A 40664-nucleotide genomic window follows, 5' to 3' on the forward strand; every position below is an offset into this window, starting at 1 on the left:
GCATGAGCGTGCTGCGCGCGCCCGGCCATCTGCTGCCACAGACCGTCTTGCCACGGATAAGCCTCAGCCACGGTGCATGCCCAGCAATTGCGGCAACAGGGCGTCGAGCTGGCCCTGCACCTGCTCCAGGGTTTGTGCGGCATCGATCAGGCGGTAGCGCCCGGGCTCAAGCCTGGCACGTTCAAGGTAGGTACTGCGCACGGCGTCAAAGAAGGTGCGGCCTTCCTGCTCAAAGCGGTCGAGGCGACCGCGGGCACTGGCACGGGCCATGCCGACTTCGATGGGCAGATCGAACACCAGGGTCAGATCCGGGCGCAGAGCCCCCTGAACAAAGGTCTCCAGGGTGGCGATGCGCTCATGGGACAAGCCCCGGCCGCCGCCCTGATAGGCATAGGTAGCATCGGTAAAGCGATCACACAGCACCACCGCGCCACGGGCCAGTGCCGGACGAATCACTTCGGCCAGATGCTGGGCGCGGGCGGCGAATACCAGCAGCAGCTCGGTGTCGGCACACATGGCGTCGTCGCTGGGCGTAAGCAGCAGCTCGCGGATGCGCTCAGCCAGCGGCGTGCCGCCGGGTTCGCGGGTCAGCACCACGTCGATGCCTGCGGCGAGCAAACGCTCTGCCAGGTACTCGCGATTGGTACTTTTGCCCGCGCCTTCGGGGCCTTCCAGGGTAATAAACAAGCCAGTCACAGGCGGCAATCCTTAATCAGTGTCTTTCGGACTTTGCGGCTCGACCGGGGCGCTTGCCGGTTCAGCAGCGGGGGTCGGCGCAGGGCTCGAACGATAATCGGCCCGACGTTTGATCTGGAATTCACGCACAGCAGAGTTGTGCGCATCCAGGTCATCGGAAAACGTGTGGCTGCCATCGCCCTTGGCCACAAAGTACAGGCTGGTGCCATCCGCCGGGTGCAGTGCGGCATAAATGGCCTCACGCCCGACCATGGCAATCGGTGTCGGCGGCAGACCGGGAATGGTGTAGGTGTTGTACGGCGTAGGCTCGCGCAAATGGGCGCGGGTCAGTTTGCCGTTGTATCGCTCACCCAGACCGTAGATCACCGTAGGATCGGTTTGCAGTGGCATGCCGATTTTCATCCGACGCACAAATACTCCGGCAATTTGCCCACGCTCTTGTGGCACACCGGTTTCTTTTTCCACCAGGGAAGCCATGATCAGCGCCTGGTATGGCGTTGTATAGGGTACGCCCGGGTCACGCTGTTCCCATTCCTGGGCCAGCACTTTATCCAGACGGTCGTAGGCCTTTTCCAGCAACTGGGCATCGGTCATGCCACGCACAAAACGGTAGGTATCAGGGAAAAACCGCCCTTCCGGGAATACCCCTTCGTGCCCGAGTTTGGCCATGACTTCGCTGTCGCTCAGGCCGTCGAGGGTCTGTTCGATTTTTTCGTGTTTGGCCAGGGCGCTACGCACCTGGCGAAAGTTCCAGCCTTCAACCAGGGTCAGGCTGTATTGCACCACCTCACCACGCTGCCACACACCGATCAACTCCTGGGCGGTCATGCCCGGAGTCATGCGATATTCGCCGCTGTGCAAAGGCTGGCCTTCAAGGTTAAAGCGCCAGTAAAGACGCAGCCAGAATGCGTCTTGCAGGTTACCGTCAGCTTCCAGTCGATTGAAGGTGCCGGTCGGCGTGGCGCCGGCCGGGACATCGAGCAATTGCTCTTGCGTCAGGTTCAGCGGCTGGTCGAGCGCCGAGTTGAGCTTCCAGGCACTGACGCCCAGCAGCAAGCCCGCCAGCACCAGACCTGTCTCCAGCAGCACCAAGATTTTACGTTTCACGAATCAGACATCCAGTAAGGTGCGAGCAATACCTTGCAGTTTACGGGTCAGCGGCCCCACCGGCCAGCTAAGGTCTGCAAAAGCGCGCACCGGCCAAATGCCATATACGCTGTTGCAGAGAAAGAGTTCATCGGCCTGTTGCAACTGCGCAAGGCTGATATCGGTAACATGGCAAGGGATGCCCAGGCGCCCGGCCTCGGCCAGCAGTGCAGCCCGCATCACGCCAGCCACACCGCAGCGGCGCAGGTCGGCAGTCAGCAAAACGCCGTCACGCACAATAAACAGATTGCTGAACACACCTTCAATCACCCGCCCCGAGGTATCGCGCATCAAGCCCTCGGCACAGGCCGGGTCTTGCCATTCGGAGCGCGCAATGACCTGTTCGAGTCGATTGAGGTGTTTGAGCCCGGCCAATAGCGGTTGCTCGGCCAGACGGGTGGCACAGTCGAACAGGGTGATACCGTGCAGCGCATTGGCTTCAGGCCAGGCAGCCGCCGGGCTGGCTTGCAGAATTCTTCGAGGCATGGCCCCGGGGGATATACCATAACCGCGCTGGCTGTCGCCGCGGGTCAGGATGAGCTTGAGGACGCCCTCGCCCATCGCGTGGGCGTAAGCCAGCAATTCGCTGCGGATCAGTGCTTGATCCGCAACAATCGCCAGCCGGGAACACCCTTGCGCCAGGCGCTGCAGGTGCAGCTCCAGCAGCAACGGCGTGCCAGCCTTGACGGCGATGGTCTCGAACAGTCCATCGCCATAGGCCAGCCCACGGTCTTTGAGCGACGCCAGGGCGCTCGCCGGTTGACCGTCGACCCAGCTTTGCATTACTCGGCGTACCGGCGGAACACCAGCGAGCCGTTGGTGCCACCAAAACCGAACGAGTTGGACAGCACCACATCGATCGGCATTTCGCGCGGCGTGTGCGGCACGAAATCCAGGTCGCAGCCTTCATCAGGCTCGTCGAGGTTGATGGTCGGCGGTGCAATCTGGCTGTTGATGGCCAGTACGCTGAAGATCGCCTCGACTGCACCGGCGGCACCCAACAGGTGACCGGTCATGGACTTGGTCGAACTCACGGCCAGGTTGTAGGCGTGATCGCCGAACACCGACTTGATCGCCGAAACTTCTGCCAGGTCACCGGCAGGCGTCGAGGTGCCGTGGGCGTTGATGTACTGCACCTGATCAGGGTTGACCCGGGCATCACGCAAGGCATTGGTGATGCAGCGTGCCGCACCCGCACCGTCAGCCGGAGGCGAGGTCATGTGGAAAGCGTCACCGCTCATACCAAAACCGATCAGCTCGGCGTAGATGGTCGCGCCACGCGCCTTGGCATGCTCGAGCTCTTCGAGCACCAGCGCGCCGGCACCGTCGGACAGCACAAAACCGTCACGGCCTTTGTCCCACGGACGGCTGGCCCGGGTCGGGTCGTCGTTGCGGGTCGACAGCGCACGGGAAGCACCAAAGCCGCCCATGCCCAGACCGCAAGCAGCCATTTCTGCGCCACCTGCAATCATCACATCGGCTTCGCCGTAGGCAATGTTGCGCGCCGCCATGCCAATACAGTGCGTACCGGTGGTACAGGCTGTGGCGATGGCGTAGTTAGGCCCCTGTGTACCCAGGTGGATAGACAGAAAGCCGGAAATCATGTTGATGATCGAGCCCGGCACAAAAAACGGAGAAATCCGTCGCGGGCCTTGCTCGTGCAGGGTACGGCTGGTTTCTTCGATATTGGTCAGACCGCCAATACCCGACCCCATTGCCACACCGATGCGCTCACGATTGGCGTCGGTAACTTCCAGGCCGGAATTGCGCACAGCCTGAAACCCGGCTGCCAGACCGTATTGAATAAACAGGTCAAGTTTTCGGGCTTCTTTGACGGAGAGGTAGTCCTCAACGTTAAAGCCCTGTACCGAGCCGCCAAAACGGGTGGAATAGGCAGAAAGATCCGTGTGTTCGATCAGACCAATGCCACTACGGCCTGCCAGAATGCCTTGCCAGGTGCTCGGAACATCCGCACCCAGTGGCGACAACATCCCCATACCGGTGACTACGACGCGTCTACGCGACACAGCACTCTCCTTTATTCTATTGACGACACTTTGCATCACACCTAAAGAAAAAACCGCACGCCAGAGCGGCAGTGCGGTTTTTCCATGACAGCGAGCAACGATTACAAACTATTACGCCTGGTGGCTAGTAACGTAGTCGATTGCTGCTTGTACAGTAGTGATCTTTTCAGCTTCTTCGTCAGGAATCTCAGTCTCGAATTCCTCTTCCAGAGCCATCACAAGCTCAACGGTGTCAAGGGAGTCGGCACCCAGGTCTTCAACGAAGGAAGCGGCATTGGTCACTTCTTCTTCTTTAACGCCCAGTTGCTCGGCAACGATTTTCTTGACGCGCTCTTCGATGGTGCTCATACCTTGTTTTCACTCCTAATGGACAAATTCAGGCAGCTGGCCAGTGGGCAAGTGTATCGAAAGCCTTTTCGGTTTTTCAACTGAAAGCTTTGCACTCACCCCGCAACAACCGGCCACCTATAAAAAGATTGCAGCTTTATAACGGATTTTAGACAGCTCGTATGACATTTTTTTGAAGCAATCCGTCACATTTAACTCATGTACATCCCGCCGTTGACCGGAATTGTAGCCCCGGTCACGTAGGCTGCACCGTCGGATGCCAGGAAAGCGACCACGTTTGCGATCTCTTGAGCCTGGCCCAGACGGCCCAGCGGAATCTGCGTCTGCAAGGCTTCGCGCTGTGCTTCTGGCAGCTCACGGGTCATATCGGTGTCGATAAAACCTGGAGCGACCGAGTTGACAGTGATCGAGCGAGAGCCCACTTCACGTGCCAGAGCACGACCGAAACCTTCAAGGCCTGCCTTGGCGGCGGCGTAGTTTACTTGGCCAGCGTTGCCCATGGCACCCACAACAGAGCCAATATTGATAATTCGTCCCCAACGGGCCTTGGTCATGCCGCGCAAAACACCTTTGGACAGGCGATACAGACTGTTCAGGTTGGTGTCGATGACATCATGCCATTCGTCATCTTTCATGCGCATCATCAGGTTATCACGGGTGATACCGGCATTATTGACCAGGATCGCCGGCGCGCCGAACTGCTCCTGAATGCTCGCCAGTACCGCAGCAACCGATTCATTGCTGGTCACGTTGAGTTCCATGCCAGTGCCCTGAACACCGTTTTCTTTCAGGGTGGCAGCGATGCGCTCGGCACCGGAAGCGGAAGTCGCCGTACCAATTACAATGGCGCCCTGACGACCCAACTCCAACGCGATAGCCTGGCCAATGCCACGGCTTGCGCCTGTTACCAGTGCAACTTTACCTTGCAAGCTCATGCAGGCTTCTCCTGATTCAGACCAGAGCCAAGCGCGCAGCGGCGAAGGCATCCGGGGTATTCAAATTGTGAGTGGTAACGCCTTCGGCACAGCGCTTGCTGATGCCCACCAGGACCTTGCCCGGACCGCATTCGACCAGGTCAACCGGACCATTGGCCGCCAGGGCCTGAACCGATTCAACCCAGCGCACAGGCTTGTACAGCTGCTCAAGCAAATCGCGCTTGAGGGTTGGCAAATCGGCTGCCACCGCGGCGCTGACATTCTGCACCAGGGCAATGGCCGGCATTTTCCAGTCGATCGCTTCAATGGACTCGGCAAAACGCTCGGCAGCTGGACGCATCAGTTCGCAGTGCGACGGTACGCTTACCGGCAACGGCAAGGCACGCTTGGCGCCCTTGGCCTTGCACAGTTCCATGGCGCGCTCGACAGCGGCCTTGGCCCCGGCAATCACGACCTGACCCGGCGAGTTGAAGTTGACCGCGCTGACCACTTCGCCTTGCGCAGCTTCAGCACAGGCAGCCAGTACATCGGCATCTTCCAGACCCAGGATCGCCGCCATGGCGCCCTGCCCGGCCGGTACGGCCTCTTGCATCAACTGACCACGACGCTCGACCAGCTTGACCGCCTCGGCCAGGGTCAGGCATTCGGCGGCCACCAGCGCGCTGTACTCGCCCAGGCTGTGGCCGGCAACGAAGTCAGGACGCTTGCCGCCTTCAGCCAACCACAGACGCCAAAGGGCAATCGAGGCCGCAAGAATGGCAGGCTGGGTGATATCAGTCTGGTTCAGCTTCTCGGCAGGACCTTCCTGAGTCAGCGCCCACAGGTCGTAACCCAGGGCGTCAGACGCTTCTTTAAATGTTTCCAGGACCAGCGGATGTGCCGCGCCCAGCTCGGCCAACATGCCGAGGGACTGCGAACCCTGCCCTGGAAAGACGAATGCGAGGGATGTAGACATGTAACAAGCCCCTAATGATCTTGTCGTCGGAGAATTGACGTCCTGCCGTGGCGGACGCAAGAAACTGACAGTTGGATGGCTGATTGGACCGGGCGGTCACATTTAAGCGCCCGACCGCTAAAACGCCTACGGCAACAACCCTTCAAGGCGCCCATACAAACGCTTTGGCAGGTCTTCATGGATTTCAATCAGCGCACGTTCAATTGCACTTTGAAAGCCCTGAGCACCTGCCGAACCGTGACTCTTGACCACAATGCCCTGCAAGCCGAGAAAGCTCGCACCATTATGCCGCGCCGGCGCCAGATCCGCCTGCAAGCGCCGCATCAACGGCAATGCCAGCACGCCCACGAAGCGACTGAACAGGTTGCGCCTGAACACCGCCTCAAGCCGGCTCGAAATCATCGTTGCCAGGCCTTCGCTGGACTTGAGCATGATGTTGCCGACAAACCCGTCACACACCACCACATCAGCTTCGCCCCGATACACCCCGTCGCCTTCGACAAAACCGATGTAATGCAACCCCGGCGCCGCCTGCAACAATGCCGCCGCCTCCTTGACCTGCTGATTGCCCTTGACGTCCTCGGTACCGATATTGAGCAAGGCGACCCGCGGACGAGGCACACCAAGCGCCTGCGCCGCCACCGAGCCCATCACCGCAAACTGGAACAACTGACTGGCCGTGCAATCGACATTCGCCCCCAGATCCAGCAACTGACAGTAGCCGGTCTGGGTCGGAACTGCCGCCACCATCGCTGGACGGTCGATGCCCGGCAAGGTCTTGAGCACATGCCGGGACAAGGCCATCAGCGCCCCCGTGTTACCGGAACTGACACAAGCTTGCACCTTGCCATCACGGAGCAACTCCAGAGCAACGCGCATGGACGAGTCCGGCTTGCTGCGCAGGGCATGGGAAGGCCGCTCATTCATGGCAATGACTTCTGAAGCCGGGACAATAGACAGGCGCGAGCGATCCACAGCCGAATGGCCAGCGATCAGGGATTCAAGTAGGGAAGGTTGACCAACGAGGGTCAGATGCAGCGAGGGAGTAGCAGACAGGCAGGCAATACAGGCCTGAACAATGCTGCGGGGACCGAAGTCCCCGCCCATTGCGTCGATCGCGATGACCTGAGCGGACAAGTGATTACTCGTCAGCGCCCTTGTCGATCACTTTACGACCACGGTATACGCCTTCTGGCGATACGTGGTGACGCAGGTGAATTTCACCGGTGGTTTTTTCTACAGACAGAGTGCTAGCCGAAAGAGCATCGTGCGAACGACGCATGTCACGGGCAGAGCGGGATTTTTTGTTCTGCTGAACAGCCATAATTGATTAACTCCTAAACGTTTGGGTCACGCTTTAACTGCGCCAATACACTGAACGGGTTGGACCGCGTTACCTCGTCCTCGCCTGGTTCGGGCTCATCGAGACCCGCCGGCTGCTGGCATTCTTCCGGATGATGAGCAGGCACAATGGGCAAGGCGAGCAAAAGCTCCTCCTCGATCAGTGCATGCAGATCCAATGGATCTTCGCCCAGTTCCAGCACGTCATAACCTTTCGGTAACGACTGGGTATTCGCACCCTCTTTCACCACGGCGTAACTGCATTCGCTGTGGATCGGCAGGGTGACCAGCTCAAGACAACGCTGGCAAACCATCTTGACCTCGACGTCGATGGAGCTGTGTATTACCACAGATCTACGTTCGTCGCGCTCAAAAACAAATTTAGCCTGGACCGTACCGACATCGTCGGAAAGCGGATCGCAGAGTCTCTCCAAATCAGCCAGCAACACTTCACCTTGAAGGGTAGTGCCACGATCAGCCAATTTGCGCGGGTCAACGTGAGGTGGAATCGGGTCATTCAACATAGGCGCAGCATTCTAGGGAGGACCCCTTCACGTGTCAAAGGAAATTGTGTCTGTGCGACATTGCGTACGAGCATTAGAATCGTCAACTGCCTACAGGAGTCGCGCATGCTACCTTTATTACTCGCTTCAAGCTCGGTTTATCGCCGCGATTTATTGTCTCGCCTGCGTCTGCCCTTCACGTGCAGCTCGCCGGATATCGACGAAGGCCATCATCAAGGCGAGACCGCCATCGAACTGGTCAAGCGCCTGTCACTGGAAAAAGCCCGCGCGCTGGCTGCCAGCCATCCGAATCATCTGATTATCGGCTCGGACCAGGTTGCCGTACTCGACGGACGGATCATCGGCAAACCCCACACTTACGAAAAAGCGCACCAGCAATTGACCACGGCAAGCGGTGCCAGCGTCAGCTTCCTGACCGGCCTGACCCTGCTCAACAGCCAGACCGGCCATTATCAGACCGATTGCGTGCCGTTTACCGTACACATGCGCAGCCTGAGCGCAGAGCAGATCGAGCGTTATCTGCGCGCCGAGCAGCCCTACGACTGCGCAGGCAGCTTTAAAGCCGAAGGGCTTGGCGTGAGCCTGTTTCAGCGCACCGAAGGCGATGACGCCACCAGCCTGGTCGGCCTGCCACTGATCCGACTGGTGGACATGCTGCTTGCCGAGGGCATACACCTGCCATGAATAAGCCGGGCAATCTGTAGCAGCTGCCGAGGAACGAAGGCTGCGTTCGGCAGCTGCTACGCGACATAGAGCCTCTAAACTTTTTGCCAGCCATAAAAAAACCGGCCCTCTTTCAGGCCGGCTTGTTTGAAGCACTCAACAATCAGCGCAGCGTCGGCCCCTGAAAGCCCATCCACATGGCCAATTGCTCAGCCACGCTGGCACCGAGCTTTTTCGAGAAGCGGTCGAAAGCCGATTCCTGCACCGTGAAGTCCACCAGCTCCTTGGCGCCGATCACGTCACGGGCAACCGAACTGGTATTGCCCAGCCCGTCAATCAACCCCAGCGGCAGCGCCTGCTGCCCCGTCCAGACCAGGCCCGAGAACAGCTCCGGGTGCTCCTTGTCTTTCAGGCGATCGCCACGCCCCTGCTTGACGCTGTCAATGAACTGCTGGTGCGTCACATTCAACACACCCTGCCAGAACTTGGTCTCATCCGGCTTTTCCGGCTCAAACGGATCCAGGAACGCCTTGTGGTCGCCCGACGTGTAAGCACGACGCTGAATACCCAGCTTGTCCATCGCACCGACGAAACCGAAGCCTGCCGCCGTCACGCCAATCGACCCGACGAGACTGGCCTTGTCGGCGTAGATCTCATCAGCAGCACTGGCAATGTAATAAGCCCCGGATGCCCCCAGATCGGAAATCACCGCATACACCTTGGTATCGGGATGCAGCCCACGCAGGCGACGGATTTCATCGTAGACATAACCCGACTGCACAGGACTGCCGCCCGGGCTGTTGATGCGCAGCACCACCCCCTTGACCCGCGGATCGTCAAACGCAGCCTGCAGGCTGGTGACCAGATTGTCGGCACTGGCCGGCTCCTTATCGGCAATCGGACCACGCACATCGATCAGCGCGGTGTAGCTGGAACCGCCGACAGCGCTGCGCTCCATACTCACCAACGGGGTAAACAGCAACAACACCGCAATCAGGTAGCAGAACATCAACACCTTGAAGAAAATGCCCCAGCGCCGCGAGCGGCGCTGCTCCTGAATGCCCGCCAACAGGGTTTTTTCCAGCAACTGCCAGCTTTTGTCACCACCGACAGTGTTTTCAGCCGCAGAGGGCGCCTTCCATTGATCGACCATGCACTACCCCAGCAAAGATCTTAATTAGCCTGGCGATCAAGCCAGGCACGCAACTCGGGAAAACTGTCAATTGCCAACCGGGGCTCGAACGTCAGCAAGCGCTCCATCGATTGAGCACCATAGCCTACCGCAACCGAGTCGATACCCGCATTGCGCGCCATCAGCAAATCAAAGGACGCATCACCCACCATCAACGCCTGCTGCGGACACACATCGCAATGAGCCAGGATCTGATTGAGCATCAACGGATCAGGCTTGCTGGCGGTCTCGTCTGCAGCACGGGTGATATCGAAGAAATCCTCCCAGCCGTGGGCCTTGAGCACACGATCAAGGCCACGACGGGCCTTGCCCGTGGCCACCGCCAGACGATAGCCCTGGGCACGGAATGCTTCCAGCGATTCCCGGACTCCCGCAAACAACGGCGAAGGCTCGGCATCCATGGCGATATAAATATCGGCATAGTGCTGGCGGAAGGCAATCACCTGCTCCGGGGGCATGTCGGGGTAAAGGGTCAGGATCGCCTCAGGCAACCCCAGACCGATAATCCCCTTGACCGCCTGCGCATCACGTACCGGACGCCCCGCACGTTGCGCCGCACCCTGCATCGCCGTGACAATCCGACCAATGGAATCAGCCAGCGTGCCATCCCAGTCAAAAATGAGCAGCTTGTACTCAGTAAGGGGCACTCAGACGCTCCACGGTTTTGGCCCACATTTCATCGACCGGGGCCTGGAATTTCATTTCAGTCCCATCGGGCATCGGCACGGTCAGCATGTAGGCATGCAGAAACAGGCGCTTGCCGCCCAGGTCGCGGATTTCCTTGGAGAACCCCTCATCACCGTACTTGCTGTCGCCGGCAATGCAATGCCCGGCATGCAGGGTATGCACACGGATCTGGTGAGTACGCCCGGTAATCGGTCGCGCTTCGACCATGGTTGCAAAATCACCAAAGCGGCGCAGCACCTTGAACACAGTGACCGACTCTTTGCCTTCGTCTTCGTTGACTTCAACCATGCGCTCACCCGAACGCAAGTTGCTCTTCATCAGCGGCGCACGCACCTGCTTGATGGACGCCGCCCAGTTGCCACGCACCAGAGCCATATAACGCTTGTCGATACCGTCGCCGCGCAGGGCCTCGTGCAAATGACGCAACATGCTGCGCTTTTTGGCGATCATCAGCAGGCCGGACGTGTCACGGTCCAGGCGATGCACCAGCTCCAGCTCCTTGACGTCTGGGCGCATCTGACGAAAGGCTTCAATCACGCCAAAGGTCAGGCCGCTGCCGCCGTGCACGGCGATGCCTGCTGGCTTGTTCAATATAATCAGGGCCTTGTCTTCATAGACAATGGCCGCTTCAAGGCGCAGCAACAAACCCTGGGCCACAGGCACCGGCTCGTCGCGCTCAGGCACGCGAACCGGCGGCACGCGCACGATATCGCCGGCCTGCAGCTTGTACTCGGGCTTGATCCGGCCCTTGTTCACACGCACTTCGCCTTTACGCAAAATGCGGTAAATCAAGGTCTTGGGAACACCCTTGAGCCGAGCAAGAAGGAAGTTGTCGATGCGTTGGCCGGCATATTCCGGCGAGACCTCAAGCAGCTGGACGCTGGGGGTCGGGGGGGTAGTCGTCGTCATGCCGTGAATGATAACAATTTTTTATGGAATTGAAGCACTTAATCATTGCTGCTATAGTCGCGAACGCCGCCAAAAGCGGCCTGGACAGAGGATTAACGGTGAACAACCGGCCCTGACCAACGCTCTTGATCAGGACGCGAGGCCGTCCTACGGGGCTTTTGCTGGATACGCAAGACCTGGAGTTGTAACAAGCGCAGGTGACATGAGGCCTGAAGCGAGCCTGGAAAGCAGAGTGCAAACTCGCCTTTTACGCCGATATTCACGGCCAGTTCACAAAGTGCAGTCAGCCTCGGGAATTTCGAGCGAATGCTTCGGAAACAACGCCTTTATTAGCCATGATGCGTGAACTCCCCTTTGGAGAACACGGTAAATGCCAACCCGCTGCGGATTCTGCGCGCGGCAGCACCCGAATTATCAGGGATACGTGTAGGGTGGAGATGCACAACCGCCGGACTGTGTAGCAATAGGCTTTATCAAGACGCTTCATCTCGTCCACAGCCGCCGGTTGATTCCTCCTCCTGACCAGACTTTTGCTTAAGAGGTGCATTAGCACCACAGCAAGCAGGAAGCGTAAGTCGCGACTTCGCCCCCAAGGGTCGAACCTCGCTGTACACAGGAGTGGCCAACAACTCCTGACGCACCTGACACCGACCATGAGAAGTCGTGTGTGCCGAACGCCGTTTCCGGTAGCCCGGAAACCGACGGTACAACATGAAAAGAATGCTGATTAACGCAACTCAACCTGAAGAGTTGCGCGTTGCACTGGTAGATGGCCAACGCCTCTACGACCTGGACATCGAGTCGGGTGCTCGCGAGCAGAAGAAAGCCAACATCTATAAAGGCCGTATTACTCGCATCGAACCAAGCCTTGAGGCTGCCTTTGTCGATTTCGGCTCCGAGCGCCACGGCTTCCTGCCCCTCAAAGAAATCTCCCGCGAGTACTTCAAGAAAGCCCCTGAAGGCCGCGTCAACATCAAGGACGTCCTGAGCGAAGGCCAGGAAGTCATCGTGCAGGTCGAAAAAGAAGAGCGCGGCAACAAGGGCGCAGCCCTGACCACGTTTATCAGCCTCGCCGGCCGCTACCTGGTCCTGATGCCAAACAACCCGCGTGCAGGCGGTATTTCCCGTCGCATCGAAGGTGAAGAGCGCAACGAACTGCGTGAAGCGCTGAACGGCCTGATCGCTCCTGCCGACATGGGCCTGATCGTTCGCACTGCCGGCCTTGGCCGCAGCAGTGAAGAAATGCAGTGGGACCTCGATTACCTGCTGCAACTGTGGACCGCCATCAAAGAAGCCTCGCTGGATCGCGCCGCACCCTTCCTGATCTACCAGGAAAGCAACGTGATCATCCGCGCCATCCGCGACTACCTGCGCCAGGACATCGGCGAAGTGCTGATCGACAGCGTTGAAGCCCAGGACGAAGCCCTGACCTTTATCCGCCAGGTGATGCCGCAGTACGCCAGCAAAATCAAACTCTACGAAGACAGCGTTCCGCTGTTCAACCGTTTCCAGATCGAAAGCCAGATCGAGACCGCTTTCCAGCGCGTCGTTGAACTGCCTTCCGGCGGTTCCATCGTTATCGACCCGACCGAAGCCCTGGTGTCCATCGACATCAACTCGGCCCGCGCCACCAAAGGCAGCGATATCGAAGAAACCGCACTGCAAACCAACCTTGAAGCGGCGGAAGAAATCGCCCGTCAGTTGCGCCTGCGCGACATCGGCGGCCTGATCGTCATCGACTTCATCGACATGACCCCGGCCAAAAACCAGCGCGCAGTGGAAGAAAAAGTCCGCGAATGCCTGGAAGCCGACCGCGCCCGCGTACAAGTGGGTCGTATCTCGCGCTTCGGCCTGCTGGAAATGTCCCGTCAGCGTCTGCGCCCATCCCTGGGTGAAAGCAGCGGCATCGTTTGCCCGCGCTGCAACGGCACCGGCATCATCCGTGATGTTGAATCGCTGTCGCTGGCGATCCTGCGCCTGATCGAAGAAGAAGCCCTGAAGGACCGCACTGCCGAAGTCCGCGCCCAGGTGCCAATCCCGGTTGCAGCGTTCCTGCTCAACGAAAAACGCAACTCGATCACCAAGATCGAACTGCGTACCCGTGCCCGCATCGTCATTCTGCCGAACGACCACCTCGAAACGCCGCACTTCGAAGTTCAGCGCCTGCGTGATGACAGCCCGGAAGCCCACACCAACCAGTCCAGCTATGAAATCGCTGCCGCTGCCGCTGAAGTGGAAGAAGTTCAACCGGCTGCTGCCACCCGCACCCTGGTTCGCCAGGAAGCCGCCGTTAAAACAGCACCGCCACGCACCTCGGCACCGGTTCCGACCGAAGCCGCTGCTGCTGCCGCACCTGCTCCTGCACCGGCGGCCACCATCGCCGAGCCAAGCCTGTTCAAGGGCCTGGTCAAGTCGCTGGTAAGCCTGTTTGCCTCCAAGGAAGAGCCTGCAGCACCGACCGTAGTCGAGAAGCCGGCAACCCCTGAGCGCCCTGCACGCAACGAAGAACGTCGCAACGGTCGCCAGCAGAGCCGTAACCGCAACGGTCGTCGTGACGAAGAACGTAAACCGCGCGAAGAGCGTGCTCCACGTGAAGAGCGTGCCGCTCGCGAACCACGCGAAGAGCGCAGCCCTCGCGAAGAAACTCCGGTTGTGGCTCAAGCCCCTCGCGAAGAGCGCGCACCGCGTCCACCGCGCGAAGAACGTGCGCCGCGTGCACCACGTGAAGACCGCAAGCCGCGTGGCGAACGCGAAGAGCGCGTACGTGAACTGCGCGAGCCTCTGGATGCAGCACCAGCCGTAGCCGCTGTGGCCGCTACCACTGCTGTAGCTGAAGAGCGCCCAGCCCGTCAGCCGCGTGAAGAGCGCCAGCCGCGCGCACCTCGCGAAGAACGTGCGCCACGCGAAGAGCAGGTTGTAGCTGCCGCTGAAGACGAAGAAGTGCTGAACGGTGAAGAGCAGTCCCAGGACGAGACCCAGGACAACGCCGAAGGCGATCGTCCACGCCGTCGTTCCCGTGGCCAGCGTCGTCGCAGCAACCGCCGCGAGCGTCAGCGTGACGCCAACGGCAACGTGATTGAAGGCTCGGAAGAGAACAGCGAAGAAGGCAACAGCCAGAACGCTCCTGCAACCACTTCTGAAGCAGCCGTCGTGGCCGTGACTGAAACCGTTGCCAGCCAGGTCGTCAGCGCTCCTGCTGAAGCCCAGGCGCACCAGCAGGCAGAACGCGCAACAGAAGTGGCCCAGGAATCGGCCCCGGCTGAAACCGTGGCCGTTGTTGAAGCTGACAAGGAAATTGTGGCTGTCGAAACACCTGCGGCCCAGGCCCCAGCCGTTGAAACCGCTGGCGAAGCAGCAACTAAAGAAGAAGCAGTCGCTGCCCAGGCACCGGCCACTGAAACGCCTGTTGTTGAAACTCCAGTAGTAGAAGCACCGGCAGTAGAAGCAGTGACGCCGATCGAAGCCGTCAAGGCGCCTGAAGTTGAAATTGCACCAGCTCAAGAAGCACAGCCTGAAGTCCAGGCCGTTGCCCAGCCGGTTGCAGCGACTCCAGAGCCAGTGGTTGAAGCCGTGGTGGAAGCACCAGCGGTCGAAACTCCGGTTATCGAAAAAGCACCGCATGCCCGCGAAGCCCGCGTTGTGCGCGCGCCAGTAGCAGAGCCTGCCGCTGTTGAAGCCGTAGCAGAGCCCGTTGCCGCACCTGAAGTGGTAACCGTTGAAGCCGCGGTCGAAACGATAGTAGCCGTAGAGCCGGCCCCCGTTGAGACTGTTGTGACAACTGAAGTGGTTGAGGTAGTGGTTGCAGCAGCTCCGGTTGTCAGCGCCCCAAGCAACGGTCGCGCACCTAACGACCCGCGTGAAGTACGTCGTCGCAAGCGTGAAGAGGCAGCTGCTGCAGCGGCCGCTCAGGCAACTGCGCATGAAGGCGTAGCCCAGGAAAAGGCACACGAGGATAAACCCCTCGCCTAATTCCAAAGGCCATTAAAAAGCCCCGCCAGTTCTGAACTGGCGGGGCTTTTTTTATGCCTGCGAATTAAATCAAAAAGGCCAGAACGAGCGACGACCTTTCTCCAGCTCACCGCGACATTGGCCAAGCTGTGCACCATAGGTTTTGGACTGCTGCTCGACTTTACGCGCCACCTGCATCAACCAGGGTTTGGCGCGATAGGTATTGCGACTGTAACCCCCCCTGCCCTCGTGATACGCCAGGTACTGGTTATAGGTATCCCACTTGGAGATCCCCAATTGACGCTGGGTACCCGCGGTGTACCAACCGATAAACATGATGGCGTCAGCGAAATTGTCGCGCGACCCGGAACTGCCCATGCTGTTTTCAAAGTCACGCCATGCCGGAGGCTGAGCCTGTGCATAGCCGTAGGACGGGCTGACCCGGCCCCACGGGATGACCCACAAAAGGTAAGCACGAGGCGGAAGCGCATCGGCAACGAAGCTGCTTTCCTGCTTCATGATTGCCATCGCAACATGCACTGGCGTGCCCCAGCGCTCCTGCATCGCTACCGAGTCTTTGTACCAGGCCGGATATTGCCTATAGATACTGCACAGGTTGTTTTGATCTTTAGGCGGAGCAGTGACACAACCGGTCAACGTCACCAGTGCCAACGCCAGCGCCCCTGCCGGTATGTGCTTCATTGATAGTCCAGACCGTTAATACAGGTTGGGCTCCATCTCCAGCTGCACCGCAAAGCGCTGCTCGATATCTGCCTGAATACGCTGCGCAAGGGCCAGCAACTGCAAACCGGTAGCCGACCCATAGTTGACCAGCACCAACGACTGCAGGCGATGCACTCCGGCATCCGCCTCACGAAAGCCCTTCCAGCCTGCAGTTTCGATCAACCAGCCCGCCGCCAGCTTTACCTGGCCATCGGCTTGTGGGTAACCAATCAGGCCGGGATGGGCCAATTTCAATTCCGCCGCCAGGCTTGCCGATACCAGCGGATTCTTGAAGAAGCTGCCGGCATTGCCCAACACCGCAGGGTCAGGCAGTTTTTCGCTGCGGATACTGCAGATAGCCCGACTTACATCACTGGCCGTCGGCTGCTCAATGCCCTGCTCGGCCAGGCGCTGACGCACAGGGCCGTACTCCAGATGCAGATGCATGGCCCTACTCAGGGCAAAGCGCACACGCAAAATCAACCAGCGCCCGGCCTGCTGCTTGAACAGACTGTCACGATAGGCAAAGTTGCATTCGGCCAGACTGAACTCACGCAACTCGCCGGTTTGCCGGTCGAGCGCTGTAAGGCCTGCGAATACATCCTTGATCTCGACCCCATAGGCGCCGATATTCTGCATCGGCGCGGCACCCACGGTGCCAGGGATCAGGCTGAGGTTTTCCAGGCCCGACAAGCCCTGCTCAAGGGTCCACAGCACGAAGGCATGCCAGACCTCCCCCGCTTCAGCCTCCACCACTACCCGCTCGCCATCATCTTCCAGCAAGCGGATACCGCGACTGGCCATGCGCAAAACCAGCGCTGGCACATCGCCGGTCAACAGCAGGTTGCTGCCGCCGCCAATCACCAGCAACGGCAACTTGTGCTCAGCCGCACACAGCAAGGCCTGGCGCACATCATCATCGTTGTGCGCCTGGGCAAACAGGCTGGCCTTCACATCAACACCAAAGCTATTGAAGGGCTTGAGCGACGCATTGACCTGCATGTCCAAACTCATGACTCCAGCAAACGCCGAACGCGCTCAAGATCTTCCACGGTATCTACCCCGGCAGGCGGAGCTTCAAGCACATCGGCCACGTGAATACGCACACCATGCCACAGCGCCCGCAGTTGCTCGAGGCGCTCGGTGTTTTCGAGCCAGCAAGGCCCCCAGCTGACGAAGTCATGCAGGAAGCCCGCTCGATAGGCGTAGATGCCGATATGTCGACGGTAAGGCACGCCTGCTGGCAGTGCGTCCGGGTGCAGTGCAAAGTCATCCCGCGCCCAGGGCAACGTGGCCCGGCTGAAGGTCAGCGCCAGCCCGTTGATATCACTGACCACCTTGACCACATTGGGATTGAACAGCGTCTCGACATCATCGATAGGCTCGGCCAGGGTCGCCATGCTCGCCTCGCCATGGGCCGCCAGGTTGAGCGCAACCTGATCGATCACCTGTGGCGGGATCATCGGCTCATCGCCCTGCACGTTAACCACGATGGCATCGCTGGCCAGACCCAGTTGCGTAGCCACTTCGGCCAGGCGATCAGTGCCGGATTCATGGTCGGCACGGGTCAGCAGCACCTCGGCGCCGAACGCCTTGCAGGCCTCGACAATACGCATATCGTCAGTGGCAACGACCACACGTTGCGCGCTGCTTTTACAGGCCTGCTCCCAGACATGCTGGACCATCGGCTTGCCGGCGATCATTTGCAGCGGCTTGCCCGGTAAACGGGTCGAGGCATAGCGCGACGGGATAACGACGGTAAAAACCGGGATCATTTATCCAGACGCTCTTCGGCAGTGAGGGTGCGGGCTTCGGTTTCGAGCATTACCGGAATGCCATCACGGATCGGGTAAGCCAGGCCTGCGCCCTTGCTGATCAGCTCGGTCTTGTCGGCACTGAGCTTGAGCGGGCCTTTGCAAACAGGGCAGGCGAGGATATCGAGCAGCTTGGTGTCCATAAATGTTCCCCTTGAGATGAGTTAGGGTAAAAGACGATCAGGTAAAAGACGCAGCAATTGTTGGTCAAACCACAACACAAAGGCCTCGGAAGGCACTGCATCAACAGCCAGATACCACCAGTCGGATGACGCGAAGTCACGGCACTTCACCGCGTCCTTTTCGGTCATGACCACGGGTAATGATGGCGAGAAATTCAATATTTCGGCGCTATAAGGCGCGTGATCAGCAAACGCATGAGCAATTGGCCGCCAGTGTAGCGTTTCAAGGGTGGTGAAGAAACGCTGCGGGTTGCCGATACCGGCGACCGCATGCAGAGCCTGCTGCGCAGGAAAAAAGCCCAGCGCCTTGCGCTCCCCACTCACCAGATTCACCAGTGCGGTGGGTTGCAACGCAAAGGCAAAACCGCCCTGCGGGTCGCTGGCAGCGCCGTTATAGAGCACCGCGTCAACGCTCTGCAGGCGCTCGACCGGTTCGCGCAGCGGCCCGGCAGGCAGGCAACGGCCATTACCCAGGCCTCTGGCATTGTCGATCAACACCAGCTCCAGATCCCGCGCCATACGGTAGTGCTGCAACCCGTCATCCGACAGGATCAGGTCCAGCGGCTCGCTGGCCAGTAGCGCCTTGATCGCCCGACTGCGGTCGGGATCGATCATCAGGGGCACACCGGTGCGCTGCACGATCAGCAAAGGTTCATCCCCCGCCTGCACAGCACTTTGCTCGGCGCGTACACGCCACGGCAGTTGCGGCGGGGTCGCGCCATAGCCGCGACTGACCACGCCAACGCGCAGTCCCTGGCGCTGACAGTGCTCTATCAGCCACAGGATTAATGGCGTTTTGCCGGTGCCGCCGACCGTGATGTTCCCCACCACGATCAACGGCACCGGCGGGCGATAGATCTCGCCCTCACCGGCGACAAAACGTACCCGCTTGCGCTCAACCACCCGTCGGTAGAGGCATTCGAGTGGTCGCAACAGGATCAGCAGCGGATGCCCGGCATACCAGGCACGCAGTAAACGATCGGACATGGCCATCAGGGAGTCGTCTGCGCCTCAACCGTGGTCATGCGCAAATGGCTAAAGCCGAGCTTGCCGGCCGCGTCCATCGCGGTGATGACCGCCTGATGTTGCGTTTTGCCATCGGCGCTGATCGACAGCGGCAAACGGGTATCGCCACCGGACTCTTTCTGCAGGGCCTCCATCAGGCTGGCCAGATCATTCTTGGGCAACAACTGGTTATTCACCGAGAAAACCCCGTCTGCGCTGATGGCGATATCCAGTTGCTTGCCATTCTGCTCATCGCTGGGTGAACCGCTGACAGCCTCCGGCAGATCGACGCGCAACTGGGTTTCGCGGGTGAAGGTGGTGGTCACGACAAAAAACAGCAACAGGATAAACACCACGTCAATCAATGACGCGAGGTTGATATCAACTGTTTCCCGTGGCTTGCGGCGAAATTTCACGCTTTGCTCCCGACCATATCGACTTCACGGTCGCCCTGAACCACTTCAACCAGCTTGATTGCCTCCTGCTCCATGCCAACCACCAGGTCGTCAACACGACGCTGCAGGAAACGATGGAAGAATACGGCCGGGATACCCACCATCAGGCCTGCGGCCGTGGTGATCAGCGCCTTGGAAATACCACCCGCCAGCACCGCAGCATTGGAGGTCATTCCCGAGCCCATGAACGAGCTGAAAATATCGATCATGCCCAGCACCGTACCCAGCAGCCCCAGCAAGGGTGCCATTGCGGCAATGGTGCCCAGGGTATTGAGGTAGCGCTCAAGCTCATGAATAACGCGCGCGGCGGCCTCTTCAATGCACTCTTTCATGATTTCGCGACCATGACGGGAGTTGGCCAGGCCCGCGGCAAGAATCTCACCCAGAGGCGAATCGGCACGCAATTGCTTGAGTTTTTCCTTGTCCATTTGCTTGTCTTTGATCCAGCCCCAGACCTGACCGAGCAGATGCTCCGGGGTCACGCGACTGGCACGCAGGGTCCACAGACGCTCGACAATAATGCCCAGCGCGGCAACAGAGCTCAGAATGATCGGCAACATCATCCAGCCGCCGGATTTGACCAGTTCCCACACAGTGACAATCCCCTCGAAAAAGTGTGCCACTCTACCACAGGGGCAGCGTCAATCGCGCCAGAACCGGCGTTGGTCGCGCATGCTTTCAGCCTTGCCCGACGCCCCCAGGCGAAACTTCACCGCACCCTGCTCGGCGCTGTCCAGTACCTGCACCCCCAGCGCCAGATACCGGGCCATCACCTGTGGATGGGGATGACCGAAGCTATTGCCATGCCCCCGTGAGATCAGCACGATTTCAGGCGCCAGGGCCTTGAGAAACACCATCGACGACGAGGTCTTGCTGCCGTGATGAGGAGCCTGCAACCAGCGGGTAGGCACGCCCAGCGGGCTTTGCAGCAAGGCACGCTCGGCCCTGGCATCGATATCCCCGGTCAGCAGCAACCGCTCATCACCGGCCTGCACCTGCAACACGCAGGACTTTTGATTACTGTCGCTGGCCCCCGCCCACTGCCAGAGTGAAAAACTCACACCATCCCATTCCCAAGTTTCCCCACTGACACAGGGTTGCGCCCGCAACGGCTCCGCCAGCCCCGGCACATCGCCGCCAATCACCCGTTTCACGCTGACGCCCCGCTGCACCGCCAGCGCCCCACCGGCATGATCCGAATCGGCGTGACTGAGCAGCATCAAATCCAGCTCGGCCACCCCCAATGAACGCAAAACCGGCACCACCACCCGCTCGCCCTGATCCAGATTCCCTGACTTGGGGCCTGCGTCGTACAACAGAGTGTGATTGCGGGTACGCAAGGCAATCGCCAGACCCTGGCCAACATCCAGCTGCAGCACCTCGACCTGACCGCGGGGGATCTGTTCACGGGGCGCAAACAGCGCCAGCAGCACCAGCGGCCAACCCAGCGGCCGCAAGACCATCCCCGCAGGCAACAACAGGATCAGCACTCCGGCCGCACTCAACAGCCAAATGTAAATCGGCACGGATACGGGCAACCACGGCGTAAACACATCGGCCAGCAGGCTCAAGCCCTGGACCAACCCATCGATCAGGCCACCTGACAGCCACAGCAGGTTTTCCCCCAGCCAGGGCACAGGCAACAGCAAGGTCCCCAGCAAAGCTGTTGGCAGCACTGCCAGGCTGATCCAGGGGACGGCTATCAGATTGGCCAGCGGCCCGGTCAGGCTGATGGGCAGATCGAGTATCCACAGCATCGGGAACAAGCCCAGGGCGATCAGGCCGTGAGGGCGCAACCACATGGCCCGCCACCCCCACGCCCCCAAGCGGCCACTGAAGGTAAAGAGAAGCACCGCCACGGCGCTGAATGACAACCAGAACCCAGCCCGCAAACTCGCCAGCGGCTCGACGATCAGCACGGCATTGAGCGCCAGCAAAAAAGGCAGCCACACGCCCAGTTGTCGAAACCACAAACGCCATGCCAGCACCAGCCCGAGCATCATGCACGCGCGCTGCACCGGCACTTCAAAGCCCGCCAGCACGCCGTAACCCGTGGCGCCAATAAACGCCAGGGCACAAGCCCAGGGTAACCACGGCAAACGACGTGGCCACAGCCCATAACGCGCCAGCAAGGCGATAAATCCATAGATCAAGCCGGCAAACAGGCCAATATGCTGGCCCGAGATCACCAGCAGATGCACCGTGCCGGTCGCTTGCAACAACGTCCAGTCATCGCGACTCAGACCCGATCCATCACCCAGTACCAGCGCCGCCAACCACGAAGCCCGGCCCTGGGCATCAACGCGCAGCAGACGCTGACGCAAGCCGTCACGCCAGGCGTGACTGGCAGCCTCCTGTAAATGCCCCTGCTTGACCGTACCGGTCGCACCGATGCGCTGCGCCAGTAACCAGGCCTCAAAATCAAACCCCTGAGGATTGAGCAAGCCTTTGGGTTTCTTGAGTTTGACCGCCAGCCGCCAGCGCTCGCCGCTGTTTACCGCAGGGCCGCCATACCAGCTCAGCCTGATAGTCGCGGGCAAAGCACCGTGGCGCGACTTTGCCCCCTGCAATTCAAAGCGGACGGATGTTCCAGACTGCTGCGGCAAGCCGATCACACGCCCCTCGACCCAGAGCGTACGCCCGTCGAATGATTCAGCCAGACGGTTATCCAGTGCCCTTTGCCCCTGAAAGCAGGCCCAGCACAGCCCAAGCACATAAAGCCCCACCGGCCAGCCCCTGCAGGCCAATAGCAACACCCCCGCCGTCACCATCAGCAGCAACCACCCGGCAGACGGTAAACCAGGTAAAAACCGCAGCGTGATCAGGCCCGCTGCCAGCGCAAACATCCCTGTGTACATGCCTATACTCAACTTATCCCTTTGACTCGGATTAGCTGGAATCCCGGGGCCGCGCTTAAGAAATTGTCACAAAGTCTAAATAGGCATCCTGTCGAATTTGGGCATACTGCCCCCTTGACCTAGGGAGAGGCCCATGCCACGGCGTTTGATCAAACGTTTCATGCCAGATCCGGCCCTGATCAGGGAACACAAGTCCTTACGATTTTTGGGCACCTTGCTCCATGATCCCAACCTCTGGCACCTCAACCGTCACTCCGTGGCCCGGGCAATGGCGGTGGGCATTTTCGCGGCCTTTATTCCCATGCCGTTCCAGATGCTTCTGGCGGCCTTTCTGGCAATAAGGGTTCGCAGCAATATGCCGATCTCCGTGGGCCTGGTATGGCTGACCAACCCCATCACCATGCCCCCGGTGTTTTATTGCACCTACCAGCTGGGCGCCTGGCTGATGAACGTGCCGGCGCGCACCCTGCCCGACGAACTGACCTGGGAATGGATCAGCGGCCAGCTCTCTACTGTGTGGCAGCCATTCTTGCTGGGCTCGGTGGTCTGCGGCGTGGTGCTCGGCGCATTGGCCTATTGCCTGACCATGCTCTATTGGCGCTGGTGGGTCAGCCATAAATGGAAAGCCCGCAAAAACAGGCACCCATAAAAAAGGCCCCGAACAGGGGCCTTTTTTTATCCGCATTTCACAACAACTACTGACGCATCCCGCGCCCGCTGACCAGCAGCCTGGCGCAGCCGAAGTAGAGCACGATGGTCGCCACCACCATAAAGGTCAGCGCGACACTGATCTTGATGTCCGAAACGCCCAGGATGCCGTAGCGAAAGGCGTTGACCATATGCAGCACCGGGTTGGCCAGCGACACGCTCTGCCAGAACGGCGGCAGCAGGGTGATGGAGTAGAAAACCCCGCCCAGATACGTCAGCGGCGTCAGTACGAAGGTCGGAATAATCGAAATATCGTCGAAATTGCGTGCAAAAACGGCGTTGATAAACCCCAGCAACGAGAAAATCGTAGCGGTCAGCACCACCACCACAATGGTCAGGCCCAGGTGATGCACCTGCAGATGGGTAAAGAACAGCGACAGCAGGGTCACGATCAGGCCCACGATCAGGCCGCGCAAGATCCCGCCCACGGTAAAACCGATCAGGATCGTGTGGGGCGACACCGGCGAGACCATCAGCTCTTCAATCGACCGCTGGAACTTGGCGCCAAAGAAGCTCGACACCACGTTACCGTAGGAGTTGGTGATCACCGACATCATGATCAGACCCGGCACAATGTACTCCATATAGGTGAAGCCACCCATATCGCCGATTTGCCGACCAATCAGGTTACCGAAGATCACAAAGTACAAAACCATCGTGATCGCAGGTGGCAGCAGGGTTTGCGGCCAGATCCGCATAAAGCGGCGGACCTCACGGTAAATAATGGTGTTCAACGCAATCAGGTTGGGACGCAGCTCCGAGCTCATACCGCCACCTTTGCCAGGTTTTTCTCGACCAACGACACAAACAACTCCTCAAGGCGATTGGTTTTGTTGCGCAAGCTCACCACTTCAATATTTTGCGCGGCCAATTGAGTGAACAGACCGGTAATGCCCACAACCTTGTCGACCTGGACCTCCAGGGTCGCGGCATCGAGCAACTGGCTCGGATAGCCGATCAACTGAGGGGCAGCCTGCAGCGGTTGCTTCAAGTCGAGCAAAAAGGTCTCGACATGCAACTGCCCAAGCAGTTGGCGCATGCTGGTGTTTTCGACAATGGTGCCGTGATCGATGATCCCGATATTGCGGCACAGCTGCTCAGCCTCTTCCAGATAGTGGGTGGTGAGGATGATGGTGGTGCCCTGCTCGTTCAGCCCGGTGAGGAAGGACCACATCGAGCGGCGCAGCTCAATGTCGACACCGGCTGTAGGCTCATCGAGGATCAACAGACGCGGCTCATGCACCAAAGCCCGGGCAATCATCAGGCGGCGCTTCATGCCACCGGACAACGAACGCGATGGCGTGTCGCGCTTGTCCCAGAGCCCTAACTGCGTCAGGTATTTTTCGGCTCGTTCCTTGGCGATTTTCGCCGGAATACCGTAGTACCCCGCCTGGGTCACGACGATATCGAAGGTCTTTTCAAACTGGTTGAAGTTGAATTCCTGCGGAACCACACCAATCGAACGCTTGAGGGCTGCGGGATTGCGATCAAGATCATGGCCAAAGATATTCACCGTGCCGCCGGTCTTGTTGACCAGGGTCGAGAGAATGCCGATGGTGGTGGATTTGCCGGCACCGTTAGGGCCCAGCAAGGCAAAAAAGTCACCTTCGGCGACATCCAGATCGATACCACTCAGGGCCTGGAAACCGTTGCCGTAGGTTTTGGTTAGCTGCCGTATGGACAGAGCGGAACTCATATCGGATTACGCACCAAGATGGGGGAAAGGGGATTTGTAAATAAGGGCGAACAGCCTGTAGGACAAGTCCGACAAGACCCTATGGTGCTTGGCCTCGCCGCACAAGTACAGTCGCCCGTATTAATAGTGGCTATTAAGTCAACGCGGTCATGACGGCATTTCGATAGGCCGGACGCTGCTTCAAGCGCTCATACCAGGCACTCAGGTGCGGCAGGGGCGGGCGTTCGATGGGCATTTCAAACCAGGCGTAAATGAAGCTACCCAGCGGGATATCACCCATGCCGATTTCATCACCGGACAAGTAGGGTTTTTCAGCCAGGGCCCGATCGGCCACGGCAAGCAATTCGCCGCTGGCCTTGATTGCGGCGTTGATTGCCACCCAGTCCTGCTGCTCGGCCGGCGTGCGCAAGACACCCCAGAACACCGTGCGAAACACCCCGGCAAAGGAAGTGCTGGTCCAGTCCATCCACTTGTCCGCCTGCGCCCGCACACGTGCATCGGTTGGGTACCATGACGTATCCGAGCCATATCTGGCAGAGAGGTAACGCACGATGGTGTTTGACTCCCACAGCACGAAGCCGTCGTCCTCTTCAATCACAGGCACCTGGCCATTAGGGTTCAACGCCCGGTACTCAGGGCTGTTGACCACCCCAAAGGCGCCGCCCGCCTCTACCCGGCTATACGGCAACGCCAGCTCTTCAACACACCACAACGCCTTGCGCACGTTTGACGAATTCTTGCGACCCCACACTTTCAGCATGATCTGGCTCCTGATTGATAGACGCCGAAGGAGTCTACGCCGGGATGACGAACTCCGTCTCCAGCGCGAGGTCACTATCCCTACAACCCTGATCGAAAGTTGCGACTAAGCTCACAAGGGTGCACGCCCCTGATTTCATGGAGGATTGAATATGCTGTTGTTGTGGATACTGGTTCTGATTGTTGGCATCGCCTATATGGCCCATCGCCGCATCGCCCCCCTGACGATCATTGCCGTGGTCGCGGTGTATTTACTGGCCATGGGGGTTATCGGCCATGTACCTGGCGGGTTGCTGGCAATCCTCTGGCTGCTGCTGGCCGCGCCCACGGCCCTGCTGCTGTTGCCCGAGCTTCGTCGCAAAATCTTTACCGCCCCCCTGTTCAACTGGTTCCAGAAGACCCTGCCGCCGATGTCGCAAACCGAACGCGATGCCATCGATGCCGGCACCGTGTGGTGGGACGGCCAGTTGTTTAGTGGCCGCCCCGACTGGAACCAGCTGCTGGCCTACCCCAAGGCCCGGCTGACCGAAGAAGAACAGGCATTTATTGACGGCCCAACCGAAGAGTTGTGCGCAATGGTCAGCGACTGGGAAATCGGCCAGGCCATGGACTTGCCACCCCAGGCCTGGGCGCACATCAAGGAGCATGGCTTCTTCGCCCTGATCATCCCAAAAGCCTACGGCGGTAAAGGGTTCTCGGCCTACGCCCATTCCCAGGTCGCCATGAAACTGGCCACCCGCAGTGGCGATCTGGCTTCCACCGTAATGGTGCCCAATTCCCTGGGCCCCGCTGAACTGCTGCTGCATTACGGTACCGATGAACAACGCGACCACTATCTGCCACGCCTGGCCCGTGGTGATGACATCCCCTGCTTTGCCCTGACCGGGCCACTGGCAGGCTCAGATGCCGGGGCAATGCCCGACACCGGGATCATTTGCAAAGGCCAATGGCAAGGTGAGGAAGTTATCGGCCTGCGCCTGAACTGGGAGAAACGCTATATCACTCTCGGCCCCGTCGCCACGCTGCTGGGCCTGGCGTTCAAGGCCCATGACCCGGACCATCTGCTGGGCGACAAAGAGGACCTGGGCATCAGCCTGGCATTGATCCCTACCGACACCCCCGGCGTCGAGATCGGCCGTCGCCATCTCCCCCTGGGCGCAGCCTTCATGAACGGCCCGAACTCGGGCAAAGATGTGTTTATCCCGCTCGACTACCTGATCGGCGGCCAGGAAATGCTCGGCAAAGGCTGGATGATGCTGATGAATTGCCTGTCGGTGGGACGCTCGATTTCGTTGCCGGCAGTGGGCACCGGCGCGGCCAAGTTCACCAGCCTGGTGACCGGCCAATATGCTCAGGTACGCGAACAGTTCAATGTGCCACTGGCCGCCTTCGAGGGCATTCAGGAGGCGCTGGCGCGTATCGGCGGCAATGCCTGGCTGATGGACAGCGCCCGCATGCTGACCGCCAACGCGGTGGATCTGGGGGAAAAACCCTCGGTTCTTTCGGCCATTCTCAAGTACCACCTTACCGAACGCGGCCGCGAGTGCATCAGCCATGCGATGGACGTGCACGGTGGCAAAGGCATCATCATGGGCCCCAACAACTACCTGGGGCGTAACTGGCAAGGGGCTCCGATCTTCATCACTGTAGAGGGCGCCAATATCCTCTCGCGCAACCTGATGATCTTTGGTCAGGGCGCCATCCGTTGCCATCCCTTTGTGCTGAAGGAAATGGCCTTGGCCGGGCGGGAAGATAAAGATCAAGCCATGCTGGAGTTTGACGCCCTGCTGCTCAAACACATTGGTTTTGCCATCAGCAACGCTTCCAGCACGCTGGTGTTGAACCTGGGCATTGGCCGTTTCGAAGCTGCGCCCAGCAACCCGTTGAGCCAGGGTTACTTCCGCGCGCTCAACCGTCAGGCGGCGGCGTTCGCCCTGCTCGCGGACCTGAGCATGATGCTGCTGGGCGGTGAGCTCAAACGCCGCGAACGCTTGTCTGCGCGCCTGGGCGATGTGCTGAGCCATTTGTATCTGGCGTCGGCCGCCCTCAAGCGTTATCACGACCTCGACTCGCCGCAATACCTTGATCCGCTGTTCAAATGGGCTATGGAAGAAAGCCTGGGCCACGCTGAGCGCGCACTGGATGAACTGTTGAAAAACTTCCCGAGCCGAACGCTGGGCTTTCTGTTGCGCGGCGTGGTATTTCCGTTTGGGCGCCGGCATACCGGTCCGTCGGACGCACTGGATGCCGAGGTCGCTGCAGTATTGGGCCGCGCCAAAGGGGATCCGGCACTTGAAGCCGTGCTCGCTGGCTGCTACCGCCCGCAATCGCCGGATGACGCTGTGGGCGCCCTGCAACATGCCAGCAACCTGCTGAGCGAAGCGCGCCCCCTGCACAAAAAACTCCACGAAGCGCTGAAAAGTGGCCAGGTAAAACCCGCTGCAGGAGAACCGTCCATCGATGCCGCGCTGCAAGCCGGGGTACTGCAACCGGCCGAAGCTGAAACCTTGCGCACCGCCGAAGCCGCACGACGCAAGGTCATCGACGTGGATGACTTCAGCAAGGAAGAACTCAGCCACACAGAAGGAAAGATTCGATAACAGGACAGCGAGCGCGATGAGCTTTATACTCTCGCGCCCGTTTTACCCTAGAGGACACCCGCAATGGCCACCAACGATCTGAACCACAACCTTGTCCTGCTCGACATTCTGCGCAGCATCCTGGTTGCTGTCGGTGACGCTGAGCAGATCCCCGAGGAAAGCCACGCGCTGTTCCTGGAGCGTTTTGACGACATGCGCAGCTCGTTGCCGGTTGACCCGATCAACAGCCAGTACCTGGGCCAGGACATCATGTGCCAGGTAATCGAGCGCTATCCGCAGATCGCCCACCTGGTCCCGCGCGACCTGCTGTGGTACTTCGGCGGCGCCTGCTTCAACTTCCTGTCGGATGAAGAGCTGGACATGTATCAAGCCCTGGAAGAGCGCCGCCACGAAGCCGAACTGAACGATGAGCCGTTTGACTGGAATCAGGAAAAACAACTGATGGCGCTGCCCACGACACAAGACAGCCCGCAGCACTGATCGCAGTCCGACCCAAAAGCCCGCCCGGTTTTGCCTGGCGGGCTTTTTTTAAAGAAGCAAAAGCTCTGTAGCCGTTCCAACGGCTGCGTTCGGCGGCGCAGCCCTCGGCAGCTGCTACGGATTACGCCACATCTCCAGCGTAGGTTCCTGCGCCATCCGCTCCACCAGAAAGTCGATAAACACTCGCAGCTTGGGCGGCAAATACCGGGTGGGCGTTTGTAGCAACCACACGCCGCCGTGGTAGGAAGCAATAAAATTCCACTCGGGCAGCACCTGCACCACCACCCCCTCCTCCAGCGCCTGGCGTGCCGTAAAGTACGGCAAGCTGCCGATCCCGATATGCTGCAACACCGCATCCAGGCGCACGCCCGTATGATTGGCCGCATAACGTCCGCGCACCCCCACCGTTACCGACCTGCCACCCTGCCTGAATTTCCAGCGCGCATCAGCCGGGGTTTCCCCCAGGTAAATGCAACTATGGTCACGCAAGTCCTCAGGCTGCTGCGGTACCCCGTGCCCGGCCAGATACTGCGGTGTGGCGCAGAGTAAATGCTCGATCGGGAACAGTTGGCGCCCCACCAGCCCCGGTGGCGGCTGGTCGGTAATGCGAATGCTCAAGTCAATGTTGTCATCGATCAAATCGACATAACGATCCTCGAGGATCAATTGCACATCAACCTTGGGGTAACGGCGCAGAAACTCGGGCATATGGGGATGTATCACATACCGCCCCACGGCCTTGGGCACGCTCAGGCGAATGAGCCCCTCGGCCTCCCGGGTAAAACGCCCGCTCAGGTCCATCACCGCCTGAGCCGAACAGGCCATTTCATCGCAACGTTTGAAAACCTCTTCACCTGCATCGGTCAGGCCGAGCTTGCGGGTTGTGCGTTGCAGTAAGCGAATGGCCAGGGCTTTTTCCAGTCGGGCAACACTGCGACTGACCGCCGAAGGCGATGTGCCAAGCTGACGAGCGGCTTCAGAGAAGCTGCCTGCCTCGACCACTTTCACAAACACGACCATTTCAGCCAGTAATGACAACGGGAGATTTATGCTCACAGCGCACAGGTCCATTGAAAATTTGATGGATTATCACACTCCTGGCTCCCCCCCTATACTAAAAACGAAACCCGCTCAGGAACACCTCCATGACCCAACGCCTGTTTTTCAATGACGACGCCGTGAGCTGCGAGGTCGAAGTCATCCACTGCGCGCCCCAAGAAGACGGGTTTGCCGTCATCCTCTGCGCCACCCCCTTTCATCCCCAGGGCGGCGGGCAACCCAGCGACACGGGCTGGATCGGCGACAGCCAGGTCATCAAGGTTGTGCAGGGACAGGATGCTATCGTGCACCACGTCAGCGTGCCCGTACCGACAGGCCGGGCACAGGCTCAGGTCGACGAAACCCGCCGTCGGTTGCATGCCCGCCTGCATTCGGCCGGGCATTTGATTGGTGTATGCGGCGAGCAACTGGGCTGGGTACCCACCAAAGCCCATCACTGGCCAGGCGAATGCCGGGTAAGCTTTGTAGCCGGCGACAATCCGCAACCCCTTGAGGCCGAGGCCGTACAGCACACCCTGGCACAATGGATCGCTGCCGACCTGCAAAGGCATACCTGCCTGGACTCGGAGCAGCGCGCCATCCGTTTTGGCGAGCTGCCGGGCTATCCATGTGGCGGCACCCATGTGCAATCCCTGGCTGAACTGGGCACCGTCAACGTGTTGTCCGTAAGTCAGAAAAAGGGCGTGCTCTCAGTACGCTACGCTCTGGCCTGACGCAATCAAGGAAGGGATAAAAAAAGCCGCTGCGCCATGGCCCGATCCAGTTTGGCGCGATACACCGCGATATAGTCATGGGAACTCTGTGCCCGGGCGTACAACGCCTGTTCACTCAGGGTGCGCTGTTGGGCCGTTTTCAAGTGGGCCACGTCAAAGTCGGCGGCGAGTGTGTCCATTGCCTTGTAATGAAAATGTGCAAACCACAACTCATTACCCTCCAAAGTGCTAATGGCGTATTCCTCAAGATAATCCTTGCGCTGGCCTTTGGACAAAAACCGCCGCCTCCCCACGCGGGTAATGTTTACCTCGCCCTGGGCCTTTAAATACTCGACGTTGGCACCCGTTGGCGGCAGCCGCTTGATAATGCTGATGCGCAGGCTTCGGCCCTCGGCGCGCAACCTGCCGGCCGCCGCCTTCAGGTCGGTAATTAATGCCAAAGCGCCAGCTCTGCGCTCTTGAGTCAGGGGCTCAACCTCAGGGCTGGATGTGAGCACAATCCGCTCCATCTTCTGCGCCACCTCGTCGAGTGAGCTGGCTTTGAAGCTCAGAATTTCTTCTATTTCGATCGGTATTCTGGATGTTGCAGCGCTTGCCCTGTTCTGTGCAATGACTCCCGAAATCCGCTCCAGCAACGTGCGGGCGTCAGCCTGGAGTCGGGATAACGACTTGGCTTGTGAAGCCTGAAGAGTGGGTGGTCTGCTGCTACCGATTTCTTCCCATTCTCCCGCCTCTGTTTTGCGATAGGAGCGGATATTCATTTGATCGATGCCCTCAGTCACATCGACGATTTCATCTTCAGACTCCGAGGACGGAGGACGACGCTGCCCTACCAGCGTCAGGTTTTTTGTGGTCTTGATTACTTGCTGAGTCCCGCGGGACGATCCTGCCCCGGCTCCTGGCTCATTGATCAGGCGACTGGGGCCTGGCCGGGGCTCTTCTGCTTCAGAAGAGGAGCTTTCGGACTCACGGATAACATTCTGCATCTGGGCTTCTGCAAACGTTCTCAGGCTGCTTAGAACCTCAATAATGTCGGGCAGATATTCATTACGGAAATGCTCGGAGCCAAGACTGACAAGGTTCTGGCAAACGCCTTCCGCTGCGTCGTATTTTTCGATGGTCTTATCGAAGAAATCGAGATGCTCTCCGGGATACTTCGTCTCTTCACGGCGCAAGCTTAATTGCGACCAGGCGGTATCAATCAATGTTCCTTGCCCGAACAGATCAAATGCATATTGCTCTTCAGGTATGAGGTTGACCGCATCACGGCGGATCACCAGTTCGCACAGGGTTTCCAGGTAGGCGGCGGACCAGTGGCGGTCGAAATAATCCCGATTGGGTTGATTGATTATCTCTTCCAGTGCGCTGTATCTGGGCAACGGCCTGGTTCTGACCTCATCAAGGGCATCGCACTCGCGCAGCGAGTTTTTATATAACCGCGCCTCTAGCCGTTCGGCCTGTTTCAAGTTGGTAATCCAGCGCTCATAGGGAGCACTCGAGCCATTGTTTATCTCTGCCAGAACCTCCAGCAGCGAAGCGGTATAAGAGACCCTGGAGTTGGATACCGGCAGTTCACGGAGCGCTTCTTCCAGGTAGTTCTGTAATTTGAACAGCCTCAAGGTCAGCTGTACCCAAGTCTCCTGTGTTCTGGCCTCAAAGCCCTCCAGGGGGATAATTTGGTTCGACCTGGTTTTGACGTTGATCATGTCCAGCACACCCGCGCGCCACGCTTCCAGCTCAGCTTCGTAGCGATCAACAAACGTCGCTCGCCGATCGGGAAATTTAGTCAGCAACTCTTCAGTCAGTTTCAGCACTCGGTCGCGCCTCAGAAGCTCTTCGTCCAGGCGTTCGGCCTCTTGCTGCAACGCGGCCACTTTCTGGGTCTTTTTCTCGCGCAATGCCTGAATGGTTTTTTTGGGACCTCCGCCGCGCAATCCCAAACGCAGATCGAGTTGCCACTGCCCGGCCTCATCCCTTCTCAGGCGCGGGCCAAATCTTTCAGGCTGCCTGTCGTCCTGGATCACCAGCCCATCCGCGTCACGGCCAACGCGATAGGTTTTGGCACCGATCTGCACATATGACTTGCCCTCATGGTTGATAACACCTTTTAAGGGGCCTACTTCGATGCGCGTGCCCTGGCTCAAGTCCAGATCCAGCACAAAAGTGTCCAGGCTTGCCTGCTGCAGCTCTGTCAAACGGGGCTGAGCACTGAACCATGAGAAGTCCAGGGACGAATACTGGCTGGCAGCACGGGGTTCAATATCGGGCTGTTTCTTTTGCGCGATAACGCTAGCGGACACTGGCTCAACCGCCGGGAGGGCCTCAGGTTTATAGATCGTAAACAACGGTTCATCGACAGGGGCACTCAAGCGTAACCGGGCAGTGGCTTTTGCCTTGAATCTCAGACCTTCGTGCAGAAGTGCCAGGCTGATATTGAATAAAAGATCGATAACCGTTTGTTGCCCCGCCTCTTTATCGCCATCAATTCGCGCCTGCAAACCGCTATCAAGGCTCAACAGGGTCTGAAAAAGCCAGGCGGCTTTCTGCAAGGGCCCACTGAGGAAAAACGTCAACCCGTTAAACAGGCTCCAGCCATAGTGCTTGAGCAGCATCCAGCGACGCTCAGAGGTCGACACCGTCTGGTTGTCCGCCATGCTCATCAACGCACTGACGTTGGCGTCAAACATCGCCCCGTAGTAGTTGCCCACCAGGCTACGCGTACTCAAGGTCGCCGGGCGACGTGGCAACAGGGCCAAAAAACCCTCCAGCAGTACATTCTCCAGATGCGGTCGCGCAAAACCGCCGTCGGCGTAATAACCACGGGCGTCATCGTCCAGCCAGGTCAATATGCTTTCTTGCAGCTCACCCAGATGCTTGATGGCGTCAAACAATGCGGGCCAGCTGGCATACTCCAACAAGGGTTCAGGGGCAAAAGGCCGGTACAGGATAAAGGGCCCTGTCTGGATATTCAGCGAGCCGAAGACAAACATGTTCGCCGCCGTATCAACTCTGGCCCCTTCATAGGCGTAAAAGCCCAGGGGCCGCACGCACACATAGTCATGGCTGACCGACCGTTGCGCGTCGTGGCGCATGACCTGGGTGACCACATGCAAGCCCTGCGGGGTAAAACCGGCTTGCCCCCTGATTTTTTTCTCCAGGGCCAACAGCGGCAATTGAATTCTCAGTTGGGCCGCATATAACGCCTCGCGCTGCATGACTTGCTTGTCGTCGTCCACCAGGTAACCCTTGAGTAGCGCGATATAGCCCACTCCCACATCTAGCTCATCCACAAGGCTTTTCACGTAGCCACTGGTCAACCAGTCAGGTACTGGGGCGCCTGTGCGATCCTTGACCGCGATCAGGCCGACTGGCCAGCCGCCTCTGTAGCCAAGGACAAACTCGACAAAAGACAGCACATCGTCGCTGAAAACAGGCAGCTGCAAGTTTTCGACCCCCACGTCATGTATCTCAATGTGCGAGATATCGAGGCCTGACCGCGGATGATCGCGCTCGATGCGTTGCCTGATCATTTTCTCGGCGTACACCGGCAATGCATCAATACCGTCCAGAAAGGTGCGGCCCCGGGTCTGGCGCTGCCAGATCACTTCTGCGCTCATCAACCTGCTGTAGTCCAGTTGATCCACGGAGCTGGCCTGCTTGAGCCACTCGGGCAATACGGAGATCACATTCTCCAGGTGCGGGCGTTCCTGCTCGCTGAAAAACGGGAACATCGCAGCCGCTTCGTCCAGCACCTGCTCCAGTCGCCCGACGCTCCATTTGCCTGCCTGAGCGGCTTGCCCCACACGCACCATGTTGCGCAACTGCTGGTCGAGCAAGGTGCGGGCCAGGCCGGTGATAAAGTCCCCCTCGGGCTCATGCAGACTCCAGCTCAACAACCGAACGGGGGCAACCTGCAACACACGAGTCAGCATGCAGGTAGCGAACGCCTGTACCGAGCTGAAGGACTCAACCCCGTGCTCCAGTGAATAACCGAGCACAATCAGGTGATCGGGCATTTGCCGGGTGATCAGCACCACACCCGGCAGTTGAAAGCGCCGCCGAACGTTGTTCTCTGTACCGTCGATATTGACCAGATAGGCGTGCACCGGGGTTTCGAGGGTTCCTCTGGCCCGATTGTCCCTGTCAGGGAAGGATGCAACCACCGCCAGCACGACTGCCTGATCGGCAGGCAAGGCAGGCACGCGGTTTTGCATCAGGGCGGCACCCCCCAGGGCCATCCGTAACACTTCGCTCAACCATTGAAGCGGGGCCAATGAGCCGTTTTGCCTGTCACTCCAGAATTCGGCCAGCGCCTGTTGATAGGCCGCAATCAATAACCCCGAATGGTCGTTGATGATGCTTTGCAGCTCCGCCATGTTCACCGCCAATGGATGCGCAGACAGTTCGTTTTTATCGACGCTCAGGCGGTGAACCCCCTGGATAAGCACCACCGGCGTTGAGTCGATAAAGCACTGAATCATCACATCCGCAACGGCCATGAAACGATAGCGCCTGGGCATGCCCGGTGAGTTCTCATGGCTCAATGGTTCAGCGATAGCGAGCTGCGTAAAATCCACGTTCAGGGCCGGGTATTTATCCTGTAGCGCTTGCTTGAACCAGCTGGCAACGACACCTTGAAACGTCGGGCGCAGGGCAAAACTGTGACCCGCAAAGCTACTCAGGGCCGAGTAGCGGATCATGGCATCAGGGGTGGTCGAAAGTGTTTTCATGACAGTTCATCGCGTTGAATTAGACGAGGGTTACGCCCGCGAGAGGCAGAACCGGATCGGCTGATTAAACGCAATGAATCCGCATTACAGGCGGTATCTGGATATGTACAGAATCAGGCACTGGTGCGCCGGCGCTGGACGAAACGACCGACGTAGTCATCTGCCGGAGCCTGCAGAATCTCTTGCGGGCTGCCGACCTGGATCAACTGCCCGTCCTTGAGTACGGCAATACGATTGCCAATGCGCAACGCTTCGTCCAGGTCATGGGTGATAAACACGATGGTTTTTTGCAAAGTGCGCTGCAATTCCAGCAACTGATCTTGCATCTCTGCACGGATCAAAGGATCCAGGGCACTGAAAGCTTCGTCCATCAGGATGATGTCGGTGTCGGTGGCCAATGCCCGTGCCAGGCCGACGCGCTGACGCATGCCGCCCGACAGTTGATGAATGAACACCTGCTCGTAACCTTGCAGGCCGACCACGGAAATCCAGTGGAGGGCCCGCTGCTGGCATTGCGCAACACTCTCGCCCCGGACTTTCAGGCCATAGGCGACGTTATCCAGTACGTTGCGGTGAGGCAGCAGGCCAAAATTCTGAAACACCATGCTGATCTTGTGCCGACGAAAATGGCGCAAGGCAGGCATGTCGTAATCCAGGATGTCTTCTCCGTCGACCAGGATCTGACCACTGCTGGGGTCGATCAGCCGATTGAGATGACGCACCAGCGTGGACTTGCCTGACCCGGACAAGCCCATGATGACGAAAACCTCTCCCGCCCTGATCGATAGCGAAATGTCATTGATGCCCACCACGCAGCCTGTTTCGGCCAGCACTTGGTCTTTACTCTTGCCCGCGCGGATCATCGCCAGCACGGCCTTTTCGCGATTGCCGAACACCTTGTAAACGTTGCGTACTTCAATTTTGTTGACGGTCATTTCTGATCCCCATGCCGAGGTCGGCCATAAGCCTGGGTAATGCGGTCGATGACCACCGCCAGAATCACGATAGCCAGCCCGGCTTCCAGCCCTTTACCGACGTTGAGGGTCTGAATGCCTACCAGCACGTCTTCGCCAAGACCGCGTGCACCGATCATCGAGGCAATCACCACCATCGACAGGGCCATCATGGTGGTCTGGTTGATACCGGCCATGATGCTGGGCATGGCCAGCGGCAATTGCACACCGAACAACTGCTGCATCGGCGTGGCACCAAAGGCATTGATCGCCTCCATCACCTCGCGGTCGACCTGGCGCAGGCCCAGATCGGTCAGACGGATCAGCGGTGGTACGGCATAAATCACAGTGGCAAAAATCGCTGGCACCTTGCCCAGGCCAAACAGCATCAGCACCGGGATCAGGTACACGAAGCTGGGCATGGTTTGCATGATATCCAGCAGCGGCATCAGCACCGAACGCAGACGGTTGCTGCGGGCGGCCAGAATCCCCAGCGGGATGCCCAGCAGCACAGCAATCACCGTGGCCACCAGCATCAGCGCCAGGGTCTGCATCAGCTTGTCCCACAGGCCAACAGCACCTACCAGGAACAACAGGCCGACAATCAGCAAGGTGCTGAAAATTTTGCGCGTGGCATGCCAGGCAATGGCGCCGACGATGATCAGCATCAGCCACCACGGGGTCAGGCGCAGCAGGTTTTCGAGGTGGATGATGGCCCACAGCAGCGTGTCGGAGATGTGCCGAAACACATCGCCGTAGTTGCTCACCAGCGCATCAACGCCATCATTGACCCATCCTGCGATGGAAAACGTCAGATTTTCAGGAAACATGCGGTGCTCTTGTTCAAGGAATTAATTCGCTTTAAGCGCCGCATCGACCTTGGCCGCCGCTTCAGGAGTAACCCAGGCATGCCAGATCTGCGGTTGCTCGCGCAAAAAGGCCTGCGCCGCCTTACGCGGTTCGGTGCGTTTTTCGCTCATTTGCGCCAGGGTTGTGTTCAGCAGATCGATCGGGAAATCGACCTTCTGGTAGAACTCGACCAGTTGCGGGTATTGCTTGCTGAACGGGGTCGACACGCCGATCGCCAGTTTCGCCGGCAAGGAGCGGGTGCCCTTGGGGTTGGGATTGTTGGCGTCGGCCAGGGTTTTCCAGGCTTCGGCATCGAAGGCAGGCTCTTCGAGTTTTATCAGTTTGTAGCGGCCAATCAGCGGGGTTGGAGACCAGTAGTAAAACAACACCGGTTTGCCACGCTTGATCGATGAGCTGACCTCGGCATCCAGCGCCGCGCCGGAGCCTGTACGAAAGTTCACGAAGTCCTTGTCCAGCCCGTAGGCCTTGAGCTTTTGGCTGTTGACGATTTCAGAGGTCCAGCCGGTAGGGCTATTTAGAAAGCGACCGCGAGAAGGGTCTTCCTGATCGCGGAAAACATCTTTGTAGCGTGCCAGATCGTTGACCGACTTCAAGTCCGGGGCCAGTGCCTTGATGCCTTTTTCAGGGTCGCCCTTGATCACATACTCCGGCACCCACCAGCCCTCGCTGGCGTTCTTGACGATATCGCCCAGCCCCAGCACCTTGCCCTCGGCTTCGGCCTTGATCCACACCGGGCTGCGCCCTGCCCACTCTTCACCAATCACTTGAATATCGTTTTTGGCCAGTGCTGCTTCCAGACTGACTGTGCTGCCGGGCAATGTGTCCGTCGCCACGTCGTAGCCTTTCTCTGTAATCAGGCGCAGCACTTCGGTAATCAGGCTGCCGCTTTCCCAGGTGATATCACCAAAGTGAACCGGTGCCTTCTGCTCGGCCAGCACCGGTTGGGTGATCAATGCACAGGCCAGCAGCGGACCACCGAGCCATTTTTTCAAGTTATTCATGCGGATTCTCTTGTTATGGAGGGGCGGTAGGTGGGTTGCGCGGTGGCGTGCATGGCGCAACGCTTGAGGGCGCGAACCATGTAGTCACTCACGCTGCGCCGGGATATGCCCAGCTGTTGTGCGATTTCGGGATACGTCAGGCCATTGACCCGTGATAGAACGAAGGTTTCCCTTACCTTGTCGGGCAAACCATCGAGCCGGGCATCAATCATCTGCAAGGCTTGAATTGCCTGGGCCAGGGTCTCTGGCGAGGGGAAATGAAGGGGTTCTTGCTGTTGCACGCTCATCAGATAGGCCCGTTCCACATCCCGGCGACGCCACAGTTGAAAGATCAGACGCCGGGCGATAGTCGTCAACAACGCACGCGGCTCGCGGATGACCTGCCCCTGAGGTGCGCTTAAAAGCTGGGCAAACGTGTCGGCCGCGATGTCTTCAGCGTAGCTGCTGGAATCGAGGTAACGGCACAAACGTGCATGCAGCCACAAATAGTGGGTGCGATAAAGCTGGCTCACATGGTCGCGGTGAGCGATGTCGGCGCCGGACATAGGGGCTCCAGGAATTAAACAGAACGGTATGTCCGGTGATCCGGTGCGGCGATCCTAGCAAATGGTTTTATGCAATTTAAATACTAAAAAAACATTTGTTTATTCGTTTCAGCTATTAAGTATGGCTCCACTACTGCAACACGTCATACCCGAACTCAGCCGCTTCCTGCCGATAATCGAGAACCATCTGATAATCCGCTTCACTGGCTGGTAAAACTTCCCGCAGCCCCAAGGTTAGAGCTACTTCGGGTAATTGCTCCAAGGCCGTATTCATTGCCTGGCGAATCTGCCCTGCGCCGTCACGTCCGGCACTGAGCGCAGTGATGTAAGGCAAGGTCGGGCTGGAGGCCGTACGCGCCACAATCCGCAGCCCGGCAACTTCTGCCGGCGCATAGCGGGCCAGGTAGGCATAGGTCACGCTGTCGATGGCGGCAAGGTCGGCCCAACCTTCGCGCACCCAGCGCAGGCTTTGCCGGTGCGCGCCGCTGACGGCCACGGAGGCAAAAAAGCGCCCACCGCGCTGCAGGGGCGCAAGGCGATGGCGCAATAGATTCATGCCGCTGTTGGAGTGCTGATCATTGATCACCCCGCGGCTGCCCTCGAAAGCGCCCAGATCGCGGCGCGGATCTGCATCACGGCTGACAATCACACTGCAATGCTCCCCCCCATTGCTGTCGGGCCATTCGTAATGCGGGCGACCGACCAATTGCACCTGACCGCGCAACTGGGTCAACAGCGGATAACCGCAGGTCTGGCTCAGCAACAACTCGGGGGCCCTGAACAACTCCAGCAGGCCAAGGCCCCGGGCATCGCCACGGGTATGCTGCAAAAGCTCGAGAACACGGGTCAACCAGCGTTCATTGGCTTCGCTGACCTGCTGGGGGGCTACATACATTGCCAATTCGGCATAACGGCCAGACATGGAAGGCACCTTGTGAAATTAACTGAACGGATGCTGCGGGCTATCAATCGCCTGCACCGCGTGACGGCGAATCAGTTCACCGTAGCCTTGCACCAGAAAACCGCCGCTGCGCTGCTGCCACTGCTCTCGTCGCGCACGGTAGACCCTGGGCATGTAAAACCACGGCAAACCCGGTAAATCATGGTGCACCAGATGCAAGTTGAGGTTCAGGAACAGCCAGGTCCAGGGCCAACCGGCTTCATTGAGTACCGTTCGCTGTTCCGGCCGGGCTGCGGGACGGTGCTCATAAAAGGAACGAACCATGCCCACTGACAAAACCGGCACGGTAACCAGAAATACATACTGCCAAACAGCCAGTTCGCTGCAGTACGCGATAAAGGCAAACATCAGCATCGTGAAAAAACCGTGGGTCAGCCACATGCACCAGGCTTTCCGCGCGCCGCTGCGCAGGCGATGCAACTCCTCCCTGGCCATGCCGAACAATGCCAGGGGCGGGCCCAGCAGCAGGCGTCCGGGCACCGTTTTGTTCAGCCAGAGCAAACCACGCAGCAGACTGGAACTGCCCTGCCAGTGAGCCTGGCTTAAATAGCGGCTTTCGGAGTCAATGCCGGGCAAGGTCAGGTCATGATCGCGGTGATGCTGCAAATGGCTGTCCCGATAGAGGGTATAGGGGTACCACAGCGCAAAAGGTGCGTAGCCCAGCACCTTGTTAAGGTTACTGGAACCTGTGGGGTGGCCGTGCAGCAGTTCGTGCTGCACCGACATCCACAGCACCACCACCGGGATCAGCAGCACAATCGTCCAGCCAGCGCCAAGCACCGGGCTGCCCAGCAGCAACGCAAACCAGGCGGTGGGAACGGCAAGCAGCAATAACCAGGTAGGCCACTGGGTTCGACCGGTGAAGGTACGGGACAAGGCCTGGATGTCCCGTTGTTGGGCGCTATCGAAATAATGCGACATCTGATGAACTCAAAACAGGTTTGAATCCTTGTTGCGCCAGTCGCAGTTTTCTTGCAGATCGATTGGTTATGAGCTTAGAGGTGTTTGCGTACGGGTCGAAAAGCAAAACCCGGAAACGCAAAAAGCAGCCCGAAGGCTGCTTTCTGTGTGTTTTTTGAAACTGCGTTGCTCCAAAAAACAAAATTTGGAGCGGGAAACGAGACTCGAACTCGCGACCCCGACCTTGGCAAGGTCGTGCTCTACCAACTGAGCTATTCCCG

38 protein-coding genes are annotated in these 40664 nt (G+C 58.9%); 6 read left to right on the forward strand and 32 right to left on the reverse strand.

The window, feature by feature from the left end; all coding sequences use genetic code 11:
- Positions 1-63: 63 nt before the first annotated feature.
- The 10 genes from tmk to GHO03_RS12850 form a co-directional block, all read right to left on the reverse strand.
- Positions 64-696, reverse strand: coding sequence for a dTMP kinase (gene tmk, locus GHO03_RS12805; RefSeq protein WP_372241737.1), 633 nt, complete (start codon positions 694-696; stop codon positions 64-66).
- 12 nt (positions 697-708) lie between these two features.
- On the reverse strand, positions 709-1803 hold the full coding sequence (mltG, locus tag GHO03_RS12810; RefSeq protein ID WP_095024456.1) for an endolytic transglycosylase MltG: 1095 nt from the start codon (positions 1801-1803) through the stop codon (positions 709-711).
- Between the two features lie 3 nt (positions 1804-1806).
- Positions 1807-2625: an aminodeoxychorismate lyase gene (pabC, locus tag GHO03_RS12815; RefSeq protein ID WP_095024455.1), complete on the reverse strand. Its 819-nt coding sequence runs from the start codon at positions 2623-2625 to the stop codon at positions 1807-1809.
- Complete coding sequence (gene fabF, locus GHO03_RS12820) at positions 2625-3869, reverse strand: beta-ketoacyl-ACP synthase II (RefSeq protein ID WP_029611296.1); 1245 nt, start codon at positions 3867-3869, stop codon at positions 2625-2627. The genes pabC and fabF overlap by 1 nt, the downstream gene beginning before the upstream one ends.
- Positions 3870-3980: 111 nt before the next feature.
- Positions 3981-4217, reverse strand: a complete 237-nt coding sequence (acpP, locus tag GHO03_RS12825) for an acyl carrier protein (RefSeq protein ID WP_016779952.1) — start codon at positions 4215-4217, stop codon at positions 3981-3983.
- Positions 4218-4408: 191 nt separating this feature from the next.
- The gene (fabG, locus tag GHO03_RS12830) at positions 4409-5152 is read right to left on the reverse strand and encodes a 3-oxoacyl-ACP reductase FabG (RefSeq protein WP_016779951.1); all 744 of its coding nucleotides are present in this window, start codon (positions 5150-5152) and stop codon (positions 4409-4411) included.
- A 16-nt stretch (positions 5153-5168) separates the two neighbouring features.
- The gene (gene fabD / locus GHO03_RS12835; RefSeq protein ID WP_095003156.1) at positions 5169-6107 is read right to left on the reverse strand and encodes an ACP S-malonyltransferase; all 939 of its coding nucleotides are present in this window, start codon (positions 6105-6107) and stop codon (positions 5169-5171) included.
- A 126-nt stretch (positions 6108-6233) separates the two neighbouring features.
- Complete coding sequence (gene plsX, locus GHO03_RS12840) at positions 6234-7244, reverse strand: phosphate acyltransferase PlsX (RefSeq protein ID WP_095003155.1); 1011 nt, start codon at positions 7242-7244, stop codon at positions 6234-6236.
- 4 nt (positions 7245-7248) lie between these two features.
- Entirely contained in the window at positions 7249-7431 is a 183-nt protein-coding gene (gene rpmF / locus GHO03_RS12845) for a 50S ribosomal protein L32 (RefSeq protein WP_003442519.1), read from the reverse strand.
- A 13-nt stretch (positions 7432-7444) separates the two neighbouring features.
- Positions 7445-7972 (reverse strand): YceD family protein, encoded by a 528-nt coding sequence (locus GHO03_RS12850; RefSeq protein WP_016779948.1) that lies wholly within the window; start codon positions 7970-7972, stop codon positions 7445-7447.
- A 105-nt stretch (positions 7973-8077) separates the two neighbouring features.
- Here GHO03_RS12850 and GHO03_RS12855 point away from each other — a divergent pair, with 105 nt between their 5' ends.
- Positions 8078-8656 carry a nucleoside triphosphate pyrophosphatase gene (locus GHO03_RS12855; RefSeq protein WP_095019640.1) on the forward strand — a complete coding sequence of 193 codons (579 nt, stop codon included), beginning with the start codon at positions 8078-8080 and terminating at the stop codon, positions 8654-8656.
- Between the two features lie 142 nt (positions 8657-8798).
- Here the strand turns inward: GHO03_RS12855 and GHO03_RS12860 are convergent, their stop codons facing one another.
- From GHO03_RS12860 to rluC, 3 genes are read right to left on the reverse strand one after another with little or no spacing between them, the layout of a single operon-like run.
- Complete coding sequence (locus GHO03_RS12860; protein ID WP_095003152.1) at positions 8799-9788, reverse strand: S49 family peptidase; 990 nt, start codon at positions 9786-9788, stop codon at positions 8799-8801.
- A 20-nt stretch (positions 9789-9808) separates the two neighbouring features.
- Positions 9809-10474, reverse strand: a complete 666-nt coding sequence (locus tag GHO03_RS12865; RefSeq protein ID WP_095003151.1) for an HAD-IA family hydrolase — start codon at positions 10472-10474, stop codon at positions 9809-9811.
- Entirely contained in the window at positions 10461-11423 is a 963-nt protein-coding gene (gene rluC, locus GHO03_RS12870) for a 23S rRNA pseudouridine(955/2504/2580) synthase RluC (protein WP_095003150.1), read from the reverse strand. Before rluC ends, GHO03_RS12865 begins: the two co-directional genes overlap by 14 nt.
- 720 nt (positions 11424-12143) lie before the next feature.
- On the opposite strand from rluC, the gene rne reads away from it, so the two are divergent.
- Positions 12144-15392 (forward strand): ribonuclease E, encoded by a 3249-nt coding sequence (gene rne, locus GHO03_RS12875; protein WP_153399929.1) that lies wholly within the window; start codon positions 12144-12146, stop codon positions 15390-15392.
- Positions 15393-15461: 69 nt separating this feature from the next.
- On the opposite strand, the gene GHO03_RS12880 is transcribed toward rne, so the two are convergent.
- The 8 genes from GHO03_RS12880 to GHO03_RS12915 are packed head-to-tail and all read right to left on the reverse strand — an operon-like array spanning position 15462 to position 22408.
- The gene (locus GHO03_RS12880; protein ID WP_178110311.1) at positions 15462-16073 is read right to left on the reverse strand and encodes a hypothetical protein; all 612 of its coding nucleotides are present in this window, start codon (positions 16071-16073) and stop codon (positions 15462-15464) included.
- 15 nt (positions 16074-16088) lie between these two features.
- Positions 16089-17108 (reverse strand): UDP-N-acetylmuramate dehydrogenase, encoded by a 1020-nt coding sequence (gene murB / locus GHO03_RS12885; RefSeq protein WP_153379718.1) that lies wholly within the window; start codon positions 17106-17108, stop codon positions 16089-16091.
- Positions 17105-17869 carry a 3-deoxy-manno-octulosonate cytidylyltransferase gene (kdsB, locus tag GHO03_RS12890; protein ID WP_095019638.1) on the reverse strand — a complete coding sequence of 255 codons (765 nt, stop codon included), beginning with the start codon at positions 17867-17869 and terminating at the stop codon, positions 17105-17107. The genes murB and kdsB overlap by 4 nt, the downstream gene beginning before the upstream one ends.
- Positions 17866-18051 (reverse strand): Trm112 family protein, encoded by a 186-nt coding sequence (locus tag GHO03_RS12895; RefSeq protein WP_086796064.1) that lies wholly within the window; start codon positions 18049-18051, stop codon positions 17866-17868. Before GHO03_RS12895 ends, kdsB begins: the two co-directional genes overlap by 4 nt.
- 21 nt (positions 18052-18072) lie before the next feature.
- Positions 18073-19083, reverse strand: a complete 1011-nt coding sequence (gene lpxK / locus GHO03_RS12900) for a tetraacyldisaccharide 4'-kinase (protein WP_133144876.1) — start codon at positions 19081-19083, stop codon at positions 18073-18075.
- Positions 19083-19511 carry a biopolymer transporter ExbD gene (locus tag GHO03_RS12905; protein ID WP_095003145.1) on the reverse strand — a complete coding sequence of 143 codons (429 nt, stop codon included), beginning with the start codon at positions 19509-19511 and terminating at the stop codon, positions 19083-19085. Before GHO03_RS12905 ends, lpxK begins: the two co-directional genes overlap by 1 nt.
- Positions 19508-20143, reverse strand: coding sequence for a MotA/TolQ/ExbB proton channel family protein (locus GHO03_RS12910; protein ID WP_372241738.1), 636 nt, complete (start codon positions 20141-20143; stop codon positions 19508-19510). Before GHO03_RS12910 ends, GHO03_RS12905 begins: the two co-directional genes overlap by 4 nt.
- A 48-nt stretch (positions 20144-20191) precedes the next feature.
- Complete coding sequence (locus GHO03_RS12915) at positions 20192-22408, reverse strand: DNA internalization-related competence protein ComEC/Rec2 (RefSeq protein ID WP_178102604.1); 2217 nt, start codon at positions 22406-22408, stop codon at positions 20192-20194.
- A gap of 133 nt (positions 22409-22541) precedes the next feature.
- Here GHO03_RS12915 and GHO03_RS12920 point away from each other — a divergent pair, with 133 nt between their 5' ends.
- Positions 22542-23057, forward strand: a complete 516-nt coding sequence (locus tag GHO03_RS12920; protein ID WP_095003143.1) for a DUF2062 domain-containing protein — start codon at positions 22542-22544, stop codon at positions 23055-23057.
- A gap of 46 nt (positions 23058-23103) precedes the next feature.
- Here the strand turns inward: GHO03_RS12920 and GHO03_RS12925 are convergent, their stop codons facing one another.
- The 3 genes from GHO03_RS12925 to GHO03_RS12935 form a co-directional block, all read right to left on the reverse strand.
- Complete coding sequence (locus tag GHO03_RS12925; protein WP_095003142.1) at positions 23104-23883, reverse strand: ABC transporter permease; 780 nt, start codon at positions 23881-23883, stop codon at positions 23104-23106.
- The gene (locus tag GHO03_RS12930) at positions 23880-24812 is read right to left on the reverse strand and encodes an ABC transporter ATP-binding protein (protein WP_095003141.1); all 933 of its coding nucleotides are present in this window, start codon (positions 24810-24812) and stop codon (positions 23880-23882) included. The genes GHO03_RS12925 and GHO03_RS12930 overlap by 4 nt, the downstream gene beginning before the upstream one ends.
- A gap of 133 nt (positions 24813-24945) precedes the next feature.
- Positions 24946-25572: a glutathione S-transferase gene (locus tag GHO03_RS12935; protein ID WP_095003140.1), complete on the reverse strand. Its 627-nt coding sequence runs from the start codon at positions 25570-25572 to the stop codon at positions 24946-24948.
- A gap of 151 nt (positions 25573-25723) precedes the next feature.
- On the opposite strand from GHO03_RS12935, the gene GHO03_RS12940 reads away from it, so the two are divergent.
- The gene (locus GHO03_RS12940; protein ID WP_153399931.1) at positions 25724-28171 is read left to right on the forward strand and encodes an acyl-CoA dehydrogenase; all 2448 of its coding nucleotides are present in this window, start codon (positions 25724-25726) and stop codon (positions 28169-28171) included.
- 63 nt (positions 28172-28234) lie between these two features.
- Positions 28235-28651, forward strand: a complete 417-nt coding sequence (locus tag GHO03_RS12945) for a PA2817 family protein (RefSeq protein ID WP_083369822.1) — start codon at positions 28235-28237, stop codon at positions 28649-28651.
- Between the two features lie 114 nt (positions 28652-28765).
- Here the strand turns inward: GHO03_RS12945 and GHO03_RS12950 are convergent, their stop codons facing one another.
- Entirely contained in the window at positions 28766-29707 is a 942-nt protein-coding gene (locus GHO03_RS12950; protein WP_095019651.1) for a LysR family transcriptional regulator, read from the reverse strand.
- Between the two features lie 89 nt (positions 29708-29796).
- On the opposite strand from GHO03_RS12950, the gene GHO03_RS12955 reads away from it, so the two are divergent.
- Positions 29797-30423: a hypothetical protein gene (locus tag GHO03_RS12955; protein ID WP_095021013.1), complete on the forward strand. Its 627-nt coding sequence runs from the start codon at positions 29797-29799 to the stop codon at positions 30421-30423.
- Between the two features lie 5 nt (positions 30424-30428).
- Here GHO03_RS12955 and GHO03_RS12960 read toward each other — a convergent pair whose 3' ends face one another.
- The 7 genes from GHO03_RS12960 to GHO03_RS12990 all read right to left on the reverse strand — a co-directional run bounded on the left by GHO03_RS12960 (position 30429) and on the right by GHO03_RS12990 (position 40404).
- A complete protein-coding gene (locus GHO03_RS12960; protein WP_153399933.1) occupies positions 30429-35153 on the reverse strand; it encodes a dermonecrotic toxin domain-containing protein in 4725 nt (1574 codons plus the stop codon).
- A gap of 113 nt (positions 35154-35266) precedes the next feature.
- On the reverse strand, positions 35267-36088 hold the full coding sequence (locus tag GHO03_RS12965) for a glycine betaine/L-proline ABC transporter ATP-binding protein (protein WP_095003136.1): 822 nt from the start codon (positions 36086-36088) through the stop codon (positions 35267-35269).
- Complete coding sequence (locus tag GHO03_RS12970) at positions 36085-36936, reverse strand: proline/glycine betaine ABC transporter permease (RefSeq protein ID WP_095003135.1); 852 nt, start codon at positions 36934-36936, stop codon at positions 36085-36087. The genes GHO03_RS12965 and GHO03_RS12970 overlap by 4 nt, the downstream gene beginning before the upstream one ends.
- 21 nt (positions 36937-36957) lie before the next feature.
- Positions 36958-37977, reverse strand: a complete 1020-nt coding sequence (locus tag GHO03_RS12975; protein ID WP_095003134.1) for an ABC transporter substrate-binding protein — start codon at positions 37975-37977, stop codon at positions 36958-36960.
- Complete coding sequence (locus GHO03_RS12980; protein ID WP_095003133.1) at positions 37974-38522, reverse strand: sigma-70 family RNA polymerase sigma factor; 549 nt, start codon at positions 38520-38522, stop codon at positions 37974-37976. The genes GHO03_RS12975 and GHO03_RS12980 overlap by 4 nt, the downstream gene beginning before the upstream one ends.
- A gap of 130 nt (positions 38523-38652) precedes the next feature.
- Positions 38653-39444 carry a phosphate/phosphite/phosphonate ABC transporter substrate-binding protein gene (locus tag GHO03_RS12985; protein WP_130871948.1) on the reverse strand — a complete coding sequence of 264 codons (792 nt, stop codon included), beginning with the start codon at positions 39442-39444 and terminating at the stop codon, positions 38653-38655.
- Between the two features lie 18 nt (positions 39445-39462).
- Entirely contained in the window at positions 39463-40404 is a 942-nt protein-coding gene (locus tag GHO03_RS12990; protein ID WP_153399935.1) for a fatty acid desaturase, read from the reverse strand.
- Positions 40405-40664: the final 260 nt, after the last annotated feature.

Origin of the sequence: Pseudomonas sp. FSL R10-1339, from assembly GCF_009600545.1 — a bacterium.
GTDB lineage: Bacteria > Pseudomonadota > Gammaproteobacteria > Pseudomonadales > Pseudomonadaceae > Aquipseudomonas > Aquipseudomonas bubulae.

Coding starts and splice junctions, on each gene's coding strand:
- pabC (WP_095024455.1), bottom strand. CDS start 2,625: ATGCAAAGCTGGGTCGACGGTCAACCGGCGAGCGCCCTGGCGTCGCTC.
- acpP (WP_016779952.1), bottom strand. CDS start 4,217: ATGAGCACCATCGAAGAGCGCGTCAAGAAAATCGTTGCCGAGCAACTG.
- fabG (WP_016779951.1), bottom strand. CDS start 5,152: ATGAGCTTGCAAGGTAAAGTTGCACTGGTAACAGGCGCAAGCCGTGGC.
- fabD (WP_095003156.1), bottom strand. CDS start 6,107: ATGTCTACATCCCTCGCATTCGTCTTTCCAGGGCAGGGTTCGCAGTCC.
- rpmF (WP_003442519.1), bottom strand. CDS start 7,431: ATGGCTGTTCAGCAGAACAAAAAATCCCGCTCTGCCCGTGACATGCGT.
- GHO03_RS12850 (WP_016779948.1), bottom strand. CDS start 7,972: ATGTTGAATGACCCGATTCCACCTCACGTTGACCCGCGCAAATTGGCT.
- GHO03_RS12855 (WP_095019640.1), top strand. CDS start 8,078: ATGCTACCTTTATTACTCGCTTCAAGCTCGGTTTATCGCCGCGATTTA.
- GHO03_RS12860 (WP_095003152.1), bottom strand. CDS start 9,788: ATGGTCGATCAATGGAAGGCGCCCTCTGCGGCTGAAAACACTGTCGGT.
- rluC (WP_095003150.1), bottom strand. CDS start 11,423: ATGACGACGACTACCCCCCCGACCCCCAGCGTCCAGCTGCTTGAGGTC.
- rne (WP_153399929.1), top strand. CDS start 12,144: ATGCTGATTAACGCAACTCAACCTGAAGAGTTGCGCGTTGCACTGGTA.
- GHO03_RS12880 (WP_178110311.1), bottom strand. CDS start 16,073: ATGAAGCACATACCGGCAGGGGCGCTGGCGTTGGCACTGGTGACGTTG.
- murB (WP_153379718.1), bottom strand. CDS start 17,108: ATGAGTTTGGACATGCAGGTCAATGCGTCGCTCAAGCCCTTCAATAGC.
- kdsB (WP_095019638.1), bottom strand. CDS start 17,869: ATGATCCCGGTTTTTACCGTCGTTATCCCGTCGCGCTATGCCTCGACC.
- GHO03_RS12895 (WP_086796064.1), bottom strand. CDS start 18,051: ATGGACACCAAGCTGCTCGATATCCTCGCCTGCCCTGTTTGCAAAGGC.
- lpxK (WP_133144876.1), bottom strand. CDS start 19,083: ATGGCCATGTCCGATCGTTTACTGCGTGCCTGGTATGCCGGGCATCCG.
- GHO03_RS12915 (WP_178102604.1), bottom strand. CDS start 22,408: ATGTACACAGGGATGTTTGCGCTGGCAGCGGGCCTGATCACGCTGCGG.
- GHO03_RS12920 (WP_095003143.1), top strand. CDS start 22,542: ATGCCACGGCGTTTGATCAAACGTTTCATGCCAGATCCGGCCCTGATC.
- GHO03_RS12925 (WP_095003142.1), bottom strand. CDS start 23,883: ATGAGCTCGGAGCTGCGTCCCAACCTGATTGCGTTGAACACCATTATT.
- GHO03_RS12930 (WP_095003141.1), bottom strand. CDS start 24,812: ATGAGTTCCGCTCTGTCCATACGGCAGCTAACCAAAACCTACGGCAAC.
- GHO03_RS12935 (WP_095003140.1), bottom strand. CDS start 25,572: ATGCTGAAAGTGTGGGGTCGCAAGAATTCGTCAAACGTGCGCAAGGCG.
- GHO03_RS12940 (WP_153399931.1), top strand. CDS start 25,724: ATGCTGTTGTTGTGGATACTGGTTCTGATTGTTGGCATCGCCTATATG.
- GHO03_RS12945 (WP_083369822.1), top strand. CDS start 28,235: ATGGCCACCAACGATCTGAACCACAACCTTGTCCTGCTCGACATTCTG.
- GHO03_RS12955 (WP_095021013.1), top strand. CDS start 29,797: ATGACCCAACGCCTGTTTTTCAATGACGACGCCGTGAGCTGCGAGGTC.
- GHO03_RS12960 (WP_153399933.1), bottom strand. CDS start 35,153: ATGAAAACACTTTCGACCACCCCTGATGCCATGATCCGCTACTCGGCC.
- GHO03_RS12965 (WP_095003136.1), bottom strand. CDS start 36,088: ATGACCGTCAACAAAATTGAAGTACGCAACGTTTACAAGGTGTTCGGC.
- GHO03_RS12970 (WP_095003135.1), bottom strand. CDS start 36,936: ATGTTTCCTGAAAATCTGACGTTTTCCATCGCAGGATGGGTCAATGAT.
- GHO03_RS12975 (WP_095003134.1), bottom strand. CDS start 37,977: ATGAATAACTTGAAAAAATGGCTCGGTGGTCCGCTGCTGGCCTGTGCA.
- GHO03_RS12980 (WP_095003133.1), bottom strand. CDS start 38,522: ATGTCCGGCGCCGACATCGCTCACCGCGACCATGTGAGCCAGCTTTAT.
- GHO03_RS12985 (WP_130871948.1), bottom strand. CDS start 39,444: ATGTCTGGCCGTTATGCCGAATTGGCAATGTATGTAGCCCCCCAGCAG.
- GHO03_RS12990 (WP_153399935.1), bottom strand. CDS start 40,404: ATGTCGCATTATTTCGATAGCGCCCAACAACGGGACATCCAGGCCTTG.